Raw genomic sequence first — 45,017 nt, forward strand, 5'->3', positions numbered from 1 at the left:
TGTTCAAATGGCGATTCAGCGTTTAATTGGTTTTGGGAAAAAAGAAGAGTTTAAGGAAATTTTGGCAATTTTAAGAAAGCAGAATCCTGATAGGATAAGGGTTCTGTGAAATTTGTCGTGTACAGAGCACTTTTTTATAAAAATGATAGAATTGGCATACCTATAAAATTTGAAAATAAAATATAAGAGTTAAATAAAAATAAGCTAAATCTAGCCATACCTCTAAATTTAAGATTTTATTTTATTGACTAAAAAATTATTCAATTAAATTTTGATTTCATTATTTATCACAACAACCTCCACAAATAAGGAGGTTTTAAAAATTAAAAATATATTTGAAAAATAAATCAGGTTATAAAATACATAAATTATTTTTAAGAAAATATTTTAATATAGTAAGTTTTTGATTATATTTATATTTTAAAAAATAAACCTAAAGATAAAACTATTCTATTTGCTTAAAAATAAATACTCATTTAAATATATACCCCCCATAACCCTATTTATCTATCTTGAATTACTACAACTATCCATTAGCACTTTTAAAATCAAAAAACGTTATATAATCATTTATACGCCTTTTATATAGGTTGGATGATTGTGCGTTTAACCTTTCAGAAAGCTTCTATTATATTCGCCATCTTTGCATGGCTAATGCAGCTTTCTGTCTTTATTACGCCCATTTTGCAAACACATCCTGAGCTTAGGTCTGGAATCTGCAAGCAACTTGCTATTTTCAATCCACCGGAAGCCCATTCTGATCATATTAAATTAGAAGCGACACAGCCGCAGATCCAGAAATCTTTCCTATTAGCTGAACAGCGCAATGTAGAAGAAAAAATCCTGTATAGCGCAGATACTTTTTGTAAATTCTGTCTGGTTTTGGGACAGAATTTTAATCCTGTTTGGCTTGCCTGCCTTCTCATCTTACTGACATTAATTTTGGGCAAAACACCTCATCGTTTACCTGTTTCCAGTCTCAAGCGTTATCAAAAACTTTACTTAACCTTCTTCCAAAATCGTGGTCCTCCACTTTCTATCTAGTTCATAACCTAAACAGTTGTCTTAATTATTTTTAAAAATATTCAAACTACTTACTTTCAGTATGTGGTTCGACATTCCTTTTTTCCTGATTCAGGTGGAATAATAATGAATACACAAAATAATTTATTTAAATTCAGCGCACTTTCACTCGCAATTTTGACTTGTAATCTTATTCATGCAGAAGAAAGTCCAGCAAAGCAGCTCGAACAATTAGCACCTATATCCGTGATGGCCAGCCGTGGCAGTAATTTACAGGATATGGACATGAGTACGACGGTCATTGAACATGAACAGATTCAAAATGCACCACAAAGCAGTATTGACCAGATTATTAACAAAATTCCTGGCGTCTTTACTCCGGCCCGCCTATCGACCCAATTACATCCAACTAGCCAGCTCATCAGCATCCGTGGTTTTGGCACCTCCACCAATGGTTTAAATCTGGTGCTTGTCGATGGTATTCCCGCCAATGATCCTTATTTTAGAACTATCAACTGGGCCCAAATTCCTAAAGAACAGGTCGAGCGAATTGAAGTAATCCGCGGCGGTGGTGCGACCAGTTTATGGGGCAATATGGCCATGGGTGGCGTAATTAATATTGTTACCCGTCAGCCGGAACAAGGCAGTGCAATTTATGCAAGTTATGGCAGTTTTAATACGGTTAGTTACGGAGCCAGCCAAGGATGGGAGCTGTCAGAAAAATTTAAAATCGGCTTGAATTATGACGGCAGCCAGTCTGATGGCTATTGGCAGGTACCGAAACGATATCGCCATCCAGACATGAGCAAAACAGAAAATCAGGTGGATACGCTCAATGTTAAAGCCATCTATAGCCCCAATCAGCAGGATGAGTATCTACTCGCCTTACTTGCAAGCGAAACTAAAGAAGAAGGCTTGCAATATCGGGATGCTGAAAATAAATGGAATACGTTTCGCATTGCTGCCACTGGCCTCACCGAGCTGAGCCCAGACTGGAAATTGAATACATTAGCGTGGTATCAAACCAATGATATGCAGACTCAAAATGCTTCTATTCCAGGTTATAGCCTAGCAACTCCAAATAATGGCACATCGATTATCAGCCAGAAGGAAAAAGCGGAATATGACAGTTTCGGTACTTCCCTGACTGCCAATACCCAATGGAAACAATTGGAAGATATTAAATTTGGCGTTGACTATCGCCAGATTGAAGTGAAAGACCCGCTGAATATTTTTAATAGTACCGGTTTTTTGGGCAATATCACCGCAGAAGCAACGCATCAGTTTGCAGGGATTCTTGCCCAAGCTTTGTATCGTCCTGAAACCTTACCTCTGGATATTACTTTGGGTTTACGTCAGGATTTCTGGAAAGCCTCGGATGCAGAAACTTATGGACAATATGCAGGCAGCCCGATTCAAAACCGTCTAGCTGACCAAGATGAAAATCACTTTAGTCCCCGCCTCGGCTTTAAATATCATTTCAATAATCAACTGGATCTACGCGGTGCAGCCTATAAAAACTTCTCTGCACCCGGTCTGAACCAGATGTACCGTAGTTTTATCGGTGGTTCGAATTACACAGTTCCCAATACTAACCTGAAATCCCAAACCAACCGGGGAGCCGAACTGGGTTTTGATTTTAGCGATCATGCTTTAACGCTTTCTGGCACCTATTTTTATAATAAAGTGAAAGATTATATTGATTATGCGGTGGTCCGATCCGACTGTGATGCAGGCAATAATTATTGTGATACTGGGGTGAGTGCTGCTGCCACATTACGCCAGTATGTCAATGCCGGTGATGCCAAAATGCAAGGATTTGAACTTATTGCAAATGTTCAGGTGAACGATCGTATTAGCCTGAATGCGGGTTATACAAGAACCAAGTCTGAACTGACTCGCTCTAATTTAAGCGTTGCTGTAGCGCCAACCGGCCAGCAGATCGGACAGATTCCGACCTGGAATGCGACTTGGGGTGCCTCCTGGCAAGCAACAGACCAGCTGCATCTAAATGTGCAGTTACGAGAGTTTGCCGAGTATTGGAATAATACCGCGCATACCCAGCTGAATGAGGGAGCCTTAACGGTTGATCTGAGTGCAAATTATCAAGCCACTCCTCAATTACAGCTATTTGCCATTGCCCAGAATATTACAGATCAGTCTTATTATGATCAGGGTCTCAGTTATCTGGCGGATGGCAGCATCAATACTTCAAGTTCAGGTACGATTCCTCAATATGCTTTGCCTTTAAACATCACGATAGGAGCAAAGTATCGCTTTTAAAACCTGTTTAAATCGTTGCCAGGAGATAAACACTCAGCTTGTTTTGATCTCTATTCGAAGATGCCTATCCTTTCAGTGTTGAATGCTGAAACCGGTATGACCATTAGATATAACTGGATTGTATGACTAAAGCTCTTAATTATTTAAGGGCTTTTTTTTTGAATATCAAAACAAGTTGAAGCTAAGTTTTTAATATTTCATTTTCTTAAATTTCCATAACAAAAACTTGTGTTCATAAGCCTTTTTGATATGAGTATTTGAAATAAATTTTCCTTACAAAAAACTACATTTCCTATGATTTAGTATCTTGGAATTATCCAAAAAATATTTTTTATGAATAACATTAATTTATGTTATAAATTAACCCCATATTTTATGAAATTATTTATTACGTAATTAAATTACGTATTGAATAATATTCAAGATCCAGTATGATGAGTTAAATTCCTTCTTTTTCTTGTGTGCATCAGGAATCGATGCAGTTCAGCAAGTCAAAGAAGTCAGGCAAACGGATTTGTCTTCTCAATATAAAACGGCAGTGATACCTCCGTAGAGCCTGAACAGACAGTAAAAGATGAGCAATAGGATTGCTTCTAAAAAATGAGGATGTTGTATGAATGAATTAGCCAATCCATTAGAACTATGTGGATTCGAATTTATTGAATTTGTATCTGAAGATGGTCAGTTGGATCCTGTTTTCCAAGCCATCGGATTCACTAAAGTGGCGAAGCATAAATCGAAAAATGTCTATTTATGGCGCCAGGGCAATATTAATATCATTCTGAATTATCAGCCTGAATCATATGCAGCATTTTTCTATAAAGAGCACGGTCCTTCTGCTTGTGCAATGGGCTTCCGTACCAAGAATGCGGCAAAAGCTTTTCAAAAGGCGATTGAAATCGGTGCAGAACCGATTTATAGCAAAATCGGCCCAATGGAGCTTAACATCCCTGCGATTAAAGGAATCGGTGGTTCTCCAATCTTCCTGGTCGATTGTGACATTTACCAAAATGATTTTATCTTCTTTGATAATGTTCCATCGCGTCCAGTCGGCACTGGCCTGAATGAAATCGATCATTTAACGCATAATGTTTATAAAGGTCGTATGCAGTACTGGGCAGATTTCTATGAAAAGATTTTCAACTTCCAGGAAATCCGCTACTTCGATATTAAAGGCGAATACACTGGCCTGACTTCTAAGGCACTAACAGCACCAGATGGCAAGATCCGTATTCCACTGAATGAAGATTCAGACAAAGGTAATGGCCAGATCGCTGAGTTCCTGAACGAATTCAATGGAGAAGGCATTCAGCACATTGCCTTTATCTGTGATGACCTGCTTGAAACTTGGGACAAGCTGAAAGCTTTAGGCACCAAGTTCATGACGCCACCGCCAAGCACTTATTATGAAATGCTGGATGAACGTCTGCCAAATCATGGTGAGCCAGCGGATGAGCTACAAAAACGTGGCATTCTGCTCGATGGCAATACCAAAGATGGTAACAAACGCCTGCTGTTACAGATTTTCTCTGAAAACATGATTGGCCCAGTGTTCTTTGAGTTTATCCAGCGTAAAGACGATGACGGTTTCGGTGAAGGTAACTTTAAGGCCCTATTTGAATCAATCGAACGTGATCAGATCAAACGTGGTGTTTTAGACATTTCTAAAGCCTGACCTTTTTAAAACCATACCGGTGTCTATGTAGTGTCATATGCATCGGTATGGTTGCCTCTGTTTCAACGTATACGCTCGTATAACACTTAAGATTCTGCATCGATGACGGCATAAAAATAATAAAGCACATCATAGTTCAGCGCTTAATCTCACATGGATGATGAATAAAAATGCAGCACATTGAACAAGGAAACCTAAAAAAAGGTTTAAGTAACCGGCATATTCAGCTCATCGCACTCGGTGGTTCAATTGGTACCGGACTGTTTCTTGGAATTTCACAAACGATCAAGCTTGCTGGGCCTTCTGTTATTTTAGGTTATGCCATTGCAGGCTTGATTGCCTTCTTAATGATGCGCCAGCTGGGTGAAATGATTGTACATGAACCTGTGAGCGGTTCTTTTAGTCATTTCGCTTATAAATACTGGGGCAAATTTGCCGGATTTATGTCGGGCTGGAATTACTGGGTACTGAATATTCTGGTCTGTATGGCCGAATTAAGTGCCGTCGGTCTTTATATCCATTACTGGTGGCCAGAAATTCCGACTTGGGTCTCTGCCCTCGGCTTCTTCATTTTCATCAATATCATTAATTTGCTTCACGTGAAATTATTCGGTGAAATGGAGTTCTGGCTGGCGATCATTAAAGTTGGTGCAATTATTGCCATGATTGCGTTCGGTAGTTACCTACTTACTAGTGGCAGCGGCTACAGCCAGTCCAGTCTGGAAAATTTATGGCAACTCGGCGGCTTCTTCCCGAATGGGATTATGGGTCTGATTATGGCGATGGCCATGATCATGTTTGCTTTTGGCGGCATTGAACTGGTCGGGATCGCAGCCGCTGAAACCGATAACCCGAAAAAGACCTTACCTAAAGCAGTCAACCAGATTGTCTACCGTGTCCTGTTATTTTATATCCTGAGTCTGGTAGTGATTTTATCGCTTTACCCTTGGAACATGATGGCACAAGGTGGTAGTCCATTTGTGATGATTTTTGATTCTTTAGGTAGTCAAACAGTTGCTGGAGTTTTGAATTTCGTGGTGTTAACCGCAGCGGTTTCGGTATATAACAGTACTAACTACTGTACCAGCCGTATGCTGTTAGGTTTAGCCCAACAAGGTAATGCACCGAAGTTCTTAAGCAAGATTAATCAGCGTGGCATCCCTGTGAATGCAGTGATGGTTTCAGCGTTTTTCACCTTGATGTGCGTTTTATTAAATTATCTGGTGCCGGAAAAAGCCTTTAGCATGTTGATGATGCTGGTGGTTGCTGCCATCGTGATTAACTGGCTTGTTATTTCCTATACTCATTTGAAATTCAAGACATCCATGAACCGCATGCAGACCAAAACCGATTTTCCAAGTGTGGCTTATCCATTCACCAACTATTTATGTATCACATTTATGGGCGGTATTCTGCTAATTATGAGCAGCACCCCGAACATGCGTGTGGCTGTCATCATGATTCCGGTCTGGATTGGTATTCTCTCGGTTGCCTACTTCTTTAAGCGCAAACAGGAGTCTCAGACTGCTATTTTAGATAACAGCAAAATTAGCACCTTACCAGAAGCGTAATCGCATATTGATTAGATTAGGATAGATTCATGTTTCAACATATTGATACTTATGCCGGCGATCCGATTCTCTCTTTAATGGAAGAATTCAACAAAGATCAGCGTAGTAACAAAGTCAACTTAAGCATCGGCCTATATTACAACGAAGACAATATTGTGCCGCAACTAGACTCAGTGCAAAAAGCCTATACTTACCTGACCCCTGACTATAATAAAGTCCGTGTTTATTTGCCGATGGATGGTCTGAACAGCTTTAACCAGGCTGCACAGGAATTAATTTTTGGAACCTCCAGCCCTGCCCGCGAGCAAGGTCGTGTGGTCACGATTCAGACTTTGGGTGGCTCAGGTGCACTAAAAGTCGGCGCTGACTTTTTAAAGAAATATTTTCCAGAATCTGAAATATGGGTGAGCCAGCCGACTTGGGAAAACCATATTGCGATCTTTAACGGTGCGGGTATTCAAACCCATTTCTATCCTTATTATGATGCTGAAACCAATGCCGTTAATGTCCCGGCGATGCTGGATTGCTTAAAACAACTGCCCGCTCACAGTATTGTGTTAATGCACCCATGCTGTCATAACCCGACTGGTGCAGATTTACAGCCACATGAATGGGATCAGGTCATTGAAGTATTAAAATCTCAATCCTTAATTCCGTTCCTAGATATGGCGTATCAAGGTTTCGGTCAGGGTCTGGAACAAGATGCCTATGCCATTCGTGCACTTGATCAAGCCGGTATGAATTTCATCGTCAGCCATTCATTTTCCAAAATCTTCTCTTTATATGGAGAACGGATTGGTAGCTTAAGTTTTGTTTGCGATGATTCCACAAGCGCACAAAATGTTTTAGGCCAGTTAAAAGCCACAGTTCGCCGGATTTATTCAAGTCCAGCGGCCAATGGTGCGCTATTGGTCAGTCAGGTGTTAAATACTCCTGAACTGTTTCAGCAATGGCAGGTTGAAGTTGAAGAAATGCGCCAGCGTATTTTACGCATGCGTGGCTTACTCAAAGAAAAATTGTCTCAGGCATTGCCAGAACTTGATTTCAGCTACCTGACTCAACAGCAAGGTATGTTTAGCTATACTGGTTTAACTGCTGAGCAAGTGGATCTGTTAAAACAGCATTATGGTATTTATCTGGTTCGTAGTGGCCGGATGTGTACAGCAGGCCTGAACCTCAGCAATATTGATTATGTTGCCGAGTCGATGGCTGCGGTGATTAAAATGGAGAATGAAGCTGAACCATTGATCGCTTAAAAAACAGTAAGTTTTTAAAAGCCTTCTAGCTTGAGTGCTCGAAGGCTTTTTTTATGAATGGTGATTTGATCTTTTTAAATAAAAATAGAGTCAGGTCATGTTCTTGGGCAAAATCCGTAACCACTTGGATATCTATTCTTATTTCATCTGGATACTTTTTGATTTGGAATTAATGAGATTGTATGAAACCGTGGGACATTACTTCTTTATTATTCGTGAAACATAAAAAATCATAAAAAAAGCCCAATCTAAGATGATCGAGCTTCTTATCACAATTTAAATATATGATTTATATAAATAAAAATAATTAAGTATAACGTGTATTATGTTAATTTTAGGAGATCTTAAGATTATTCTCCAATCAATTTCATATCCTTTTCATCCCACCAATGTTGAGCATAGATTTCAGGATTACTTGTAAGTATCTCATTCAAAATATCAGCTACAAATGTTAGTTGCTCTGATATATCAATTTTCTTAAAAAATCCTTTCTTAATTATTGGCCTGCAAGGATCTATGAAAACCAAAAAACCATTTTCATACTCTTGATAATGATTACATCCAACCCAAATACCTTTAAATTTTTCGTCCGCTAAGGGTATTAAATATCCCCAATCCTCATTTATGAAATCTGATACATTTAAGCCATACTTAGGAAGTTCTTCTGATAAGTATTTTGCTAATGTATGTCCCCAAATTTGTCTGTCCCACTCTTCTTTCTCTTCAGAGGTTGGAGGAAAGTTATCAGATCGAAACTCTATATGTGTTTTTAATAAGGTCATAATTTTTATTCTTTAATATTGAATTATAAAAATAAAAGTTATTATAAAAATTGTCTATATTGCGACATAATTTTTAATTTTTTTAAAATTAATTAGTTAAACCAAATTGATACTTTAATTTAAAATAAAGGCTGTTATACAAACTCTAAAGCGACCAAGAGTTAGAAATCTCTGTTCAATTTTCTGTGAAATTGCATATCATTAAAATAAGAATAAGCATTCTTATTTTACTTCATAATTAAGCCACTTTTTAATTTCTCTCTAACGATCAAATGCTGGATATAAAAAAGATCCAGTACCTCAATCAGGTCTGGATCTATGAAATGACTAAAAGTGATCTGCAATTAATGAAAGTGTTAGACAGCGACCTCTGGATTAAATAAGGCATCAATCTGTTGCTGAATCCCTAGCAGATAATCAATAGCTTGTTGCATTTGATCTGCTGGCAACTGGTCTTCGGTGCCGATACAGGTAATCACATGATCAAGCTGTCGGCTGAAGTTATATACCGGAATCGCCACTGCATGAATGCCTGCCATCATATCACCGGTCACTGACGCATAACCCTGCTGCAGGATTTTCTCTTTAAGCTGCAAGAATTCTTCCCAGTTCGCAGGATATTGACCTGCTTTAGCGCTACTCGCCCACTCTTTTTCCAGTAAAGGCTTGATGATGTGTTCTGGCTGAAGGCAGGCATGTAAACGACCAGTTGCCGATTTTAGCAAAGGCATACGCGAGCCGACCCGGGTAATAATATTAAATACATGGTTGGATTCAAGCGACTGAACCACCACAGCACCATCGGCGAACCATTTACTGACATGAATACTGCAATTTAAATGCTGCTGAATCTGCGTAATATATTTTTGGGTTAATTCCAGCATATCGGTACGCTTTAAGGCATTAACGCCAAATGCGTGAGCACGCTCACCCAGGCTATATCGCCCGTCACTGAGCTGCTGGGCATACCCTTTACGTATCAAGCTCACCACATAGCGATGCACTTTTGCAGGATGCATAGACAGGACTTCTGACAGCTCTTTTAACATCATCGGTGCATTATGTTCAGTCAATGCATCGAGTACAGTTAATCCTACTTCTAGAGACTGCACCCCTCCCTGTAATTTTTCTTCCTCAACGTTCATCGTTTCATCCTGCATATACGCATTAATTTTCATGGCTCTATAAAACCATTGTACTACCGAAATCAAAAATTTTGTTCGGCCAAATCTGATTCCAGATTCAGATCATAGCCGCATATTAACAAATTTACATTATACATAATCAAATTATTTATTGCGTAATTTAAAAATATAAGTATGATTCTGTATAGAACTTAAATTTTCCACGGAAAGGATTCATATTTATGACGACGCGTTTAAAGTCATTTATCGACATCGCTCCTGATTCAGATTTCCCTTTAGAAAACTTGCCTTATGGTATTTTCAGTAATGAGCAAAACACCCAACCACGTGCTGGGGTGGCACTTGGAGAATGGGTGGTTGATCTAGCAGCATTGGAAGCAAAGGGTTATTTAAAGCTGGAACAAGATCAGCAATTTTTTAATCAGCCAACTTTGAATAGTTTTATTGAGTTGGGTAAAGCCAACTGGTCTAAAGTACGAGCAGAGTTACAGACGCTGTTGTCAGCAGATCATGCCGAATTGCGTGACAATCAGGAACTCCGTGATCAGGTTTTCTTTAAACAGTCAGACGTCAAAATGCATCTGCCGGTGCGTATTCCGGGCTATACCGATTTCTATTCGTCCAAAGAACATGCCACTAATGTCGGCTGTATGTTCCGTGATCCAAAAAATGCACTGTTAGCCAACTGGTCAGAACTTCCGGTCGGTTATAACGGTCGTGCCAGCTCCGTGATTGTCAGCGGTACAGAGATCGTGCGTCCATCTGGACAGATCAAGTTACCGGATTCTGAACGCCCAGTCTTTTCTGCATGCCGCAAACTCGACTTCGAACTGGAAACCGGTTTTATTATTGGCAAGCCAAATCATCTGGGTGAGCCAATTGCGATTGAAAATGCCTGGGACCACATTTTTGGTATGGTGCTATTTAATGACTGGTCGGCGCGCGATTTGCAGCAATGGGAATATGTGCCCCTAGGTCCATTCAATGCCAAAACTTTCGCTTCTTCGATCTCGCCATGGATCGTAACCATGGAAGCGCTTGAACCATTTAAAACCGGTTCACCTGTTCAGGATCCAAAACCTCTGGCTTATCTGCATGAAGATAACAGCAGTAATAGCTATGACATTAACCTGTCTGTTGAAATTCAGCCTGAAAATTCAGACCAGGCTGATGTCATCTGCGAAACCAATTTCAAATATATGTACTGGTCGATGGCACAGCAACTGGCTCATCACACTATTGCAGGGTGTAATGTTCAGGTCGGTGATCTGATGGGTTCAGGTACGATTTCAGGTCCTACGCCTAACTCTTATGGTTCATTACTGGAAATCACCTGGAATGCCACCAAGCCACTGACTTTGTCGAATGGTGAACAACGCACCTTCATTCAGGACGGCGACACCGTGATCATGAAAGGTCATTGTGAAAAAGAGGGTCTGCGTATCGGTTTCGGTGCTGTGAGCGGCAAAATCTTGCCAGCGATTGATTTCGGTTTTACTGAATAGTCCGGGGTGAAATCATGACCATGCAACTGTATACCTATTTTCGGAGTTCGGCCGCTTACCGGGTTCGTATTGCGCTCAACCTGAAAGGACTCGAAGCAGAACATATCCCGGTTCATCTGGTGAACAATGGCGGCGAACAGCATAGTGAAACATTTCGTCGGGTCAATCCGGGTGAGCTGGTCCCTGCCTTAATTGAAGATGATTTCACGCTGACCCAGTCGCTCAGCATGATTGAATATCTGGAAGAAAAATTTCCGGAAACTCCCCTGTTGCCCAAGAATTTGCAACAGCGTGCCCTGATCCGGGCCTTTAGTCTGAATATTGCCTGTGACATTCATCCACTCAACAATCTGCGTGTACTTCAGCACCTCAGTAAAACCCTGAATGCCAGCGATGAACAGAAAACCGAATGGTACAGACACTGGGTCGTCACCGGCTTAAAAGCGATTGAAGCTCAATTAACGCATTCAAATGGCCAATTCTGTTTTGGAGATCAGCCTAGCCTTGCAGATTGCTGTTTGATTCCACAGGTATATAACGCTAAACGTTTCAAAATCGATCTTTCGGATTTTCCGAAAATTGAATCGATTTATGCCCATTGCACTTCACTGGACGCATTTCAAAAAGCTGCACCTGAAGCGCAGCCCGATGCAGCATAAGAATATATAAGGATATAAACATGACCATTCAAATCGAAAAAATTCACCATGTCGCCTACCGCTGTAAAGATGCTAAAGAAACCGTGGAATGGTACAAAAAGAACCTGAACATGGACTTTATTCTGGCTTTTGCTGAGGACCATGTTCCTTCTACTAAAGCTTTCGACCCGTATATGCATCTGTTTTTAGATGCTGGTAATGGCAATGTACTGGCCTTCTTTGAACTACCCACCCAACCGGAAATGGGTCGTGATGAAAACACCCCGAAATGGGTGCAGCACATTGCCTTAAAAGTGAAAGATCGTCAGGCACTGGTTCAGGCCAAAGAGCATCTGGAAGCCAATGGCGTAGATGTACTGGGCATTACCAATCACGGCATTTTCCATTCAATTTACTTCTTCGATCCAAATGGCCACCGTCTGGAACTGGCTTATGATGATGAAAAAGCACCACAGAAAATCGCCATGATTACCGAAGAAATGAAGTATGACATGCTGGAACAATGGAGCAAAACCAAACGCGCGCCTTCACATACCCACTTCCTGCATGCGGATGAATTAGACCATAGCGCTCGTGAAGCCAAGATGGACGCTTGAATTTTAAGAAAAGGATTTCTGATGAATAAAGTCATTGCCAATGCTCAGGAAGCTTTAACGGATATCGTGGCAGATCATCAAACGCTCGCCGTTGGCGGATTTGGTTTATGCGGTATTCCTGAAGCACTCATTGAAGCTTTAAAAAATACTGGTGTGATTGGCCTGACCTGTATTTCCAATAATGCCGGTGTGGATGATTTTGGTTTGGGCAAATTGCTGCAAACTAAACAGATCAAAAAAATGATTTCTTCTTATGTCGGTGAGAACAAGGAATTTGAGCGCCAATATCTGAATGGTGAACTGGAAGTAGAGCTGACACCTCAAGGCACACTGGCTGAAAAATTACGTGCTGGCGGTGCTGGAATTCCTGCTTTCTACACTCAAACAGGTGTTGGCACATTGGTTGCCGAAGGCAAAGAAGTCCGTGAATTTGATGGTAAAGAGTTTATTCTGGAAAAGTCATTAACCGCGGATGTGGCATTGGTTAAAGCCTATAAAGCGGATAAGGCAGGCAATTTGGTCTTCCGTAAAACTGCGCGTAATTTCAATCCTGAATGTGCGATGGCCGGTAAAATCACTGTGGCTGAAGTTGAACAGGTTGTAGAGATTGGTGAACTTGATCCGGATGATATTCATCTACCTGGAATTTATGTCAATCGAATCATCGTTAATGCTGCACCGGAAAAGCGAATTGAACAGATGACCTTAAAGGCAGGAGCATAATCATGGCCTGGACTCGAAATGAAATGGCTCAGCGTGCGGCACAGGAACTGGAAGATGGTTTCTATGTCAATCTCGGTATTGGCTTGCCAACCTTGGTCGCCAACTATATTCCAGAAAATATCAATGTCTGGCTCCAGTCTGAAAATGGCCTCTTAGGCATTGATGAATTCCCGACTGCAGAAACAGTTGATGCAGACCTGATTAATGCCGGTAAACAGACAGTCACTGCCCGCAAAGGTGCTGCCTTCTTCTCAAGTGCTGAATCCTTTGCCATGATTCGCGGGGGCCACGTGAATATTGCGATTTTAGGTGCGATGGAAGTCTCTGAAACAGGTGATCTGGCCAACTGGATGATTCCGGGCAAGAAAGTCAAAGGTATGGGCGGTGCCATGGATCTGGTAGCAGGCGTGCAGAAAGTTGTCGTTCTAATGGAGCATACGGCGAAAGACGGTTCACCGAAAATCGTTCCTCAATGTACCTTGCCGCTGACCGGTAAAGGTGTCGTCAACCGGATCATTACGGATCTCGGTGTGATGGATATTACTTCACGCGGAGTGGTTTTGGTAGAACTCGCTCAAGATGTCACACTGGAGCAGATTAAAGCTGCGACTAGAGTTAAGCTGATTACAGATAGACTTGAAGCTGCCTGATTAATAGTTGGTCACTTTTAATAATCTCTGTTTAGTTAAGATAATATGAATCTGATACGAGTTTTTATCTTTATTATCCTATACAAAAAAATAGCCTTAGATCTTTTCGATTTAAGGCTATTTCTAATTTAGGTAATGATAGGAATTAAATTCCGAAACCCATTAACTTTAAATCATCATACGTCTAAACAAATTTTACCAATATGTTTGCCATCACGTTGATATTCGAAAGCTGCCTGAATTTCCTCTAGCGGGAACACTTTATCAATCATTGGATGAATATCTGTTGCTTCCAATGCTCTGATCATATCCTGCTGTTCAGAACGATTTCCTACCGTTACGCCTTTAATAGTCAGCTGTTTCGCCATAATTGCAGCTGTTGGCACATCTCCACTAATACCCGTAAATACGCCAATCAAGGTAATGTGTCCGCTTATACGAGAAGCTGCAATAGATTGAGCAAGCGTACCCGGTCCACCGATTTCGACCACATGGTCAACACCCCGGTTGCCTGTCATCTCAAAGATTTTCTTGCCCCAGTTTTCTTCTTCGCGGTAATTTACAACACCCGCAACGCCCTGTTCGAGAAGCCATTTTGCTTTTTCCTTTGATGAAGTCGTTGCCCACACCCTTGCGCCCATCTTCAGGGCAAACTGAAGTGCAAATATTGAAACACCACCTGTTCCAAGGATTAGCACATCGTCTCCCGCTTTGATTTTTCCTTCCACCACAAGTGCACGCCATGCGGTTAATCCAGCCGTTGGTAGGGTTGCTGCTTCATGATGAGTCCAGCCTTTGGGAGCATGAGTAAACCAGTTTTCAGGTCGAACTACATATGAAGTTGCATAGCCATCAATTCCATCACCTGGCGTATAGCTAAAATCAGCTTGCGGACACTCAGCTTTCACCCAGTTAGGGAAAAACAGGGAAACGACATGATCTCCAACAGCAAATTCAGCCACCCCTTCGCCGATTTCTTCAACGACTCCCGCCCCGTCAGCCATCAACAGTCGACCTGGATCTGCAGGAAGAACTCCTATTGCGACGTTATAATCATGGAAATTAAGCGAGTTACTGAGAATTCGAACTCTAATCTCTCCATGACCCGGCTTTCCAGGATCGTTAATATCTGCCAATTCTATTTGATCTAAACCTGGTGTTTGACCTCGTAAAGCTGCTTTCATAAATTTGACTCTGTTTATTAAGCTATTGGTTTGTCATCTTATAACTTGGATTATAACGTTTACGTAGTTTTCTCATAAACACGAACAAAAAACGTTTACATCTTTACCCAACCCTTAGAAAAAGATCTGAAAGAACTTTTAAAATCATCCTCTATCGAATTTAAAAAAATCCATTCCTCTCCAAATTAAAAAGACTAAAATTTCATCAACTCAAATGCCTCAATTAAACAATTATTCATCTAAATTTTAAGATCTCACTTCCTCTACAAATCGATTTTTTACATTCTTTCTTAAATTTTCTGGACTATGAAATAACATGAATAATCTTGGAACAAGTAAAATTTTTTAAATCATTTCTGATTAAATTTTAATCAATTTATTCTATTTGAGGATTTTTAATCAGCAACAACTATAAAAAATGCGAAAATTTTTAAGTCTTTATTTATATCAATAAATTTGTCTAAAAATTATTTTATTTACATATATATCAATAATATTATTAAAATATAATTACATTAACTAATAATTAAAAATAATTAAAAATAACATTATGTAACTGTTTCGTAAATTTTTTTAAGGTTTTTTTATTCAAAAAAAACTATAGTGGCGCAGCAGTTAGCCATCATTAAAAAAATAGGAAATGGATATGAAAACATCAAATAGTTTGGGTAAAGGAATAGTCGTAGCTGCCCTCATTGCTACTACACAAATGAGTTATGCAGAATTTAAAAGATTCTCTGTATCTACCGGATGGTTACATATCAAATCACAAGGAAATGCCAATCCGATGCGAATTAAAACTGGCGTGGAAGAAGGAAGATCTGCTCGAGTAGGAGATATTACAGGTGATACCATCCGATCAAATATTGATTACAACAAGACTGATTTAACACCAGCTGAACAAGGTCTAATTGGGACAATCACCAGACCATTTTTGAATTATCCATCAATGTTTGACTGGATGCGTGATGGTTTTTATAACGAATTCGGGGATGATCCTGAAAAATTAAGAGATGCATTAACCAGTTTAACCGGTACGGCTGAGATTTCTGGCTTATCAAACTGGAACTCAAATGCGGGTATAGAAGTCGAAGATATTGATACTTTGGGCTTAATGCTGGACTACTATGTGAATGAAAATGTTTCTCTGCAAATGATTGGAGGCATTCCACCAAAAGTCGATTTGAAGGGTAAAGGACAAGTCTACGCACCATTTTCAGCAGTAGGTCATCCTATCGCGCCAAACCAGAACTTATATTTGAAAAATGATATTCTCATTACTGACTTAGATAAATATGATACTGCTGCTTCTGCACGTGCTTGGACACCTGCACTTGAGGCGATTTATCACTTTGGCAAACCGGGTGTTAACAAGTTCCGACCTTATATCGGTGCCGGTGTCATGTTTGCTCATTACACTGATATTAAATTAAATGGCGGCGTTAAAAATGATCTGATTGCAGCTGGCCACATGATTCAAAATATCTATGATGGTGAAGCAGGAGCAGCGCTCGAGGGTAGAGTTTCAAGTGGAGATATCCAAGTAAAAACCACCGCAGATGATGCTATTGCACCTATCGTCTCATTAGGTTTTAACTATGATTTAAACTCTAGCTGGTATGCAACTGCTTCAGTTTCTTATGCAAAATTAAATAATAAGACCGATATCACGGTGACCAATAAAAATACGGGCGAGAAACTGATTCAGGCCTCTACCAAAATTGATGTCGATCCGCTAATTTCCTATGTGGGTATAGGTTATCGTTTTTAATTTTCATCAATTCTTATTTTAATTTTTTCAAGCACTGTCCCTTCTTTCCTTTGAGGCATGCATGATTATGCCACCACACGATCCGTGTGGTTTTTTTTGCATGTCACATTTGTAAGGCTTTCATTATTTCCTATGAAAGCCTTTTTTACTATTTATCAATATGAACTACTTTTCGATATTCTGGATTTCATAAGGAATAGATAAGTTTTCACAATCTTGGCCACTTGCTTCTAAAGGTAAGAACTGGGTGCTCATGCTATGTTTCAGTACGCCTTTCGATGTGTAGTCAAACTGATACATCTGCTGGTGAATATAAACATCATTTACATTTAATGCCGCTATTTCATCTACATCACAGCTCATTACACGCATAGGTGCTTCGGCGCCAAGTTCTGCTAATTCGATTAGATAGTTGCATGAAGGATGTAAAATCGTTTTAGGCTGCTCTGATTGATTTTCCCAACGGACCTGTAAAACAAGCTGATTCACAACTTCATCAGATGGTGTAATTTCAAGTGACTGATTTTCTTCCATCACTTCTAAAGTAGTCGGATCTAGAAATTGAAGAGTACGCTTAACCCCCTGACAATCATCCGTTTTTGGTTTTGACAGCCAAATTGAGTAAGAATCCTTCAAAGGAACTCTCTCAACCACGATATCCACGCCAGAAGGTGGTTTTCCTCCGGTTCCAGTTCCACCTTTTACGACACCTGCCGAAAACTCTTCTCCACAACCAGCTAACAACGTTGCGCAGACAATAGGCAATAAAATTCTTTTTTTATGTATCACTTTGATATATCCCTAAACAAAATGTCTGATTCGCATCAGATTTTCCTTCATCCAATTCACTACGTTCTAAAGCCAGTTTGAATAAGTCTTCAGAATATTTTTCCCATAATTCCAGTGAATGCTTTTTAAGAATTTCAACTGATTCGCTCGTCAGTTCATCTGCCCGTATACTTTCTTCTAAAAAACTCGTTTGTTCCGGACAAAAAATATTATGTAAACCCGCCTGCATATGGCTTTGTAAATTATCAGTCAATAGCTTGCGTATATCTTGTGAAGATTGATCCGGAATAAAACTTCTTTTCTCTAAAATGACTTGTTTTTTTTCCTGCCTGACAATTCCAAGACGCACCAATTCATTCAGTACCGATCTGGGATGCATTTCCTTTGATACCCTATGGACTAATTTTACAAATGAATCTTGATCAGGATTATGAAAAGGCAGCTGTTCTGACCACTCTTCTGCTACCCATATCCCGACTACTCGGCCAGGAATATTCAATGCTTCCGTTTTGCCGGTATCAGTAATTAAGTAGCCATCTTCAATTGCTTGTTTGAAAGTAGTGATATCTTTACGGTGCAACCCTGACAATAAGCTGATTGCGGATATGGTGGCTTTTTTCTCAAGAGTTTCCAGTTCATTCACGGCTTGCAAATAAAAGATAGGCTTTAAAGCGGCAGAAAATTCTGTATAGCCCACCCCGGAGCGAATAAGCCATTTCGTTAAATGGTTCATTAGCAACAAAACTTGCTGTAAATTAAATTCAGTATCATTTGTGGGTGAATTGCTCATAGGGTCAATATTTTCCCAACTTCCAAAATAAAAAAGTTTCTAAGGTTCCATATTTAAAGCTATTTTGATGAATCTTAGAAAGAGAAAAGAATTTATCTTAAAATCTCTCACAATAATAATAAAATCTAATAAATATCTCGACTCGGAAGTCTCTCTATTTAAATACATATCTGGAAAACTAAGTTTTATTCCAGTTTTTAAAAAATTATCTCTTTAATATAAAACCTATCAGCAATTATCAATCATTATTCGCCTTTGAATAATTAAGTTTTAACTATGATTAATTAAATACTTTAAGTAATCAGCTAATATTAAAAAACTTTTTCATCTTAAACTGAATTTGGTAAACGCTTAAAATAAACATGTAGCCAATAAAAAAGCCACTTAATATAAGTGGCTGATTTATAGCAAGAATTTTGGTGGAGATGGCGGGAGTTGAACCCGCGTCCGCCAACACTACGCTCGAGAATACTACATGCTTAGATATCGTCTATTGTTTTAACACCAAGAGACCCGACGAACAGGGTTCAAGGTGCGATCCTCTAGATTTGGTATAAAGCCCCGAGGCTTGACTCTATACGGACTTGTGTGCGTTCGCTTCAGTCGGGATCTCTAACCACAAGTATTCAGAGATGCGGACAAGCAGCCCTTAGGCTGCTAGAGCGTAAGTTTCGTCGTTTGCGACTATTTAAATGCAAATTTTATTTACGAGAGAAAATGCGCTCTCGGCATGCATCTATGAGTTTCATCATCGGCGTCGAAGCCAAGAACATCCCCAAAGTACAAGCTCATCATAGCATAACTGGCAAAAAATACGATGCATTTTCTACACAAATACACTTTTGAATGCGCCTGATTACATAATTGCGCTAATATTTCATAATTCAAGTCAGCATTTAAAAAAATTATGAGCTATTTATTGGCACTCGACCAGGGAACGACATCTAGCCGTGCAATCATCTTTAATGAACACGGACAGATTCAGGCAACAGCTCAACGCGAAACCCATATTCAGACCCCACACTCCGGTTGGGTCGAACAGGATGCACAGGAAATCTGGAGCTCGCAAATTGCAGTGGTACAACAGGCGCTTGCTACCGCCCGGATTCTGGCCAAAGATATTAAAGCGATTGGCCTGACCAATCAGCGTGAAACGACTGTGGTATGGGATTGTCGTAATGGGAAGCCTCTTGCACCAGCGATTATCTGGCAGGATCGTCGTGCAACAGACTGGTGTAATCAGCTGATACAGCAAGGCCAGATGGATCAGGTACAACAAAAAACCGGGCTACGGATTGATCCTTATTTCAGTGCTGGCAAGCTGGTCTGGTTATTGGAACATGTGGATGGCTTACGTGAACTTGCAGAACAAGGTCATGTCGCTTTTGGCACTATTGATAGCTGGCTGATCTGGAACCTGACTCAAGGTGCCGAGCATATCATCGAAGCCAGTAATGCGTCCCGTACCATGTTGATGAATCTGCATACTCAACGCTGGGATGAGGAACTACTCGACCTGTTTAATATCCCTGCTTCAGTCCTGCCACGAATCATCAGTTCCGATTGTCATATTGCAGATACAGCACCGGGTTTGTTAGGAGCCACCATTCCCATTACCGGCATTCTGGGTGATCAGCAATCTGCCTTGTTTGGCCAGTCTTGCTTCGAACCCGGTATGGCAAAAAATACCTATGGCACCGGCTGTTTTATGCTGTTCAATACCGGTCATGATATTCAGCTCAGCCAGAACAAATTACTTTCTACCCTCGCCTGGCAAGCACAGGAACAGACCAGCTATGCCCTGGAAGGCAGCGTTTTTATGGCCGGTGCTGTGGTGCAATGGTTACGTGATGGGCTGGGCATCATTCAGAAAAGCAGTGATATTGAGAAGCTGGCCTGTAAAGTTGAAGATACTGACGGCGTGGTCTTAGTTCCTGCTTTTACCGGACTGGGTGCACCGCATTGGGATAGTGAAGCGCGTGCCCTGCTTTGTGGTATGTCACGTGGGACCAATAAAGCCCATATTGCCCGAGCTGCACTGGAGTCCATTGCTTTTCAGGTCTCCGATGTACTGACGGCCATGCAATCCGATATTGCCCATCCTTTAAAAGAGTTACGGGTCGATGGCGGTGCCAGTTGTAATGATATGCTAATGCAGTTTCAGGCTGACCTGCTCAATGTTCCTGTCTTGCGTCCGAAGATGCTGGAATCCACAGCTTGGGGTGCCGCAGCCATGGCAGGCTTAAAATCCGGCGTATTTTCCAGCCTTAATGAAATTGCCCAGTCTTGGCAACTGGAACGTGCCTTTGAACCCAAAATGCAGTCCGATGAACGTGAAGCCCATTTAGCTAAATGGCAAAATGCCTTAAAACGGGCTAAATCAGATTTATAAGATCAAAAAAAACCGCTAAATAGTTAGCGGTTTTTTATTTTGGAAAATTTTAATGTGATGGCATTCCACCCACACCCGCTTTCGGTCGTGGTGCCAACCAGACGATTAAGGCAGCAAAAACAAAGACCATCGCCAGTATCAAAAACAAGTGATTAGCTGACAGGGTTAATGCTTCTTTATCCACCAGACTGGAAATATAACCCAAGGCACTGTCCGAACTCATGCCCTGTGCCATTAAGGTATTCTGGGTTTCTTCGACATTCAGTTTACCTACCAGCTCACTGCGGGCCACTTTACTATGATCATCCCAGATCGTGACTGCAATTGAAGCCCCGATCGCTCCAGCCATAGTCCGCAGAAAGTTCATTAAACCAGCAGCTGAAGCCATTTCCTGCGGCTGGACTGAAGCCAAGGCCATATTGGAGAGTGGAATGAAAAAGAACGGCACCGCGAAACCTTGCAGAATCTGTGGCCAAGCCAATGCCATAAAATCCGCATCCGTGGTCCAGAATGCCCGCATTAAAGTCACCACGGCAAGCAAGGTCAAACCAAAACTGGCCAAAATGCGCTGGTCATATTTGGTTGCCATCTTCGCCACAATCGGTGACATCAACAGGCTACCAAAACCCATGGTTGCGGTTAAATAACCTGCCCAAGTGGCCGTATAACCCAGATTAATTTGCACCCACTGTGGAATCAGTACAATACTGGAAAAGAAGGCACCGAAGGCAAAGGCTAATGAAAGCACAGCAAAGGTAAACCCGCGATATCGGAAGATCCGGATATCTACGATCGGATGCCGCTCGGTCAGTTCCCAAATGGTAAAGATGATTAAACCGACTATGGCAAGCACCGCCAAGGTCCCAATAAAGGAACTGCTAAACCAGTCATGTTCATGACCGAGATCTAACATTAATTGCAGCGCACCAATCCAAAGAATCAGTAAGAACAAACCACCTTTATCAATCTTCAAAGTATTGGTTTCAGTTTCTGCTGGTTTTAATAGCTTCAATGCAGCCAGACCGCAGAACAAACCCACCGGGATATTAATAAAGAAAATCCAGTGCCAAGACAGGTTATCACTAATCGTACCGCCGAGAATTGGACCGAGAATTGGACCGACAACGGTGGTCATTGCCCACATCCCCATCGCTTGGGATTGTTTTTCAGGTGGGAAAATTCGCAGTAATAAAGTCTGGCTTAGCGGCATGATTGGGCCACCGAACAACCCCTGCCCGATCCGGCAAAACACCAGCATTTCCAGACTGGTAGAAATCCCGCATAGAATCGAAAAAATGGTAAAACCCAGCAGGCAGACACCAAACAGGCGCACGCTACCAAAGCGACCCGCCAGCCATCCTGTCAAAGGTACACAGATCGCTTCTGCGACTGCATAAGACGTAATGACCCAGGTACCTTGCGAGCTGGACACTGCCAGACTACCGGTAATATGCGGCACCGAGACATTGGCAATGGTCATGTCCAGCACGACCATGAAATTGGCCAATGCCAGCACAAAGGCCGCCAGCATCAGCTTGCCGCCAGTCAGATTCCCATATGGAACATATTTATTCATCGGGAATTACTTCTTGAAGTGGATTTCAGCTTCCATCGACAAACCCACACGTAGCGGATGCTCAGCCAGCTCTTTCGGATCCAGCTGAATACGCACTGGCAAACGCTGTACCACTTTGATCCAGTTACCCGTTGCATTCTGAGCCGGAATCAGAGCAAAGGCTGAACCTGTACCGCCAGAGAAGCCAACCACAGTGCCGTGATATTTCACCGATTTACCATACAGATCAGACGTCAGTTCAGCTTTCTGCCCGACACGGACTTTTTCCAGCTGGCTTTCTTTGAAATTGGCATCAACATAGAGCTGATCTACTGGTACGACCATCATCAGCATTGTGCCTGGCGCCACACGTTGACCTACCTGAATTGAACGGCGTGAAACCACCCCATCAAAAGGTGCTTTAATTACAGTACGTTCTAAGTCTAGCTCGGCCTGTTTCAGTCTGGCTTCAGCCACAAGTACATCAGGAGTCGAATTTTCATTCGCGCCTTGAATCAAGGCTTCATTCGCCGCTAAATTGCTTTGTGCGGCTTTCTGGCTGGATCTTGCTTGTGCCAGACCCGCTTCAGCAGAAGCTACGCCAGCTTTGGCCGTATCCAATGCAGATTGTGCTGTACTGAGTTCTTCTTTAGACACTGCACCGCTCGCACTGAGTTTTTCACGACGCGTATATTCATCTTGTGCTTTATGTAAGGCTGCCTGAGCCTGAGCCAGCTGGGCTTCGGCACTGCGAATTGCATCATCACTAACCCCAATCTGTGAGCTTAAAGCCCCGCTATTGGCCGCAGTCTGTTTGTACTGGCGCTTGGCTTTGGTCAGTTCTGCACGTGCCTGAGCCACTGCAATTTTGGCATCACGGTCATCAATTCTGGCCAGGATATCGCCCTGTTTGACCGCTTGGGTATCATGAACCAATACTTCAGCGACCTGACCACTCACCATAGACGTAATAGAAGCCGTTTCAGCACCCACATAGGCATTTTCAGTACTGACTGAATTGTTCAGAAAGAATTTCCAAACCAGAAACAACACCAGTGCAATCACTATAAAGATAGCAACGATACTCAGGGCCTTTTTACGTTTATTTTTTAAAGCTTGATCCGAAGTTGCATCAGATGCGTTTTCTGGCAGGGTGTCTTGTACATCTGTCATTGATTTTTTCCTAAATCCAACAGACTTGGTCACGCAGCCACACTGACCAGCACTGACATGAATGTATAGATTCATATCCCGTTTATTGATCAATGGGTAAAATGAGAAAGCCGTATTAATTTAATTTTCATGCATTCTAATAATAAAAATTAGAAAATATGCAAAAAAATATTACTCGAAAGTTTAAAAAACTAAGCCCCTATTCCAGGAATAAGGGCTTAGTTCAGACTCAGAATGAGCCAGGATTGAGGAGATAAACTTAATTAATAGGCATATGACGCAATCGCTGTGGCAATCGGCTTGTCATCATCATTGACCATGGTCATACGCATGGTGCAACCCTTACGCCCCAAACGTAAGGTTTCTGCACGGGCAATAAAATATTTACCACGACCGGGCGCAAGATAATCCACGCGCATATCTACCGTCGCTAAACGTGATACCTTTTTAATCGTATCAGCAATAGTTTCTGGTTCGGCTTTCTTATACAGCTCACCCATCGCCACAATTCCACCAATACTGTCGAGTATGGTGGCTGCAAGACCACCATGCAGAATCTGAAAAGCCACATTGCCAATCATAAAATCCTGCATTTCAACATATGCTTCGATCTGACCATCGACCACCCGCATGGTCATGCCATTATGCTTAAAAAAAGGAGAGGTATTAAAAGCGTGTACCAACTGGTTTAAGACCACTTCAATATCCACTTTTGCACCTAAATGTATATTACCTGTCCAATTTCTTTCTGTCTTAGTCATAAGTCTGCCCGAAGCTACAACAATAAAAAACCGCTAATTTATGCCCAAAAAATTCAGATAGGGTTACAATAGGGGCCTAGTTTAATACTGATTACTGAGATTTTTATGACCTATACGTTCAATCGTCCCGCGTTTCCTGCAACTCGCATGCGTCGTATTCGTAAAAATGAGCATTTACGTTCTATGGTACGTGAAACCCATCTCAGTGCTGATCACTTGATTTATCCAGTATTTGTGCTTCCGGGACAAAACCAGACCCAAGACATTCCAAGTATGCCAAATGTGCAGCGTTTGTCTGCTGACTTGTTGTTAAAAAAATCAGAACGTTTGCTCGAACTAGGTGTCAATAAGCTGGCGCTGTTCCCGGTTACACCCCAAGAAGATAAAAGCCTGACTGCAGAAGCGGCTTGGCATGAAGATGGTCTGGTACAGAAGACCGTTCGTCTGCTGAAAAAAGAATTACCGGAAATGGTGCTGATCACCGACGGCGCGCTAGATCCTTATACCACGCATGGCCAAGACGGCATCATTGATGAAACCGGTTATGTCCTGAATGATGAAACGGTTGAAGCGCTGATCAAGCAGACTTTAAGCCATGCCGAAGCCGGAGCTGATATTGTCGCGCCAAGTGACATGATGGATGGCCGCATCGGTGCAATTCGTCAGGCCTTTGAACAGAATGGCCATATCTATACCTCTATTATGGCCTATTCAGCCAAATATGCATCTAGCTTCTATGGCCCATTCCGTGATGCTGTCGGTTCGGCTAGCAACCTAAAAGGCGGCAATAAATACAATTACCAGATGGATTTCGGTAACCGTGCCGAAGCACTGCATGAAATTGCACTGGATATCCAGGAAGGTGCAGATATGGTGATTGTTAAACCGGGCATGCCGTATCTGGATGTGGTTCGTGAAGTCAAAGATACCTTCGGTGTACCTACTTTTATTTATCAGGTTAGTGGCGAATATGCCATGCTGGCCGCTGCAATTCAGAATGGCTGGTTATCTGATAGCGTGATTCTTGAATCCCTGATGTGCTGTCGCCGTGCCGGTGCAGATGGTATCTGGACCTACTTCGCGGAAGAAGCGGCGCTCAAACTGAAAGACATGAAATAAAATAGAAGGACCTTGGCGCAATGCATATCGCCATTATCGGAGCAGGCATAACTGGCTTGATGTCAGCTCTGGAATTGCTTGAACAGGGATGTTCTATTACGATTTTCGATCAGCAAGCGGCTGGACAGGCGGCCTCTTGGGCCGGAGGTGGTATCCTCTCCCCGATGTATCCCTGGCGTTATCCCGATGCCGTCAATGCCCTCGCCCGCCATGCCAAACCGCTGTATCAAGCCTGGAACCAGAAACTGCAACCGATCACCGGGATTGATTTCCAGATTCATGAAACCGGTATGCTGATTTTTGATGAAACGGATTTTGAAATTGGACTGCGCTATGCCGAGCAATATCAGGATCCACAGCAACATGCCGAATATCTGAATCAGCCTCAAATCCAGCAAATCAATTCCAAAGTAGATCCGAAATTTAAACAGGCGATCTATTTTCCAGAACTTTCCAATATCCGCAATCCGCGACTATTACAGTCCATTATTGCTTACCTTAAACAGCATCCGCGTGTCACTTGGCAAGAGCATTGCAATATTAGTCAGCTAAATATCCAGCAAGATCATGTACACAGTGTTTCCACTAAAAATGGCCTGAGCTTTAAAGCAGATCAGTTCGTCATTGCCACCGGTGCATGGTCTGCACGCTGGTCTGAACAGCTCGGTCTGGACATTCCGGTTCATCCGGTTCAAGGCCAGATGTTGCTCTTTAAAACACCAGAAAACTGGCTACCAACCATGTGCATGAACAAGGTCATGTATCTGATTCCACGTCGTGATGGGCATGTACTGTGTGGTTCCAGCATGCGTCAGGTCGGTTTTGATACTTCGCCTTCTGCTGAAATCCGTCAGGATATTTTGGAAGCCTGTCTGGAGATGGTGCCAGAACTGGCTGATTTCCCAATTGTGAAACAGTGGGCTGGTCTACGACCAAGCTCCCCTGATGGCATTCCTTATATCGGCAAAATTCCGCATCTGAACAATCTCTGGACCAATTTTGGCCAGTTCCGTAATGGCTTATGTATGGGTGCTGCTTCTGGAAAATTGCTGTCTCAGTTAATTCTGGGACAACCGACCATCGTAGATCCACAGCCTTATAGTCCGATACAGCGCTTACAGCTGCATTCTTTAATGGTTTAAAATATCAATTAGCGCTTCTTTCAGGGTCGGATAATTAAATTCAAATCCGGCTTCCTGCAAGGCTTTGGGCTGAACATATTGACCATTCAGAATCAGTTGTGACTGTTCACCTAGCATCATTTTCATACTGCAAGCTGGTAAGGGTAATAAAGGTTTACGTTTCAGCACCTGTGCTGCGATCCGGACAAATTGCGCTTGACTGACTTTTTCAGGTGCAACCACATTAAATACCTGTTGCTGGGTCGGCTGCTGCATCAGGAATTCGATCGCCCGCATGACATCCTGTAGATGTACCCAGGTCACCGGCTGGCGCCCATGGCCAATCCGGCCAAATATATTCAATTTAATCGGCAATAACATCTGCGGAAGAATCCCACCACCTTGACCAAACACCACAGCAAAGCGAACAATTTTAGTGTTCTGCCCAGTATAGGACAAGGTCAGTTTTTCCCACTTCTCGCACAGTTCTGACATAAAAATCGATTGCGGTGGACTTTGTTCAGTACATACCCTATCCCAGTGTTCTTGCGGATCGATTCCGTAGTAGCCGATCGCTGAAGTCGAAATAATACGTTTGGGTTTGATCTGATTTTTCTCCAGATAATCATATAACTGCTTGGTGGTATTTAATCGACTATCCAGCAATTTCTTTTTGCGTGCGGCTGTCCAGCGACCCTGACCGATACTTTCACCAGCCAGATTAATCACATAGTCAATCTGATGATTTTTCAATTCTTCCAGATCATTAATCCAGTGAAAATCAGGATGCTCTTCTCGCAATTTTTTCTGCCGGGTCAGGCCGATCACTGCATAATCACGAGCCAGTAAAAATTTCACCAGATGACTGCCAATAAAACCGCTGGCGCCTGTCATGAGGACTACAGGTTTATACATGGTTATTCTGAGCCATTCTTATTGTATTGCTCAAATTATACGTCATTCATAAATCAGAATGTTAGATGAAGTAGGCTGGATCGATAAATGAGGAATTGTTATCAGTCTATACAGAAAATTTCTGATTTCCTATCAGCCTGATTTAACTTTTTGAAGTTAATCTCAACGATTTTGATATAAAGAGTCGAAATCTTAGCCAAACATTTTTGCTGCCATACGCTGTGCCTGTTTGCCATAAAACCAGTAGGTTAGCAGATAGAGCGGAATCGCGATGAGCAGGAACATGATCACGACAATGCTCATAAATTGGGGCTGTTGCAGATATAGTAAAAAGTCCTGCCAGGCATTTGGATTGGAACGCGTCGCAATGGCAATCCCTAAAATTAAAAATGCCAGGTTATAACCCCAGTAAATCAGGCTGAATCCTAAGGTGAATTTTTTACGCTCCGCTTGGGTGGGCGCCCGTTGTTCCTTTTTTAAAAACTTAAACAGTACCCAGATCATCGCTACCAGATAAGGCACAATGGTTAATACTGCGCCCATGCCAGTCGGCATCAACGCCGCCACAACCCCGCAAATGCAGGCAAAAATAAAGCATAGGAAGAAAAACCAGAGAAAATAGCGAGTTAGAGACACCATCAGCAGGACTCAAGGACGATTAATCAACTAGTATAAAAAAAATTAATTTTTTTTTCATTTTATTGTCAACCTAAAGCGAGATGCTGACGTTATATAGGGTACAAGGTTCGGAAATTTGGACTGGCATCCACAAATTTTCGTTCTCTTTGCTAAAGCAATAAGTCCAGTGTTTTAGAAAATTTTGAATAGCAGCCAAAATTTTCACTATACACAAATCTTTGACCGACGATTTCATCATCACTCGAATCGTCGGTTTTTATTTTTTGGACGAACCGTTTTTAGCAATTCGCCTGCAAATTTTTATCAGCTTCTTATGCAGCATAAAATAATGATCGGCTGCATTTTTTCAAGTCTGTTTTTAGCAATTTTTATAAAAAATATTGGTTCTGCTACCCAGATGCTATGAAAAATGCCTGAAGTAAAATTTAAAATAAAAACGCTGTATTCAATACTTTATATATAAACATCATATTTTATTGATTTCATAGATATTATTCTAATATTCAAAACCACGCTGAAAATAGTTTTAATGATGTATAGCAATGAAATAGATCAAAATATTTTTTTCAAGTAGATTTTTAGCTGGGCTTTTTTCTATAGTAGGAAGGCAAAAATAAAGGTGAGTATACATGGCAGTTCATTTTCTACATACTTCTGATTGGCATTTGGGACAGTTTTTCCATAACCATGACCGTGAATTTGAACATGCACAATTCCTGAATTGGCTCCTTGAACAAATCAAGGAAAAACAGCCACATGCCCTACTGATTGCCGGTGATATTTTTGATGTCATCAATCCCGCTTCCAGTGCCCAAAGACAGCTTTATCAATTCCTTGCCGATGCCCATGAACTGGCACCGCATATGCAAACCCTGATGATTGCCGGCAACCATGATTCAGGTTATCGAATTGAACAGGTTCAGCCTTTACTCACTAAATTCAATGCCAAAGCGGTGGGTATTGTCGGCCGGACTGCGGACAATACTCTTGATCTGGATCGTTTGCTGGTTCCGATTTATGACCAGCAGCAAGAGATTATTGCCTGGTGCCTAACTCTACCTTATTTGCGCAGTGCCGAAATTACCGGTATTAATGAACATACCCATAATAGCCAGAATGCCATCAGCTATCTGCACCAACAGTTGATTGCCGAAGCCAAAGCACGTAAGCAGCCACATCAGGCACTGATTCTTATGTCACATGCACATATGCAAGGCGGTGAAACTTCCGATTCCGAACGCCCCATTATTGTCGGCAATGAAGAAGCTCTCTCAACGGCGTTATTTGATGAAGTCATTGACTATGTCGCTCTGGGACATCTGCATAAACCGCAGAAAGTCGGTCAGCCGCATATCCGCTATAGTGGCTCCCCGATTCCCTTATCCTTTAGTGAGATCAACTATTCGCATCAGGTCGTTGAAGTCAGAATCGATCCTGAGCAAAATGCTGAACAGCGTTTTCAGTTTGAAGCGCTGAAAGTTCCTCGTACTGTCGAGCTGTTTAGAATCCGGGAAAATCTGGAAAATCTGCTCAGCAAAGTAAAAGCACTGCCGACTGGGGAAATTGAGCATCTGGCAGCACGACATTTTCTGGAAATTGAATACACTACCGATGCACCGCCACCGGTAGATTTACGTCAGCAGATTGAACAGGCACTGCCGCCAAATCGTTATCGTCTGCTACGCATCAGCCGGATTTATCAACGACAAGCAGAAGATCAGGCTGATAGCTCTAAAATTGACTTGGCACCTCCAACACCTGAATCACTGTTTTTCAATATCTGGGAAAAAATGGGCTATAGCCAGGATCATTCGGTGCAGCAGGATTTTCAGCAGTTACTGGTCGAAGCCCAACATGAACTTGCACAAAAACAACAAGCTTAGGATCAGCCATGAAAATTATCCGTCTGAGCCTAAATAACCTCGCCTCTCTCGCTGGTACACATCATATTGATTTTGAATCGAATCCACTGGCACATGCCGGACTGATTGCGATTACCGGAAAAACCGGTGCTGGTAAATCTACTCTGCTCGATGCCATGTGTCTGGCGCTGTATAACGAAATTCCACGTTTAAAAGGTGCCACAGGTAGTCTGAAAGATGCAGGTGGACAGGATGTCTCGATCAAGGATTCCAAAAATATTCTACGCCGTGGCTGCGTACAGGGTTTTGCCGAGCTTGAATTTATTGCCCTAGACCAGAAACGTTATACGGCACGCTGGGAAATTCGTCGTGCCCGGCAGAAAGTGGATGGCAATTTAAAGGTCGATCGTGCCATTACCTGTCTGGATGATCAACGCGTGTTGAATCAGAAAATTTCTGAATGCACGCCGCTGATTGAAAAACTGGTCGGCTTGAGTTTCGAGCAGTTTACCCGTGCGGTTCTGCTGGCACAGTCTGAGGTTGGTGCCTTTCTAAAAGCCAAAGATAATGAACGTGCTGATCTACTTGAATATCTGACCAATTCTCAGATTTTCAGTCTGGTCAGCCAGAAAGCGTTTGAAAAACACAGTGAAGTGAAGCAGAAACGCGCTGATCTGGAAAAATTAATCGGTCATCTGGAACTATTATCTGAAGAAGATATTGCTGCCTTACAGCAGCAACACACGACTTTAAAACAGGTGGTTGAACATCTAAACCAGAGTGAAAAGGTACTGGAAAATGACCTGAAATGGCATCGTCAGCAGCATTATCTCTATACTGAAATTCAGGCTAAAAAAGAAATCTATACGGTTCAGCTGGATGCTGAACAGAAGATGGCACCGCAAAAACAGTTATTAGATCAACTGGACCAGTTTCAGCAGATCCGGGAACAGTTTGTCCAGCAACAGCAGTTTCAGAAGCAGCGTAGCCATTTACTGACTGAGCAACAAAACTTTATTACCGAATTCACATCAGTTCAACAGCAGCGTGATAGCGAACAGCACAAGTTGCAGCATATTCAGCAACAGCAACAACAGCAGCAACAAGAGTTCCAGAAGATCAAGCCTTATCTGGATCAGGGACTCAAGCTGGATCATGAAATGCTGTCGATTGGCGAGCAGTATAAGCAGCTTTTAGCCGAACAGCAGACCTATAGAACCCAGCAGATTCAGCCTGTTCAGAATCAACTGGTGCAGACTGAGCAGCATTTGCAACAAGTTCAGGTTCAGTACCATCAGATTCAAAAGCAACTAGAACAACAGAGCTTCTTAGCGGTTTTTGATGACGAGCCACAAGCAACCTTACAACGCTTACAGGATTATCAGGAACTGCATCAGAAATTCATGCGGCAGCACCCGGCACTTTTCCAATCTAGCCGGGCTGAACTGGAACAGCAGCAACAGGCTTTATCTGCCAGCTTGCAGGAACTCACTCAGCGCTATACTCATCTGGACCAGCTTGAACAGCAAATCCAACAGTTCCAGACCCAACAACAGCAACTCAGTACCCAGCATTCGAAGCTTGAAGCTTTAATGCGAACCGTACAGCAAATGGCTGGCTTAGAAACTGAAAGCCTGCAATTGAACCGCGAGTTAGAAAGCTATCATGATCGTTTAAAGCAACTAGAAACTGAGCTGGTTCAATTACAGCAACAACGTCAGGAAGCAGAACAGGCTTTCGAACAATTGCAACAAGTACTGGCTCAGCAACGTTTATTACAGGCACAAAGTGTTCAGGAATTACGTGCACAGCTGAAACCAAATGAGCCTTGTATGGTCTGTGGCAGTCATGAGCATCCTTTTGTACAGCATCAGGAACTACTAGAAAATGCTTTGCAACAGCTACATGACCAGCAGCTTGAGGAAGCTCAGAAAAAACTACAGCAACTGACTCAGACATGGCAGCAAGCACAAATCCAGCAATCTCAACTACAAACCCTAATTGAGCAATATCAGCAACGCAGCAGTCAGCTCAATACGACACTACAACAGCAGAAGGTTCAATTAAATCAGGATCTTCAGCAATTTGATTTGCTGTTTGATTTAAGCCAGAGTACAGATCATTTGCAGCAACAGCTTGGTCAGCATGTGCTTCAACTTCAACAAGAACAACAGCAGCTAGTCCAGACCCTGCAAAATCAGCAAAGTGACTGGAAACAATGGCGTCAGCAACAGCAACAGCGGGATCAGCTACTTTTTAGCATGCAGCAGCATTTACAGCTAGAACAAATGATTCATCCGGTTCTTCATCTACTGCCTGAGTCCTTGCAGAAATCCTGGATTACTGATGCCTCATCAAGCTGTCAGCAGTTATCCCAACAACTGCAACAACGTCAGAAACAGTCTCAGGAATTCAAAATCCTAGAGACTCACATCCAAAGCTTAAACCAGCAGATTGAAAAAACACGTGATCAGCTCAGCCTGCATCAACAATATGATGCACAGTTACAGCAAAAGATGGATACGGCGCTGAATATGGGTAAAGCGCTACGTGAACAGCTCAACCATCTGACCCTTACCCATGCCGGTCAGACATATCCTAAGGCACAAGAATGGCGTGACCGTTTGGAGCAACAACAACAGGCGTTGGATGAACAATTACGGGCACAGAGTCTGATGACCCAGCAGCATGATCAGCATTTGCAACAAGCTGAACTGAAAAAACAGAGTTTCATCACTCAGATTCAGCAACTAGAACAGCAGATTAGGCAATGCCAGCAATCTATTCAGAACTGGCAAAATATACATCCTGCGTTTGATGCCGAGTATATCCAGCATTGCCTGAATATTGACTTGCAACAGCATCAGCAAATTCGCCAGCAATTACAGGCACAACATCAGGTGGTTGAAAATGCCAAAACGGCTTGGGACATTCTGGAAGAACAATATCAGCATCATTTGAAATCCAAGCCTGAACTTAGCTTTGAAGAAGTTGAACTGCGCTTAAGTAGTCTGGCACAGGAAAAAGCTGAACAGGAAAATGCCTGTAATGAGGTTGCCACCAAATTAAGAATACATGCCAATAACCAATCGACCTTACAACGCTACCAGCATCAGATTGAACAGGTCAAAGCTGAAGAATATCGTTGGGGTCGGATCTATGACCTGATCGGCCATAAGGAAGGCACCAAATTCCAGAAAATCGCGCAGGAACATCACCTGGATATTCTGGTCGAATATGCCAATCAGCAATTACAGCCCCTGGCTCCACGTTATCAGCTGTACCGGATTCCAGACAGTTTAAGTCTGGCGATTATCGATCTGGATATGAACAGCGAAGTGCGTCCTGTCCTGTCACTCTCTGGCGGTGAAACCTTCCTGGTCTCTCTGGCTCTGGCCTTGGCGATTGCCAATATGGCTTCCGGCTCAATGAAACTAGAATCGCTATTTATTGATGAAGGTTTTGGTACTTTAGACCCGGCTTCCTTACATATGGTCATGAATGCACTGGATCATTTGCAGAGTCAGGGCCGTAAAGTGGTGCTAATTTCACATGTACAGGAGATGCATGAACGGATTCCGGTTCAGATTCAGGTTAAACCGGTCGGTGCCGGTGCCAGTACCATTCAGATTATAGGTTAAAGCATGAACTCTATCCCGAACAAGCTCTCGCCCTATTTCAGCTTACAACTTGAGAGCTTACGGGGTATCAGTGCCATTGTGGTGCTATTCAGTCATAGTTTTCAGGCTTTTATCGCGCCTTTTGATCTGAGCCTATATTCCTGGGTACGTCTATTAGGCCAGGCTGCTGTGATGATCTTTTTTGTGCTCAGTGGCTATTTAATCGGGACTTCGATCCAGAACAACATCCAACAACATGAAAATTTTAATCTGCGGCAGTATATACGGCAGCGTTATCGGCGCATTTTACCGCCCTTTCTGTTTGCATCCGCTTTCAGTCTGATTCTATATGCGCTAGCACCTACATTTTTTGCTTCACATAGCCATGAGTTCCAGAACAGTTTTGGCATGATGATTCGGACTGCATATAACATTGACACTCAGGATTTTTTAGGTTCTTTATTCTTTCTCAATGGCTTTATTACACCGACGGTATCTGCCAATGCGCCGCTCTGGAGCCTGAGCTTTGAAGTCTGGTTTTATGTACTGGCCGGATTTCTACCTTTTTTAAAAGATTCTGGAATCGCTAAAATCGGCTTTTTTATCTTGCTTCTAGGGCTTTCTCTACTGAACTATCAGTTTCTGTTTTATTTCCTGCTCTGGCTAGTTGCCTTTGCCAATTCATTCCGGCAGATCCAGCTGCGTTTTTTAAGTCGACTACAACCCATTAAATTGGGCCTATTTGGTCTGGCATTTATGATTGCCTGTGCGGATGCTTACCAGTTTCATGTCATTGAACAGGCTGACTTATATCGTGTAAATTATTTTGTGCCGTTTAACCTGTGTATGGGACTCGCCGTTGTCTGCTGGATTGTGCAGCTGCAACATCAACAAAGCCAATATCAACCAGTTTGGCCTCAATCTGCAAATTTCTCCTATACACTTTATGTCACCCATTTCCCTTTACTGCTTTTTATTCTAGGCTGCTTTCCTGCAACGCTTGATCACGGTCTTGAGGGTGCCGTTTTATCTTTATTTATGAGTATGTGCAGCTTAATTTTCTTTGCCTGGCTTATGGCCAAATGGCTGGAACCTCAAAGAAAAAAAGCGTTATCAACTACTCTGCAATAACGCTTTCCCACAACTCAATTGTCTGTATACATCAGTCCGCTTTTTTAGGACGCGCACCAAACAAGGCAGTTCCCACACGTACCATGGTAGAACCTGCTGCAATCGCCTCGGTCATGTCGGCAGACATCCCCATACTTAAAGTATCCCAGTCTTCAGGTTTTGCATGATGGCTTTTGACCTGCTCGAACAAGGCTTTGGCATCTGCGAAAGCCTGAGTATTTTCTGGCGCAGGAATGACCATCAGACCACGTAAGCGCAAATTCGGTAATTGACTGATCTGTGCTACTAGATCGGCCACTTCCTCAGGCTGACAACCGTCCTTGCTATCCTGCCCATCAATATTGACTTGCAGACAGATATTAAGCGCAGCTTGAGAATCACTACGCTGATTAGATAAACGTTCAGCAATAATCAGACGATCCACCCCATGCACCCAGGCAAAATTTTCTGCCAGATGTTTGGTCTTGTTGCGCTGCACATGACCGATAAAATGCCACTCAATATCCAGGTCTTTGAGTGCCGTGATTTTTTCCAGCGCTTCCTGTAAATAGTTTTCACCAAAAGCACGCTGACCAGCCTGATACATTTCTGCCAGCACAGGGCTAGGCTGGGTTTTGGAGACGGCCAGAAGTTGCACCGAATCCGGCTCACGCCCCGCCAGAGCGCAGGCGGACTGGATCTGAGCTAAAACCTGATTTCGTGACTGTTGCAGCATATTCATTGATGGGGTTCTCATTTCGTGCGGATTTTTTTCCCTTGCTCATCAACTAAGTGTTGGTTAAGCTGTGGGAAAGCCTTATTATTCTAGCAAAATAAATAACATTTTAATGAACTCGGGGACCTTATGGATATTACAGAACTGTTAGCCTTTTCTGCTAAAAATGGTGCGTCGGATTTACACTTATCAGCAGGTTTACCACCCATGATTCGTGTGGACGGGGAAGTACGCCGCATCAACCTGCCTGCACTAGAACATAAAGAAGTACACAAACTAGTGTACGACATCATGAACGACAAGCAACGCCGTGATTATGAAGAAAATCTGGAAACTGACTTCTCTTTTGAAGTTCCAGGTGTGGCCCGTTTCCGTGTGAACGCATTTAACCAGAACCGCGGTGCAGGCGCAGTATTCCGTACCATTCCATCTAAAGTACTGACCATTGAAGATCTAGGCATGGGTCAGATCTTTAAAGATATCTGCGAATATCCACGTGGTATTGTACTGGTGACAGGACCAACCGGTTCGGGTAAATCAACGACGCTTGCAGCGATGCTGGACTATATCAATGACAACCGCTATGACCATATCCTGACCGTCGAAGATCCAATCGAATTTGTACACCAATCAAAAAAATGTCTGATCAACCAGCGTGAAGTACATCGTGACACGCATGGATTTAATGAAGCATTACGTTCTGCATTACGTGAAGACCCGGATATTATTCTGGTCGGTGAGATGCGTGACCTTGAAACCATCCGTCTGGCACTCACTGCTGCGGAAACCGGTCACTTGGTCTTCGGTACCCTGCATACCACCTCAGCAGCAAAAACCATTGACCGTGTGATTGACGTATTCCCTGCTGAAGAAAAGGACATGGTGCGTGCCATGTTGTCTGAATCGCTGCAAGCTGTTATTTCGCAAACCCTATTGAAGAAAAATGGGGGTGGTCGTGTGGCTGCACACGAAATCATGATCGGTATTCCGGCGATCCGTAACCTGATCCGTGAAAACAAAGTGGCACAGATGTACTCTGCGATTCAAACCGGTGCCAACTATGGCATGACCACGCTGGATCAAAGCCTGAAAACGCTGGTATCGAAAGGCATTATCAGTCCGCAAGTCGCCCGTACTGCAGCAAAACAGCCTGAATCATTCTTATAAGAATAATTAATTTTTTTGGGGTTTTATCATGGACTTTAACGGCTTACTCAACTACATGGTAGAGAAAAAGGCCTCGGATCTGTTCATTACAGCCGATGTTGAACCCTCTATCAAAATTAATGGTCAGATTGTACCGATTGGCTCGGTAAAATTACCGGGTGCAGCTGTGGGACAGCTACTTAACTCAATCATGACCGAGAAGCAGCGCAAGGAATTTGCGGACACACGCGAGTGTAACTTCGCCATCAGCAACCCGGACAAATCGGCACGTTTCCGTGTCAGCGCATTCCAGCAACGCGATCAGCCAGGTATGGTACTGCGTCGTATTGAAACCGTCATTCCGACTATGGATGAGCTGAAATTACCGCCTATTCTAAAAGAATTGGCAATGACTAAACGCGGTATCATTATTTTTGTGGGTGCAACCGGTACCGGTAAATCAACTTCCCTCGCCTCTTTGATTGGCTACCGTAATGAAAATTCCAAAGGTCATATCATTACCATTGAAGACCCGATCGAATTTGTGCACCAGCATAAGGGTTGTATCATTACCCAACGCGAAGTCGGCATTGATACTGACTCCTTTGAAGTCGCATTGAAAAATACCCTGCGTCAAGCACCAGACGTGATTCTGATCGGTGAGATCCGTTCTCGTGAAACCATGGACTATGCGATTGCCTTTGCGGAAACCGGTCACCTGGTTTTTGCGACCCTGCACGCCAACAACGCCAACCAGGCCATCGATCGTATCATTCACTTCTTCGAAGCCGACCGTCACAGCCAGCTGTTTATGGATCTGTCCCTGAACATGAAAGCCATTGTGGCACAGCAGCTAATTCCAACTATCGATGGTAATGGCCGCCGTGCAGCGATTGAAATCCTGATCAATTCACCATTGATTGCGGATCTGATCCGTAAGGGCGATGTGCATGAAATCAAGGATCTGATGAAGCGTTCACGTGAACTAGGCATGCAAACCTTCGACCAGGCATTATATGACCTGTATAAGGCCAAGCAGATTAGCTATAAAGATGCACTAAAACACGCCGACTCACCAAACGACCTGCGTCTGCAAATCAAACTGTCAGAAGAAGGTGGCGAGCATTTATTACGTGCGCATTCCAATATTACTTTTGATGGTCAAACCTGATCATTTTCAAAGCAAAAAAAACAGGCTTTTAATAAAGCCTGTTTTTGTTTCAACCTAAAGTCGAATTATTTCTTACGGTAAGCTTCCTGACATTCAGGCGCGTCACAATAACCGTAAAGATTAAGTGAATGTCCAGTCAATGCAAAACCAAATTTCTTCGCAACTTCGTGCTGTTCATGTTCAATCACATCATTTGTAAATTCAACGACTTTGTTGCAATTTTGACAAACCAAGTGATCATGGTGATCTTCCTGCATAATTTCAAAAACTGAATGATTATTTTCAAAATTATGACGCTCGATAATCCCTGCTGCCTCAAATTGTGTTAACACACGATACACAGTTGCAAGACCCACGTCTTCCCCTTGTTCGAGTAAAGTCTTATAAATGTCTTCAGCGCTAAGGTGATGCCGTCTAGAGTTTTCTAATAGTTCTAATATTTTAATTCGTGGAAGGGTAACTTTCAGTCCAGCTTTTCGTAAATCTTGGTTTGAAATAGGCATGTAAAAAGGTCTCTCAACAAAATCAAAGTTGGAATAGGCAACAAAGTTTAGATGCAGTATGATCTATCCTTGGATCAAATGCATCATAATTAATTTGGGATAGTGTAGCAAAATGCAAAAAATCATGCTGACGTTATTCGTCACTTCATTGCTTGTCGGCTGTTCGACATTAGGTGTGTACAAAGTTGATATTCCTCAAGGAACACCTTTAACTCAAGCACAAGCCTCTAAAATTCAGGTAGGAATGAGCCACCAACAGGTGCGTTTCCTGCTCGGTAGTCCAACAGTATCTGATCCGCTCAATCCGCTACGCTGGGACTACATCTACAACTATACCCCAGGAACCTATGCTAAAAAAGCCAAGATCCCAGCAGCCCAAGGCCAGCATCTAAAAATTTACTTTAATCAGTCTGGTATCGTAGAGCGTATTGAAGGTCTGGAAACCATTCCAGAATCTCAACCAGGTCTACCAGGTTCCAAAGAAGCGATCTTAAATGCCCCACCACTATAATCGCTTTTGCATAAAAAAACCCCTGTATGATCAGGGGTTTTTTTAATTAAATAGATTGATTTATCAAATAATCAGACCATCTGTTCAATAAAGCCACATTCCACTAATCGGAATGTTTATTTTGCTTGAAACGGTTACCTTTGGCATAACGTCCTACCGGATTCTTCTCAGCGCGCTTACGGCGGATATCCTTGGGATTGATGGTTAAAGCACGATAAATCTCTACCCGATCCCCTGCTGCCAATGGCTGGGTATGATCCTGTAGCTTAACGCCAAAAATGCCCAGAATCAGAGGTTCAGGCAATTCCACCTGTGCACGGATTCCGCTTTGCTCAATCGCATCCAGTGCAGTCATGCCGAGCTGGAAAGGTACGGCAATATGAAACTGTTGTTCCAGGGTAGCATAGGCTACCCAGATCATTGCCTTAGTCATCAGAAAAATTGTCCTAATACAGCAACAATCGCCAGAATAATTGATACTGGCAAGACAATACGAACCGCAATACGCCAGATGTTATATACCGCTTCTGAGCTGAAGTTCATCGATTTACGCAAATGGCTGATTTTCATGATCCAGCCAGCAAACAAGGCATAAATCAGACTGATCACCAGTCCCCAAAGAATCAGCAGATTATTGAAAATTGGAGCAACATTTGGAATTAACCAGACCAAGGTGGCAGCGATCACAATCGCCCACTGAATGATGATATTCATTTGACGTTGCTGTAATTGCTCACGTGCCATTTGCATAAGCAAAGCAGCGGCTGCGACAATGGCTGCGATTAAAGCAAATGCAGGGATTTCAGCTTTTACTGCAAAGAAACCAAAGGCGATGATCGCTAATAGCTGCGCCACCCAAATCGGTAAGGCTGTTTTAGTCGCAACATCCTGCTGTTTTACGACAGCCAGACTTGATTGCCAATACAGCCCCATACCTAGACCACTCGCCACCAAAGCCAATACAGTGGCATTGCCCCACTCTACGAATTGGACGGGTGTTACCTGCCAAGCCGGTAATTCAGTTCCCATCACATTCGCCATGATCAAAGATGCAAGTACGCCGATCGTGGTAATCCCAACCAGAATTAAACGTGGCACCAGCGATAAGACAAATGCAGCAATTGCCAGCACCGCAAAAATCACTGGCTGCTGAACATCGAGATTGGCCACTGCAATCACATTAGAAGCATGATTGAGCATCGCACCCGCAAGGAATGGGATAAATACAACCGCCAGCCAGCCGACGATCCGCCAGCGCTGAGAACTATCAGCTTCACGGGTAAGGCTCGACAATGCCTGTAATGCAGTGGTTTTTGAGCGTTTCGCCAGAGCAATTTCCAGATAACAGACTGGAAGGGCCAGTATTAGCATGGTCGCTAACCACAACATCCAGAAATCAAGCTGACGGTCAATCTGAATACCTGTTATCGGTGCGAGTGTCGCAATAATAAGAAAGGATAAACAGAAAGCCATCAGAGGCGATAACCATTTTGACATAGCATTGTCCTGCATGATGTATTCCTATAAAAATCTAGCGCTATTTTGCCTTGTGAGGCGATGAAAATCAAAAACAAAAAAGCAAACCACCATGCCCGTGATTTGCTGCGCAAATTTATTATTAAGCTTTATTTTTTATTTTCCCGATTTGTCTTTATTTTAACAACAATCGAGTTATGAGAAGAAACGGGCAAACCAGTTTTTACCCTTTTTCTTTTCTTTATCTTTAATGATTCCCATCATATTTTCTTTTACCGCACCGACATAATCCGCATCATCATGCTGAATATGATTGATCAGCCATTTAGATAATACTTCATGTAATTCCGCTTCAATAGATTGGCCCAATTCAAAACGGTCACGATAAGATTCAATCTTTTTAATAAACAGGTCATGCACACGTTTATGTGGCACACGATATTTATAACCCGCTTCTTCCTGAAGTGATTCTTCAAAGGTAAAATGCGACTGGGTATAATCAATAATATTTTCTAGAATCTGTTTAATACGAGCACGATCGGTATTGGCATCAATTCCATCAATCTCATTGATATAATCGAGAATTCGTTTGTGCTGATCGTCAATCACATCGATACCAGTATTATAATCTGGAACCCATTTCATTTTCATTACGACCACCTATTGATATTAATGATTTATCGCTTGAAAAAGATCATATATCTAATTGATTTAAATAAAAATGAAGTAAATCGGTTGGTTTTCAGTTTATTTTCTACTTAATTAATGTAAATCATTGTTTATCCAATCAATTATATTTTAAACCCGACCACAAGAATAAAGTATTTTTTGATCGATTTTATATTTCATGGTTTATTTATTTTAATGATTTCACTATAAAATAAATATCAAATTCAAAAAAACAGGAGCGATGTCCTGTTTTTTAATATCGAATTTTAACCAGATTTAATATAAATCTGCTTTAGTCACTCTTTTAAGCGAAGGATCCAAACGTTCTCTTTCCAGACGGGCGACATGTGTCAATTGGGAACGATATTTGGCTCCATCTCTGAACAAAATCATTTCACCTTCTTGAAATGCAGTCCATTCTTCATTCTGCGTTAGCGGCTCTGTGGTAATCACAGCGACTCGATCTTCAGGCGTGGTGACTTGGCTAAAATCAACTTCAACTTCGATATCAATCAGTTGGGCTGGCTTAAATGGATATTTACGAACCAGCCAATGCAGTTTAGTCGTTGCATAGGTAAATAAAGCCTGACCATTGGATAAACAGAAATTAAAAGTGCCATGCTCTGCAATGGATGGAGAAATCTCGGCCAACAAATCAAAAACCTGATCCAGCTTCGGTTCATCATAACCAAAATGTTTCACCAGCTGATCCAGCAAATAACAGAAAGCACGCTCACTGTCAGTGTTACCGACTGGCGTAAAACGTCCAGAAAGCTCAGGTAAAAAATCTTTTAAATCACCATTATGAGCAAAGATCCATTGTCGTCCCCATAATTCACGGCTAAACGGATGCGAATTTTCCAGATTAATTTTGCCTTGTGTCGCTTTACGGATATGTGCAATTACATTACGGGATTTGATTGGATAATTGCGCACTAGTTCTGCAATCGGTGACTCAACAGCAGACTGATTATCAACGAATAATCGGCAGGCCTTATCCTCAAAGAAAGCAATCCCAAAACCATCAGAATGATCTGAGGTAATCCCCGCCCGCTGAGAAAAACCTCGAAATGAAAAGGTAATATCTGTTGGTGTCGCACAATTCATTCCAAGTAGCTGGCACATAATCTTCATTCAGGTCACAGAGTGTTCTTAAGGTTATTGTGCATCACAGGCTGAACCTTTTCAAATCTCGATCATTGCAATGCTATGCGCTAAAAATGCTAATAAACTATTTTTTTATATTTAATTTAGCAAAAGGAGTTTAAGCTTCAAAACTTAGCTTAAAAATAAATACTTTAGATTTAACTTTCATATTTCTAGTGATCAAAATCTTAAAATAAAAGAAATAAAAAAGAGCCTCAAGTGAGACTCTTTGATATTCAATTTATCTTTATGGACGATGTGGATTAGAACGATTGGTAATTAAAGTTCCTACACCATGATCAGTAAAGATTTCTAACAGGCTCGCATGTGGTACACGACCATCCACGATATGTGCACTGATCACGCCGCCTTTTACTGCATCAAGCGCACAGCCGACTTTAGGAATCATGCCACCATAGATCACACCCGTTTCAATCAGACGATCAACTTCCTGCGTCGTTAAACCGGTCAGCAGATTTTTATTTTCGTCGAGCACACCGGTAATATTGGTCAGAAGAATCAGCTTTTCTGCCCCTAATGCTTCTGCCACTTTACCCGCAACCAGATCCGCATTGATATTATAGGTGTTGCCTTCTTCATCGACACCGAGCGGCGCAATCACCGGAATAAAGTCACTGTTGGTAAACATTTCCAGTACGTCAGTTTTCACGCCAACGACTTCACCCACCATACCCAGGTCCACTTTTTGGATTGAACCGTCTTCAGCCGTCTTTTCCATTAACAGCTTTTTGGCGCGTAACAGGTTGCCATCTTTACCGGTTAAACCAATTGCACGGCCACCATGTTTGTTGATCAGGTTCACAATTGATTTGTTTACGCTACCGCCCAGAACCATCTCGACCACTTCCATGGTTGCCGGATCTGTCACGCGCATACCATCAATACGGTCAGATTCACGACCTAGCTGTTTCAGCATAGAATCGACTTGTGGACCACCGCCGTGTACCACAATCGGATTTAAACCGACTGTTTTTAATAAAACGATGTCACGTGCAAAAGAGCTTTCTAGCTCAGGATCCGTCATCGCGTTGCCACCGTATTTTACCACCAGGGTTTTACCCGCAAAGCGTTGGATATACGGCAAAGCTTCAGTCAAAATTTGTGCTTTGTCGATGCCTGTATGCTGATTTGGCATTCGCCTCTCCTTATTGAGCATCTAAAATGTCTTGAGCGATCTGTGGATAACGGTCACGCAACATGAATACAAACAGATGTCGAATTTCATTCAGGCCTTGTGCATCATTGGCATCAAAGCGCACCGTGAAATATTCACCCGTATTGGATGCTCGAATGATGCCAAAACCATCATCAAAATCAAGACGTATCCCGTCAATTTTACTGATTTGTGCATTTAATTGCGTAGATTGCTGCTCAACAAAGTTTAAAAGCTCAACAGGCTGCACCTGATGAGTGGAAATATATAAATCTTCAGTCCCATGACGTTTTGGATAAGCGCGCAAGGCCTTACTTAAAGTCATACTTTTCTGATCCAGATATTCCATGACCCGAAGCGCTGCATAAAGACCGTCATCATAGCCCCAGCCACGTCCGTCATTAAAAACATAATGCCCGGCATATTCACCACCAAAAATGGCCTGATGCTGGGACTGCGCCAGATATTTTCGCAGGAATGAGCTACCAGTACGAATCATCACCGGTTTTCCGCCCAGGCGTTGAACTGTATCGCGAATCAGGGTTGAACATTTAACGTCATAAACAAACTGACATGCTTTTGTGCCAGTCATACAAATTTCTGCGAATAAACAGAGAAGCTGATCAGCACTAATAATGACACCCTGCTCATCCACCAGTACCAACCGGTCCCCATCACCATCTAGGGCAATACCCAGATCCGCCTGCTGTTGCATGACAACCTGACGCAAGGTTTGTAAATGCGCTTCCTGAGAAGGATCAGGCGCATGATCCGGAAAATGCCCATTGGCTTCACAACGTAAGGCGGTAACTTCACAACCTAGTTTTTGCAGCACCAAGTTGGCACAACGTCCTGCTGAACCGTTCAGACCGTCCAGCACTACTTTAAATGGGCGCTTCAACTGAATATCTTCAAGCATTTCCTGCTGATATTGCAGACAAAATTCGGGAATAATTTGGTGAGGCAAATCATTCAAACACGATAAAGAACTATTTACATGAAGTTTTGCTTTTTGTGCGACCTGCTGAATCATCTCGGGACAAGGCGGCTCCCCTACAATAATCCATTTAATTCCATTATCTTCTTTAGGATTATGGCTGGCCGTGACCATCACACCATTACCATCAAACTGACGCGCTGTGTAGTACAGCATCGGACTGGAACAACAGCCGATAATGACGGCTTCAATAGCATAGTCTTGAAAAATACGGCGAATGGTTTCAGCAAAAGCCGGACTGCTGATTCGGGCATCATAGCCAATCGCAACCCGAGTCTGTCCCGCAGCTTGATATTGCTGAGCCAGACCATGCGCAATAGCATCAATCACACCTGTACTGAGTAAACTGACTTTACCTCGGATATCGTAGGCACGAAAAATGTGAGCCGGAAAGGGTTGATTCATGGATCCCATAAACTGTTCTTTTCACTATTGAATATAAGGAGATAAAATAATGATTAAGCAATCATCATGACTTTAAACATTTGTTTTTGTTTTAAGACTCTGTATTTTTATATGAATTGAATGTGACAATCAATTATAAAAGTATAATTATTAATCTTTTATGTATTTAATTTGTATAACTAGTAAAATAAATAAACCTGACTAAAAATGACTTCTTGCATTATTTATCATCTATTTTCTTAAATTCTGAATGATTTTATTTTTCTATTTAAATGATACTAAAAATTTATTTAACCCGAATCGCGGATAAAAAATTGACTTGAAAAATAAGAGGACTAGAGCCATCAGTTGAGTTACCACACAAAACTTAAAACTCTAGTCCCGATGTTTAATAGTACCGAATTATTTTGCGTA

The 45,017-nt window shown here is 42.2% G+C and carries 38 protein-coding genes and 1 other RNA gene; 20 read left to right on the plus strand and 19 right to left on the minus strand.

From position 1 onward, the window contains the following. Positions 1-600 precede the first annotated feature (600 nt). The 5 genes from FTV14_RS12000 to FTV14_RS12020 all read left to right on the plus strand — a co-directional run bounded on the left by FTV14_RS12000 (position 601) and on the right by FTV14_RS12020 (position 7,808). Positions 601-1,044, plus strand: a complete 444-nt coding sequence (locus tag FTV14_RS12000) for a hypothetical protein (protein WP_180053932.1) — start codon at positions 601-603, stop codon at positions 1,042-1,044. 105 nt (positions 1,045-1,149) lie between these two features. Beyond that, positions 1,150-3,306, plus strand: a complete 2,157-nt coding sequence (locus FTV14_RS12005; protein WP_180053933.1) for a TonB-dependent receptor — start codon at positions 1,150-1,152, stop codon at positions 3,304-3,306. Between the two features lie 613 nt (positions 3,307-3,919). Continuing rightward, on the plus strand, positions 3,920-4,981 hold the full coding sequence (gene hppD / locus FTV14_RS12010) for a 4-hydroxyphenylpyruvate dioxygenase (RefSeq protein ID WP_004811022.1): 1,062 nt from the start codon (positions 3,920-3,922) through the stop codon (positions 4,979-4,981). Between the two features lie 170 nt (positions 4,982-5,151). After that, positions 5,152-6,552 (plus strand): amino acid permease, encoded by a 1,401-nt coding sequence (locus FTV14_RS12015; protein WP_180053934.1) that lies wholly within the window; start codon positions 5,152-5,154, stop codon positions 6,550-6,552. A 29-nt stretch (positions 6,553-6,581) separates the two neighbouring features. After that, positions 6,582-7,808, plus strand: a complete 1,227-nt coding sequence (locus FTV14_RS12020; protein WP_005221151.1) for an amino acid aminotransferase — start codon at positions 6,582-6,584, stop codon at positions 7,806-7,808. Between the two features lie 350 nt (positions 7,809-8,158). Here FTV14_RS12020 and FTV14_RS12025 read toward each other — a convergent pair whose 3' ends face one another. Together FTV14_RS12025 and FTV14_RS12030 are read right to left on the minus strand one after the other, a co-directional pair. Next, positions 8,159-8,590: a hypothetical protein gene (locus FTV14_RS12025; protein WP_005221150.1), complete on the minus strand. Its 432-nt coding sequence runs from the start codon at positions 8,588-8,590 to the stop codon at positions 8,159-8,161. A 356-nt stretch (positions 8,591-8,946) separates the two neighbouring features. Next, positions 8,947-9,768, minus strand: a complete 822-nt coding sequence (locus FTV14_RS12030) for an IclR family transcriptional regulator (protein ID WP_180053935.1) — start codon at positions 9,766-9,768, stop codon at positions 8,947-8,949. A 188-nt stretch (positions 9,769-9,956) separates the two neighbouring features. Between FTV14_RS12030 and fahA the strand changes: the two genes are divergently transcribed. From fahA to FTV14_RS12055, 5 genes are read left to right on the plus strand one after another with little or no spacing between them, the layout of a single operon-like run. Beyond that, the gene (gene fahA / locus FTV14_RS12035; RefSeq protein ID WP_180053936.1) at positions 9,957-11,240 is read left to right on the plus strand and encodes a fumarylacetoacetase; all 1,284 of its coding nucleotides are present in this window, start codon (positions 9,957-9,959) and stop codon (positions 11,238-11,240) included. 20 nt (positions 11,241-11,260) lie between these two features. Beyond that, positions 11,261-11,899 carry a maleylacetoacetate isomerase gene (gene maiA / locus FTV14_RS12040; RefSeq protein ID WP_180053951.1) on the plus strand — a complete coding sequence of 213 codons (639 nt, stop codon included), beginning with the start codon at positions 11,261-11,263 and terminating at the stop codon, positions 11,897-11,899. Positions 11,900-11,919: 20 nt separating this feature from the next. Beyond that, positions 11,920-12,495 carry a VOC family protein gene (locus FTV14_RS12045; protein WP_004783206.1) on the plus strand — a complete coding sequence of 192 codons (576 nt, stop codon included), beginning with the start codon at positions 11,920-11,922 and terminating at the stop codon, positions 12,493-12,495. 21 nt (positions 12,496-12,516) lie between these two features. Beyond that, positions 12,517-13,218 (plus strand): CoA transferase subunit A, encoded by a 702-nt coding sequence (locus FTV14_RS12050; protein WP_180053937.1) that lies wholly within the window; start codon positions 12,517-12,519, stop codon positions 13,216-13,218. Between the two features lie 2 nt (positions 13,219-13,220). After that, positions 13,221-13,868 (plus strand): CoA transferase subunit B, encoded by a 648-nt coding sequence (locus FTV14_RS12055; protein WP_180053938.1) that lies wholly within the window; start codon positions 13,221-13,223, stop codon positions 13,866-13,868. A gap of 176 nt (positions 13,869-14,044) precedes the next feature. On the opposite strand, the gene FTV14_RS12060 is transcribed toward FTV14_RS12055, so the two are convergent. Further along, positions 14,045-15,052, minus strand: a complete 1,008-nt coding sequence (locus FTV14_RS12060) for an NAD(P)-dependent alcohol dehydrogenase (RefSeq protein ID WP_180053939.1) — start codon at positions 15,050-15,052, stop codon at positions 14,045-14,047. Between the two features lie 646 nt (positions 15,053-15,698). Here FTV14_RS12060 and FTV14_RS12065 point away from each other — a divergent pair. Then, positions 15,699-16,823: an OmpW family protein gene (locus tag FTV14_RS12065; RefSeq protein WP_180053940.1), complete on the plus strand. Its 1,125-nt coding sequence runs from the start codon at positions 15,699-15,701 to the stop codon at positions 16,821-16,823. A gap of 165 nt (positions 16,824-16,988) precedes the next feature. Here FTV14_RS12065 and FTV14_RS12070 read toward each other — a convergent pair whose 3' ends face one another. The 3 genes from FTV14_RS12070 to ssrA all read right to left on the minus strand — a co-directional run bounded on the left by FTV14_RS12070 (position 16,989) and on the right by ssrA (position 19,179). Beyond that, complete coding sequence (locus FTV14_RS12070; RefSeq protein ID WP_180053941.1) at positions 16,989-17,612, minus strand: hypothetical protein; 624 nt, start codon at positions 17,610-17,612, stop codon at positions 16,989-16,991. Continuing rightward, positions 17,602-18,402, minus strand: a complete 801-nt coding sequence (locus tag FTV14_RS12075; RefSeq protein WP_180053942.1) for a DUF6502 family protein — start codon at positions 18,400-18,402, stop codon at positions 17,602-17,604. The genes FTV14_RS12070 and FTV14_RS12075 overlap by 11 nt, the downstream gene beginning before the upstream one ends. A gap of 417 nt (positions 18,403-18,819) precedes the next feature. After that, positions 18,820-19,179: a transfer-messenger RNA gene (gene ssrA / locus FTV14_RS12080) on the minus strand. Positions 19,180-19,309: 130 nt separating this feature from the next. Between ssrA and glpK the strand changes: the two genes are divergently transcribed. Continuing rightward, a complete protein-coding gene (gene glpK / locus FTV14_RS12085) occupies positions 19,310-20,794 on the plus strand; it encodes a glycerol kinase GlpK (protein WP_180053943.1) in 1,485 nt (494 codons plus the stop codon). Between the two features lie 49 nt (positions 20,795-20,843). Here the strand turns inward: glpK and FTV14_RS12090 are convergent, their stop codons facing one another. The 3 genes from FTV14_RS12090 to FTV14_RS12100 form a co-directional block, all read right to left on the minus strand. Next, the gene (locus tag FTV14_RS12090) at positions 20,844-22,370 is read right to left on the minus strand and encodes a DHA2 family efflux MFS transporter permease subunit (protein WP_180033571.1); all 1,527 of its coding nucleotides are present in this window, start codon (positions 22,368-22,370) and stop codon (positions 20,844-20,846) included. A 6-nt stretch (positions 22,371-22,376) separates the two neighbouring features. Continuing rightward, positions 22,377-23,522 (minus strand): HlyD family efflux transporter periplasmic adaptor subunit, encoded by a 1,146-nt coding sequence (locus tag FTV14_RS12095; RefSeq protein WP_180053944.1) that lies wholly within the window; start codon positions 23,520-23,522, stop codon positions 22,377-22,379. 263 nt (positions 23,523-23,785) lie between these two features. Further along, entirely contained in the window at positions 23,786-24,283 is a 498-nt protein-coding gene (locus FTV14_RS12100) for a thioesterase family protein (protein ID WP_034703122.1), read from the minus strand. Positions 24,284-24,388: 105 nt separating this feature from the next. Here FTV14_RS12100 and hemB point away from each other — a divergent pair, with 105 nt between their 5' ends. Both hemB and thiO read left to right on the plus strand, forming a co-directional pair. After that, complete coding sequence (gene hemB / locus FTV14_RS12105; protein ID WP_175966866.1) at positions 24,389-25,402, plus strand: porphobilinogen synthase; 1,014 nt, start codon at positions 24,389-24,391, stop codon at positions 25,400-25,402. Positions 25,403-25,422: 20 nt separating this feature from the next. Then, a complete protein-coding gene (gene thiO, locus FTV14_RS12110; protein ID WP_180053945.1) occupies positions 25,423-26,544 on the plus strand; it encodes a glycine oxidase ThiO in 1,122 nt (373 codons plus the stop codon). Here the strand turns inward: thiO and FTV14_RS12115 are convergent. Next, positions 26,533-27,438 (minus strand): TIGR01777 family oxidoreductase, encoded by a 906-nt coding sequence (locus FTV14_RS12115; RefSeq protein ID WP_180053946.1) that lies wholly within the window; start codon positions 27,436-27,438, stop codon positions 26,533-26,535. The genes thiO and FTV14_RS12115 overlap by 12 nt on opposite strands. A 192-nt stretch (positions 27,439-27,630) precedes the next feature. Further along, complete coding sequence (locus FTV14_RS12120) at positions 27,631-28,077, minus strand: ABZJ_00895 family protein (protein WP_180053947.1); 447 nt, start codon at positions 28,075-28,077, stop codon at positions 27,631-27,633. A gap of 629 nt (positions 28,078-28,706) precedes the next feature. Here FTV14_RS12120 and FTV14_RS12125 point away from each other — a divergent pair. The 3 genes from FTV14_RS12125 to FTV14_RS12135 are packed head-to-tail and all read left to right on the plus strand — an operon-like array spanning position 28,707 to position 34,690. Then, positions 28,707-29,960 carry an exonuclease SbcCD subunit D C-terminal domain-containing protein gene (locus tag FTV14_RS12125; RefSeq protein ID WP_180031906.1) on the plus strand — a complete coding sequence of 418 codons (1,254 nt, stop codon included), beginning with the start codon at positions 28,707-28,709 and terminating at the stop codon, positions 29,958-29,960. Between the two features lie 8 nt (positions 29,961-29,968). Continuing rightward, a complete protein-coding gene (locus FTV14_RS12130) occupies positions 29,969-33,580 on the plus strand; it encodes an AAA family ATPase (protein WP_180031904.1) in 3,612 nt (1,203 codons plus the stop codon). Positions 33,581-33,583: 3 nt separating this feature from the next. Further along, complete coding sequence (locus FTV14_RS12135) at positions 33,584-34,690, plus strand: acyltransferase (RefSeq protein WP_180053948.1); 1,107 nt, start codon at positions 33,584-33,586, stop codon at positions 34,688-34,690. Between the two features lie 31 nt (positions 34,691-34,721). On the opposite strand, the gene FTV14_RS12140 is transcribed toward FTV14_RS12135, so the two are convergent. Next, positions 34,722-35,411, minus strand: coding sequence for a YggS family pyridoxal phosphate-dependent enzyme (locus FTV14_RS12140; RefSeq protein ID WP_180002424.1), 690 nt, complete (start codon positions 35,409-35,411; stop codon positions 34,722-34,724). 123 nt (positions 35,412-35,534) lie between these two features. Between FTV14_RS12140 and FTV14_RS12145 the strand changes: the two genes are divergently transcribed. Continuing rightward, entirely contained in the window at positions 35,535-36,572 is a 1,038-nt protein-coding gene (locus FTV14_RS12145) for a type IV pilus twitching motility protein PilT (RefSeq protein WP_004783232.1), read from the plus strand. A 28-nt stretch (positions 36,573-36,600) separates the two neighbouring features. Further along, on the plus strand, positions 36,601-37,722 hold the full coding sequence (locus tag FTV14_RS12150; protein ID WP_004783234.1) for a PilT/PilU family type 4a pilus ATPase: 1,122 nt from the start codon (positions 36,601-36,603) through the stop codon (positions 37,720-37,722). A 65-nt stretch (positions 37,723-37,787) separates the two neighbouring features. Here FTV14_RS12150 and fur read toward each other — a convergent pair whose 3' ends face one another. Continuing rightward, a complete protein-coding gene (fur, locus tag FTV14_RS12155; protein ID WP_004783237.1) occupies positions 37,788-38,225 on the minus strand; it encodes a ferric iron uptake transcriptional regulator in 438 nt (145 codons plus the stop codon). A 112-nt stretch (positions 38,226-38,337) separates the two neighbouring features. Here fur and FTV14_RS12160 point away from each other — a divergent pair, with 112 nt between their 5' ends. Then, positions 38,338-38,736 (plus strand): outer membrane protein assembly factor BamE, encoded by a 399-nt coding sequence (locus tag FTV14_RS12160; protein ID WP_004783238.1) that lies wholly within the window; start codon positions 38,338-38,340, stop codon positions 38,734-38,736. 103 nt (positions 38,737-38,839) lie between these two features. Here the strand turns inward: FTV14_RS12160 and FTV14_RS12165 are convergent, their stop codons facing one another. The 6 genes from FTV14_RS12165 to FTV14_RS12190 form a co-directional block, all read right to left on the minus strand. Then, a complete protein-coding gene (locus FTV14_RS12165) occupies positions 38,840-39,169 on the minus strand; it encodes an RnfH family protein (RefSeq protein WP_180053949.1) in 330 nt (109 codons plus the stop codon). Further along, a complete protein-coding gene (locus tag FTV14_RS12170) occupies positions 39,169-40,248 on the minus strand; it encodes a hypothetical protein (RefSeq protein WP_180002422.1) in 1,080 nt (359 codons plus the stop codon). Before FTV14_RS12170 ends, FTV14_RS12165 begins: the two co-directional genes overlap by 1 nt. A gap of 159 nt (positions 40,249-40,407) precedes the next feature. Continuing rightward, a complete protein-coding gene (locus tag FTV14_RS12175) occupies positions 40,408-40,863 on the minus strand; it encodes a bacteriohemerythrin (RefSeq protein WP_004783243.1) in 456 nt (151 codons plus the stop codon). A gap of 294 nt (positions 40,864-41,157) precedes the next feature. After that, positions 41,158-42,006, minus strand: coding sequence for a class II glutamine amidotransferase (locus FTV14_RS12180; RefSeq protein WP_179992931.1), 849 nt, complete (start codon positions 42,004-42,006; stop codon positions 41,158-41,160). A 268-nt stretch (positions 42,007-42,274) separates the two neighbouring features. Next, positions 42,275-43,183 carry an acetylglutamate kinase gene (gene argB, locus FTV14_RS12185; RefSeq protein ID WP_159123314.1) on the minus strand — a complete coding sequence of 303 codons (909 nt, stop codon included), beginning with the start codon at positions 43,181-43,183 and terminating at the stop codon, positions 42,275-42,277. A 10-nt stretch (positions 43,184-43,193) separates the two neighbouring features. Further along, complete coding sequence (locus FTV14_RS12190) at positions 43,194-44,612, minus strand: phosphomannomutase/phosphoglucomutase (protein ID WP_180053950.1); 1,419 nt, start codon at positions 44,610-44,612, stop codon at positions 43,194-43,196. Positions 44,613-45,017 lie beyond the last annotated feature (405 nt).

The sequence above is a fragment of the Acinetobacter sp. YH12236 genome (assembly GCF_013417645.1).
GTDB lineage: Bacteria > Pseudomonadota > Gammaproteobacteria > Pseudomonadales > Moraxellaceae > Acinetobacter.

What these genes read in the sequence shown, in the direction of transcription:
- FTV14_RS12005 (WP_180053933.1), top strand. Translation starts at nt 1,150, where the DNA reads ATGAATACACAAAATAATTTATTTAAATTCAGCGCACTTTCACTCGCA.
- hppD (WP_004811022.1), top strand. Translation starts at nt 3,920, where the DNA reads ATGAATGAATTAGCCAATCCATTAGAACTATGTGGATTCGAATTTATT.
- FTV14_RS12015 (WP_180053934.1), top strand. Translation starts at nt 5,152, where the DNA reads ATGCAGCACATTGAACAAGGAAACCTAAAAAAAGGTTTAAGTAACCGG.
- FTV14_RS12020 (WP_005221151.1), top strand. Translation starts at nt 6,582, where the DNA reads ATGTTTCAACATATTGATACTTATGCCGGCGATCCGATTCTCTCTTTA.
- FTV14_RS12025 (WP_005221150.1), bottom strand. Translation starts at nt 8,590, where the DNA reads ATGACCTTATTAAAAACACATATAGAGTTTCGATCTGATAACTTTCCT.
- FTV14_RS12030 (WP_180053935.1), bottom strand. Translation starts at nt 9,768, where the DNA reads ATGAAAATTAATGCGTATATGCAGGATGAAACGATGAACGTTGAGGAA.
- fahA (WP_180053936.1), top strand. Translation starts at nt 9,957, where the DNA reads ATGACGACGCGTTTAAAGTCATTTATCGACATCGCTCCTGATTCAGAT.
- maiA (WP_180053951.1), top strand. Translation starts at nt 11,261, where the DNA reads ATGCAACTGTATACCTATTTTCGGAGTTCGGCCGCTTACCGGGTTCGT.
- FTV14_RS12045 (WP_004783206.1), top strand. Translation starts at nt 11,920, where the DNA reads ATGACCATTCAAATCGAAAAAATTCACCATGTCGCCTACCGCTGTAAA.
- FTV14_RS12050 (WP_180053937.1), top strand. Translation starts at nt 12,517, where the DNA reads ATGAATAAAGTCATTGCCAATGCTCAGGAAGCTTTAACGGATATCGTG.
- FTV14_RS12055 (WP_180053938.1), top strand. Translation starts at nt 13,221, where the DNA reads ATGGCCTGGACTCGAAATGAAATGGCTCAGCGTGCGGCACAGGAACTG.
- FTV14_RS12060 (WP_180053939.1), bottom strand. Translation starts at nt 15,052, where the DNA reads ATGAAAGCAGCTTTACGAGGTCAAACACCAGGTTTAGATCAAATAGAA.
- FTV14_RS12065 (WP_180053940.1), top strand. Translation starts at nt 15,699, where the DNA reads ATGAAAACATCAAATAGTTTGGGTAAAGGAATAGTCGTAGCTGCCCTC.
- FTV14_RS12075 (WP_180053942.1), bottom strand. Translation starts at nt 18,402, where the DNA reads ATGAGCAATTCACCCACAAATGATACTGAATTTAATTTACAGCAAGTT.
- glpK (WP_180053943.1), top strand. Translation starts at nt 19,310, where the DNA reads ATGAGCTATTTATTGGCACTCGACCAGGGAACGACATCTAGCCGTGCA.
- FTV14_RS12090 (WP_180033571.1), bottom strand. Translation starts at nt 22,370, where the DNA reads ATGAATAAATATGTTCCATATGGGAATCTGACTGGCGGCAAGCTGATG.
- FTV14_RS12095 (WP_180053944.1), bottom strand. Translation starts at nt 23,522, where the DNA reads ATGACAGATGTACAAGACACCCTGCCAGAAAACGCATCTGATGCAACT.
- FTV14_RS12100 (WP_034703122.1), bottom strand. Translation starts at nt 24,283, where the DNA reads ATGACTAAGACAGAAAGAAATTGGACAGGTAATATACATTTAGGTGCA.
- hemB (WP_175966866.1), top strand. Translation starts at nt 24,389, where the DNA reads ATGACCTATACGTTCAATCGTCCCGCGTTTCCTGCAACTCGCATGCGT.
- thiO (WP_180053945.1), top strand. Translation starts at nt 25,423, where the DNA reads ATGCATATCGCCATTATCGGAGCAGGCATAACTGGCTTGATGTCAGCT.
- FTV14_RS12115 (WP_180053946.1), bottom strand. Translation starts at nt 27,438, where the DNA reads ATGTATAAACCTGTAGTCCTCATGACAGGCGCCAGCGGTTTTATTGGC.
- FTV14_RS12120 (WP_180053947.1), bottom strand. Translation starts at nt 28,077, where the DNA reads ATGGTGTCTCTAACTCGCTATTTTCTCTGGTTTTTCTTCCTATGCTTT.
- FTV14_RS12125 (WP_180031906.1), top strand. Translation starts at nt 28,707, where the DNA reads ATGGCAGTTCATTTTCTACATACTTCTGATTGGCATTTGGGACAGTTT.
- FTV14_RS12130 (WP_180031904.1), top strand. Translation starts at nt 29,969, where the DNA reads ATGAAAATTATCCGTCTGAGCCTAAATAACCTCGCCTCTCTCGCTGGT.
- FTV14_RS12135 (WP_180053948.1), top strand. Translation starts at nt 33,584, where the DNA reads ATGAACTCTATCCCGAACAAGCTCTCGCCCTATTTCAGCTTACAACTT.
- FTV14_RS12140 (WP_180002424.1), bottom strand. Translation starts at nt 35,411, where the DNA reads ATGAATATGCTGCAACAGTCACGAAATCAGGTTTTAGCTCAGATCCAG.
- FTV14_RS12145 (WP_004783232.1), top strand. Translation starts at nt 35,535, where the DNA reads ATGGATATTACAGAACTGTTAGCCTTTTCTGCTAAAAATGGTGCGTCG.
- FTV14_RS12150 (WP_004783234.1), top strand. Translation starts at nt 36,601, where the DNA reads ATGGACTTTAACGGCTTACTCAACTACATGGTAGAGAAAAAGGCCTCG.
- fur (WP_004783237.1), bottom strand. Translation starts at nt 38,225, where the DNA reads ATGCCTATTTCAAACCAAGATTTACGAAAAGCTGGACTGAAAGTTACC.
- FTV14_RS12160 (WP_004783238.1), top strand. Translation starts at nt 38,338, where the DNA reads ATGCAAAAAATCATGCTGACGTTATTCGTCACTTCATTGCTTGTCGGC.
- FTV14_RS12165 (WP_180053949.1), bottom strand. Translation starts at nt 39,169, where the DNA reads ATGACTAAGGCAATGATCTGGGTAGCCTATGCTACCCTGGAACAACAG.
- FTV14_RS12170 (WP_180002422.1), bottom strand. Translation starts at nt 40,248, where the DNA reads ATGCAGGACAATGCTATGTCAAAATGGTTATCGCCTCTGATGGCTTTC.
- FTV14_RS12175 (WP_004783243.1), bottom strand. Translation starts at nt 40,863, where the DNA reads ATGAAAATGAAATGGGTTCCAGATTATAATACTGGTATCGATGTGATT.
- FTV14_RS12180 (WP_179992931.1), bottom strand. Translation starts at nt 42,006, where the DNA reads ATGTGCCAGCTACTTGGAATGAATTGTGCGACACCAACAGATATTACC.
- argB (WP_159123314.1), bottom strand. Translation starts at nt 43,183, where the DNA reads ATGCCAAATCAGCATACAGGCATCGACAAAGCACAAATTTTGACTGAA.
- FTV14_RS12190 (WP_180053950.1), bottom strand. Translation starts at nt 44,612, where the DNA reads ATGGGATCCATGAATCAACCCTTTCCGGCTCACATTTTTCGTGCCTAC.